This is a genomic window from uncultured Arthrobacter sp. (assembly GCF_947493765.1).
Taxonomy (GTDB): Bacteria; Actinomycetota; Actinomycetes; order Actinomycetales; family Micrococcaceae; genus Arthrobacter_D.
Map to the genome: position 1 here is coordinate 342,869 of NZ_CANLSZ010000003.1, position 57,671 is coordinate 400,539.

Sequence of the window (57,671 nt, forward strand, 5' to 3'; positions counted from 1 at the left end):
CGACAGCATCTCCGGCGTCGGCGGACGACCAGGGCTGCTCGGGCGCGAGCCCCGCGGGCCGGGCGGCACGTCGTCCGTGCCGACGATCGCCGGCGGCCGGATCCTGTGGCGCGGCCCCGTCGCGGTGGGGAGACCGGGCGATCTTCAGGGCGAAGCGCCGCCCGTCGGGATCCTCGACCAGCCAGACGGCCGCTGAACCGCCCACGCCCAGAAGACGCCCCACCTCCAGCCCGGGGACCACCGGTCGTACCTCGTCGCTCATGCATCAGTTCTAGATCACGCAGTGGCCTCCCGGTCGTTATCCACAGGACGAACCCGCTTCCGTCGACGGCCGCCCGGCCCCCGCACCGGGACGCCGGCAAGATCGCGTCCGATCAGTGCTCCGGCGGGACTACTCTGGGTCCATGACTCTTGTTCTGTCACGCGTCGGCCTGGCCCCGGACTACATCGAGTACACGCAGGGCCTGGAACTGCAGACCTCTCTCCATGCCCGGGTGGTCGCCCACGAGGAACCCAGTACGGTCCTGCTGCTCGAGCACCTGCCCGTCTACACGGCGGGCAAGCGTACCGAGGACCACGAGCGGCCCTTCGACGGCACCCCCGTGGTACCGGTGGACCGGGGCGGCAAGCTCACCTGGCACGGCCCGGGACAGCTGGTCGGCTACCCGGTCCTGGCGCTCCGCGAACCGGCGCGGGTCGCGGAGTACGTGCACGTCCTCGAGGACGTGATCATCTCGACCCTGCGGCACTTCGGGCTGGAGGGCAGCAGGATCGACGGGCGATCGGGCGTCTGGCTGGCGGAGACGGCCGATGCACCGGCACGGAAGATCGCCGCCATCGGCATCCGGGTGAAGAACCGGGTCACGATGCACGGCTTCGCCCTCAACTGCAGCAACGACCTCGCGCCCTTCCGGCAGATCGTGCCCTGCGGGATCTCCGACGCCGGGGTCACCACCATCTCCGCCGAGACCGGGCGCACGGTCACACCGCTCGACGTCGTCCCGCTCGTCGAGGCCGCACTGCGCGCGCAGGAGTCCACCCTCGTGGGTCCGGGCGCCGGCGCCCTCCCCCATGCCACCACAACGTCAGAAGGAGCTCTACTGTGAGCCTTGCACCCGAGGGTCGCCGCCTGCTGCGCGTCGAAGCACGCAACGCCCAGACCCCTGTCGAACGCAAACCGGACTGGATGAAGGCCAAGGTCAACATCGGCCCCGAGTTCGTCGCGATGAAGAACCTGGTGAAGCAGGAAGGACTGCACACGGTCTGCGAGGAAGCAGGCTGCCCCAACATCTTCGAGTGCTGGGAGGACCGGGAAGCCACCTTCCTCATCGGAGGCTCCGAGTGCACCAGGAGATGCGACTTCTGCCAGATCGACACCGGCAAACCCCAGCCACTCGATCGCAGCGAGCCCTTCAAGGTTGCGCAGTCGGTGCAGTCCATGAACCTGCGCTACGCCACCGTCACCGGCGTCGCCCGTGACGACCTCGCGGACGAGGGCGTCTGGCTCTACGCCGAGACCATCCGCCAGATCCACAGCATGAACCCCGGTACCGGCGTCGAGATCCTGATCCCCGACTTCTCCGGACGCCCCGAGCACATCCAGGCCATCTGCGACACCGCACCCGAGGTCTTCGCCCACAATGTCGAGACCGTGCCACGGATCTTCAAGCGCATCCGGCCGGCCTTCCGCTACGAGCGCTCCCTCGACGTGATCACGCAGGGCCGGGACCTGGGCATGGTCACCAAGTCGAATCTCATCCTCGGCATGGGCGAGACCCGTGAGGAGATCTCCGAGGCCCTGCGCGACCTCCACGAGGCGGGCTGCGATCTCATCACCATCACGCAGTACCTCCGGCCGAGCGAGCGCCACCTGCCGGTGGATCGCTGGGTGAAGCCGGGCGAGTTCGTGGAACTCAGCGAGGAGGCCGAGGAGATCGGCTTCCTGGGCGTGATGAGCGGCCCGCTGGTGCGCTCGTCCTACCGCGCAGGGCGCCTGTGGGCCCGGGCCATGCGCAGGAAGGGCCTGGAGCTTCCCCCGGAGCTCGCGCACCTCGACGATTCCGGGTCGGCCGCGCAGGAGGCGTCCTCCCTGCTCGCCGGCTGACCTCGCCTGCACTGCACCGGTAGCCTGCACTGCACCGCTAGCCTGCGCTGCTCCGGTAGCGGGGGCTGCGCCGGTGATTCGGGCTGCACCGGTAACGTGCGCTGCGCCGAGCCGTCGCCCGGCCATGTCGTAGAATCGAAGAACTATGTCACACGCGATCGATCCGGCAGGAACACCTGCGCCCAAACGCCGTCTCTTCTCCCGCAAGCCCAAACCCGGGAAGGGGCTGAAAAAGACCGGGCGGACGAAGCAGATCATCGAGGTCTTCAAGATGACCCGCCGCAGCGATCCGGGGGTGGTCTGGTTCATGCTGCTGGCCTTCGTGGGGATCATCGCGGTGGGCCTGCTCATCGGTCTGCTGATCGACAACGTCATCACGCTGCTGATCATCGCGATCCCGCTGGCCTTCCTCGCCGCGATCTTCATCCTGTCCCGCCGGGCCGAACGGGCCGCCTTCTCGCAGATCGAGGGCAAGCCGGGTGCGGCCGGCGCTGCGCTGAGTGTCCTCCGCCGCGGCTGGATCCTCCAGGAGCAGCCCGTGGCCGTCAATCCCCGGACGCAGGACGCCGTGTTCCGCGTCATCGGACGCCCGGGCGTGATCCTCGTCTCCGAGGGTCCGTCCACGCGCGTCAAGCAACTCGTGGACGGCGAGAAACGGAAGATGGCGCGGATCATCCCCAATGTGCCGGTGCATGTCGTCGAATCGGGCCGCGGCGACCGCCAGGTCTCCCTCGCCAAGGTGCCGAAGACCGTCCAGAAGCTCAAGAAGACCCTGACGAAGCAGGAGGTCCACGCCGTGGACAAGCGCCTCACGGCGTTGGGGACCAAGCTGCCCATCCCGAAGGGCGTGGATCCGTTCAAGGCGCGTCCCGACCGGAAGGCCATGCGCGGACGCTGAGCCGCGGTCGACCCGCGACACCCCCGACGAGGGCCCCTCCGCACGGAGGGGCCCTCGTCATGCGCGGAGACTCTCGTCGGGTACGGGGACCCTCGTCAGGCGCAGGAGCTGTCGCCGGATGCAGGAGCTGTACCCCGCGAGGGCGTACCGACTCAGATGCGGAACAGCCCCGTCCTGCGGACCCGATCGTGGAGACCACGCTGGTCGACGTCGATGATGAGCGCCGGGATCACCAGGCACAGGAGCACACTGCGGATGAGCGCCGTCAGGTACCCAGCCGGTTTGCCGTCGAGCGTCTGGACCTGCATCCGCAGGACGCGGTGGCCGATGCTGTAGCCGAAGAACCCCACGAGCAGCACCTGCTCCGCGAGGAAGACGGCGAGAGTGGCGACGGCGTCGTAGTCGAAGAAGGCGGCCGAGATCAGCGAGCACAGTGCCCAGTCGATCAGCAGCGCTCCTGCCCGCGGACCGAAGCGCGCGATGGACCCGGGACCCGATTCGGGGCGGCCGAGGCGCTGGCCCGGCCAGTCCTGGCGGCCCGACGGCGGAGGCCCGTCCAGCCACGATCCGATGTCGCTCCTGTTCACCACCCATCCAGCCTACCGGTCGTGCGCCGGCCCCATGGGTGGGCGAGGGAGCGGACGCGCTAGGCTTGTACCCGCAGTTGCCCTCACTTCACGTCTCGGAAACAAAGGCGACACCAGCGGGACACCGCCTGCTCCTACAGTGGGAACGAGTCCTCGGCACCGTGCGGAACAGCGCGGATGTGTCGTGGTTCGTCCTACCCGGGAGCGGTGCAGTCCCACCTGCCGGCGCCGGGTCATTCCCCATCCATGGTTCAAGGAGCACGCACAGATGTTCAAAAATGCGGACGAGGTCCTCAAGTTCATCGCCGACGAGGACGTCCGATTCGTCGACGTCCGCTTCACCGATCTCCCCGGAGTGCAGCAGCACTTCAATGTTCCCGCGAAGACGGTGGACGCCGACTTCTTCATCAACGGCCAGCTCTTCGATGCATCCTCCATCCGCGGCTTCCAGGGCATCGCCGAGTCGGACATGCAGCTCATCCCCGACGTGACGACGGCGTACCTCGACCCGTTCCGGATCGAGAAGACGCTCGCGCTGAACTTCTCCATCGTGAACCCGCGCACCGGCGACCCGTACCACCGAGACCCCCGCAGTGTGGCCGAGCGTGCCGAGGCCTATCTGTCCTCGACCGGCATCGCGGACACCGCGTTCTTCGCCTCGGAGGCGGAGTTCTTCATCTTCGACAACGTGCAGTACGAATCGGCCCCGCAGGGCAGTTTCTACAAGGTGGACTCCGTCGAGGCGCCCTGGAACAGCGGACGCGAGGAGGCCGGGGGCAACCTCGGCAACAAGACCCCGTTCAAGGGCGGCTACTTCCCGGTGTCCCCGGTGGACAAGCAGGCCGATCTCCGCGACGCCATCTGCGTGGAGCTGGACCGCGTGGGTCTCGAGGTGGAGCGTTCCCACCACGAGGTCGGGGGCGCCGGCCAGGCCGAGATCAACTACAGGTTCACCACCATGACCCACGCCGCGGACGACCTGCAGAAGTTCAAGTACATCGTGAAGAACGTCTCGCAGGCGTGGGGGAAGTCCGCCACCTTCATGCCGAAGCCGGTCTTCAACGACAACGGCTCGGGCATGCACTGCCACCAGTCGCTCTGGACCGGGGGCCAGCCGCTCTTCTACGACGAGCGCGGCTACGCCGGCCTGTCCGACACCGCCCGGTGGTACATCGGCGGCCTGCTCAAGCACGCCTCCGCCGTCCTCGCCTTCACGAACCCGACGGTGAACTCCTACCGCCGCCTGGTCAAGGGCTTCGAGGCGCCGATCAACATGGTCTACTCGCAGGGCAACCGCTCCGCCGGCATCCGGATCCCCATCACGGGGTCCAACCCGAAGGCCAAGCGCCTCGAGTTCCGGGCGCCCGATGCGGCGTCGAACCCCTATCTGGCCTTCGCGGCGCAGCTCATGGCGGGCCTCGACGGGATCAAGAACCGCATCGAGCCCGCGGACCCGATCGACAAGGATCTCTACGAGCTGCCGCCCGAGGAGGCCAAGGACATCCAGAAGGCTCCCGCGTCCCTCGAGGAGGCGCTCCTGGCGCTCGAGGCGGACAACGAGTTCCTGCAGGCCGGAGACGTCTTCACGCAGGACCTGATCGACACCTGGATCGAGTACAAGCGCGAGATGGAGATCCTCCCGCTCTCCCTGCGTCCCAACCCGTACGAGTTCGAGCTCTACTACGGCGTGTAGCCACATCATCCGGCGTGGCGCTCGTCGCTCCGTCCGGTCCGACGACGGCGGTCCCCCTCGAGGGTGGCCGCCGTCGTGATGTCGTCGCTCGAACGCCGGTCGACGCCGATCGCTCCCACCGATCGGGGTGGGCCGGCGGGGAGGATCGTTCTTTCCCACGACCCGGCACCGGACGGTGGGAGCGACGCCACGACGGCACGACCGACCGGGCTACGACCCGTAGAAGTGCCGCTCGAAGATCGTCCGGCTCCGCCGCGTCATCCTCAGGTAGTCCTCCTCCAGGTCCGCTCCCCTGCCCGGACCGTACCCGCACCAGCGGGCCACCGCCTCGAGGTCACGCCGCGAGGACGGCAGCTGGTCGGAGGAGCGCCCGGTCCAGATGACGATCGCCGCGCGGATGCGCGTGGCCAGGTTCCAGCTCGCCCGCAGCATCTCCACCTCCTCCTCGGGCAGGAGGCCTGCCGCGGCGACGGCGTCGAGCGCGGCGAGTGTCGACTGCACCCGCAGCGAGGCGTCGTCGCGGGCGTGCTGCAGCTGCAGGAGCTGGACGAGCCACTCCACGTCGCTGAGCGCCCCCCTCCCCAGCTTCAGGTGCCTCGACGGGTCCGCGCCCCGGGGCAGTCGCTCCGCCTCGACGCGGGCCTTGATCCGACGGATCTCGCGCAGCTCGGGCCGGCCCAGCTGCCTCGGGTAGCGCACGTCGTCGATCACGGCGACGAACTCCGCGGCCAGGGCGTCGTCCCCCGCGATGGGGCGGGCGCGCAGCAGCGCCTGCGCCTCCCAGACGGCCGACCAGCGGCGGTAGTACTCGCGATAGGACTCCAGGGTCCGCACGATGGCGCCCTGCTTGCCCTCCGGGCGGAGCGCCGTGTCGATCTCCAGCGGACGCTCCGCCAGGACGGGCGAGCCGCAGGGCTGCGTGAGGAGGGCTGCGAGGCGGTTGACGATCCGCTCGGCCTGCGTCTGTGCCGCCTCGGCATCGGCACCGGGGTGAGGCCGGTGCACGTAGATGACGTCGGCGTCCGAGCCGTAGGTGATCTCCCGGCCGCCCTGCCGGCCCATGGCGACGACGAGGACGTCGGTCAGCTGCTCCTGGTCGTCGAACACCTGCTTCTCGGCCACGTGGAGCGCCCCGAGGATCGCCGCGCGGTCGGCATCGGAGAGCGCCTGCCCCACCTCCGCCTGGGTCAGCAGACTCGCGCTGTCGGCGATGGCCACGCGCAGCAGCTCGCGCCGGCGGATGAGCCGGATGAGCCGGATGGCCTCGGCCGGTTCCGGGTGCCGCGACATCATGGAGCGGATCTCCTGCCACTGCGCCTCGAAGGAGTCCGGGACGAGGGCGGCGTCGGATCCGAGCCAGCGCGTCGATTCCGGGGAGACCTCCAGGAGATCGGTGATGAAGCGGCTGCTCGAGAGCACGGTGCTGAGCCGCTCCGCCGCCGCATTCGAGTCGCGCAGCATCCCCAGGTACCAGTGGCTCTCGCCGAGCGACTCGCTGAGGCGGCGGAAGCCGAGCAGCCCGGCGTCGGGATCGACGCCGTCGGCGAACCACGCCAGCAGGATCGGCAACAGCTGGCGCTGCAGCATGGCCCGACGCCGCAGGCCCCCGGTCAGTGCCCTGATGTGGTGCATCGCCCCGCGGGGATCCTGGTAGCCGAGGGCGGCGAGCCGTGCCTGCGCCGCTTCGTCGGTGAGCCGGACGTCCTCCGGGCGGAGGGTGGCGGCGTTGTTGAGCAGTGGGCGGTAGAAGATGGACTCGTGGAGTCGTCCGACGAGCCTGCGGGTGCGCTGCCACTTCTCCTGCAGGTGCTGCGCGCTGGGCCTGACCATCACCATGCTGCCCTCCGAGGACCGGGCGAGCGCGCGCAGCGCCATCTCGTCCTCGGGCATGAGGTGGGTCCTGCGCAGCTGCACGAGCTGGATGCGGTGCTCGAGGACCCGCAGGTACCGGTAGGCGTCGTCGAGTTCCTGGGCATCCGTCCGGCCCACGTAGCCGGCCGCGCTCAGAGCGGCGATCGCCGAGAGCGTGTCACGGTGGCGAATGGAGTCGTCCAGCCTGCCGTGCACCAGCTGGAGCAGCTGCACCGTGAACTCGACGTCGCGCAGCCCTCCGCGCCCGAGCTTGAGCTGCCGGGCCTGCTCGTCGAGCGGGATGTTCTCGGTGACGCGGCGGCGCATGGCACGGACGGCCTCCACGAAGCCCTCCCGCTGGGAGGACGCCCAGACGAACGGGGCGATCGCCTCCTCGTAGCGCCGGCCGAGTCCCGGGTCCCCCGCCATCGCCCTGGCCTTCAGCAGGGCCTGGAACTCCCAGGTCCTGGCCCACCGCTCGTAGTAGGACACGTGGGAGGCGAGCGTGCGCACGAGCAGGCCCTCCCTGCCCTCGGGGCGCAGATTCGCATCGACCTCCCACAGGGCCGGTTCCGGTCCGGGCGAGTACACGCCGCGGGCCATGCCCGAGGCCAGTCCCGTGCCGATGCGGGTCAGCGTGGACTCCTCGAGGTCGTCACCCTCCACGACATAGACTACGTCGACGTCGGAGATGTAGTTGAGTTCCCGGGCACCGCACTTGCCCATCCCGATCACGGCGAGTCTCACCCGAGCCACGGTGTCGGCCCCGTAGGTCTGTGCGAGATCGGCCCGCGCGACGGCGAGGGAGGCCTCGAGGGCCGCGGCCGCCAGGTCCGCCAGCTCGCGGCCGACGACGCCCACGTAGTCCACCGGCACGCCGTGGCCCAGGTCGCGCACCGCGAGATCGGTCACCAGCCGCCGGTAGACCACCCGCAGCCGGCGGTGCGCCTCCACACCGAGGACGCCCGCCACCGGGTTCTCCTCCGCCGGGTCGGCGCCCACGGAGCGGAGCAGCTCGGCCCTGAGCTCCGCCGGATCGGCGTCCGGCAGGGGCACGGCCGCTGCCCGCACCACCTCGAGGTGCTCGGGATGGCGCATGAGGAACTCCCCGAGCGCCTCGGAGGCACCCAGCAGGCCGAACAGCGGCCGACGCCGGTCGTCGTCGGCCATGGCCGCGATGACGGCGCTGCGGTCGACGGCCAGCAGCCGCACGAGGGACTGCAGCGCCAGGTCGGGACTCGCCGACGTGGCCAGGCCCTCGAACAGCTGGTCCTCGTCGATCCCCGCGAGCTCGGGAGCCTCGAGGAAACGCCGGCTCTTCTCCAGATCCGTGAAGCCGTACGTGATCAGCTTGCGGTTGAGGCTCATGGGCCAACCCTAGCCATGCGCTCGTCGGTCCCTACAGGATGCCGAGATTGCGGCGCAGTTCGTAGGGGGTCACCTCGATGCGGTAGTCGTACCACTCGGCGCGCTTGTTGCGCAGGAAGTTCTCGAACACCTGCTCCCCCAGGATGTCCGCGACCAACTCGGACTCCTCCATCACCCCGATGGCGTCGTGCAGGCTCGAGGGCAGGGGGTCGTGTCCCATGGCGCGGCGCTCGGCCGGGGTGAGGCTCCAGACGTCGTCCTCGGCGGCAGGCGGCAGCTCGTACCCCTCCTCGATCCCCTTCAGTCCGGCACCGAGCAGCACCGAGTACGCGAGGTAGGGGTTGCTCGCGGAGTCGATGCCGCGGTACTCGATCCGCGCCGACTGGTCCTTGTTCGGCTTGTAGAGCGGCACGCGGACCAGGGCCGACCTGTTGTTGTGGCCCCAGGAGAGGTGGCTGGGCGCCTCCCCGCCACCCCACAGCCGCTTGTAGGAATTGACGAACTGGTTGGTCACCGCGGTGAACTCGGGAGCGTGCCGGAGGATGCCGGCGATGAACTGGCGGGCGGTCCTCGACAGCTGGAACTCGGCACCCGGTTCGAAGAACGCGTTCGTGTCACCCTCGAAGAGGGAGAAGTGGGTGTGCATCCCCGATCCGGGATGCTGCGAGAAGGGCTTGGGCATGAAGGTGGCGTAGCTGCCCGAGGACAGTGCCACCTCCTTGATGATGGTCCGGAACGTCATGATGTTGTCGGCCGTCTGCAGGGCGTCCGCGTACCGCAGGTCGATCTCGTTCTGGCCCGGTCCGGCCTCGTGGTGGCTGAACTCGACCGAGATCCCGACCGATTCCAGCATGGACACCGCCCGGCGCCGGAAGTCCTGGGCCACACCGCCGGGAACATGGTCGAAATAGCCGGCCTCGTCCACCGGGACGGGCTGGCCGTCTGCTCCGGGATCGGCCGATTTCAGCAGGTAGAACTCGATCTCCGGATGCGTGTAGCACGTGAAGCCCATGTCGGCGGCCTTGGCCAGGGTCTTCTTGAGCACCCCGCGAGGATCGGCGGTGGAGGGCCGGCCGTCGGGGGTGAGGATGTCGCAGAACATGCGCGACGTCTGTTCCGTCTCGCCGCGCCACGGGAGGATCTGGAAGGTGGAGGGATCGGGCTGGGCGAGCATGTCGGCCTCGTAGACGCGGGCCAGACCCTCGATGGACGAGCCGTCGAACCCGAGTCCCTCCTCGAACGCGCCCTCGACCTCCGCGGGCGCGAGGGCCACCGACTTCAGCGACCCGACGACATCGGTGAACCACAGCCGGACGAAGCGGATGTCACGCTCCTCGATGGTCCTCAGTACGAACTCCTGCTGCCGGTCCATGCACCCTCATCTCCTCGTTCGACGCCCGCACCAGCGGTGTCCGGACGGTCGGCCGGGAACGGGGTCGTGCAGTCCATACTCTACTGACCGGCCGGAACGGGCGGCGCGTGGGACCGGCGGTGCGCCCCATCGGTGTCAGCCGCTAGTCTCGTGGCATGACCGATGCCGAATTGCCTGCCCCCTACGGAGACGGAGGTGCCACCCCCGCTCCCCGGGCGGAGGCGTCGGACGGGAGGAAGCGGCCCGGCCGGGTCCGGATCCAGCACCTGCAGCAGGCCAAGGAGGAGGGCCGGCACTTCGCCATGCTGACGGCGTACGACCGGTACGCGGCCCAGGTGTTCGACGACGCCGGCATCGAGGTGCTGCTCATCGGCGACTCCGCGGCCAACAACGTGCTGGGGCACGCGACGACCCTCCCGATCACTCTCGACGAGATGATCCTGTTCAGCCGGACCGTGAGCCTGGCTGCCTCCAAGGCCCTCGTGGTCGCCGATCTGCCCTTCGGCAGCTACGAGGTCTCCCCGGAGCAGGCGGTGGAGTCCTCCGTGCGGCTCCTCAAGGAGGGCCTAGTGCATGCGGTGAAGATGGAGGGCAGCGCCGCCTACGCCGACACCGTCCGTGCCCTGGTCCGGGCGGGCATCCCGGTCATGGCGCACATCGGCTTCACGCCGCAGAGCGAGCACGCTCTCGGCGGCTACCGCGTGCAGGGCCGCGGGGAGACGGCGCAGCGACTCCTCGACGACGCGCTGGCACTCGAGGAGGCGGGAGCCTTCTGCGTGCTGATGGAGATGGTGCCCGGTGAGGTGGCCCGGAGCATCGACGCCGCCCTGGGTGTGCCGACCATCGGGATCGGCGCCGGCGCCGGGACCACCGGCCAGGTGCTGGTGTGGCAGGACATGGCAGGGCTGCGCGGCGGCCGCCAGGCCACCTTCGTCAAGCAGTACGCCGATCTGCGGGGCACACTCTCGGACGCCGCCCGGTCCTTCGCCGCCGAGGTGCGCTCCGGCACCTTCCCGGGGCCGGAGCACAGCTTCTAGCCGGTGGCGGGACCGGAGGCCCTGCCCCAGTCGTCGTCGCTCTCCCACGCCTCGTTGCGTTCCTTCACCTTCTGCAGTGCGTTCTCCGCCTCGCTGCGCGTGGCGTAGGGACCGATGAGCTGCTTCCAGTCGGACTGCCGGTCCTCCTCGACCTCGCGCGTGCGTACGTTGAACCAGTACTCCGTCACATCGACCTCCCGCTCGCGGGCCCACGGGCCCGTCTCCGACGGACTTCGACGGACGAGCGGCAACTTCCTGCCGCCCGTCCGAGTCCGCTATAGGATCAAGGGTATGCCCCAGTCTCCTGCCACCGCCCCACTCGGGACCCTGACCCCGGGCACCGTCTCACCACAGCGGCGCGTCCCGTCGACCATCCCTCGACCGGAGTACGTGGGCCGCAAGGCACCGGCTCCGTTCACCGGCTCCGAGGTCAAGACGCCCGAGACCATCGAGAGGATCCGCCGTGCGGGGAGGATCGCCGCGCAGGCCGTGGTCGAGGTGGGCCGGCAGGCGAAACCCGGCGTCACTACCGACCAGCTGGACCGCGTGGGCCACGAGTTCATCCTCGACCACGGCGCCTACCCCTCCACGCTGGGGTACCGCGGCTTCCCGAAATCGCTGTGCTCCTCCCTCAACGAGGTGATCTGCCACGGCATCCCGGACACCACCGTCATCCAGGACGGCGACATCCTGAACATCGACATCACCGCGTTCAAGGACGGCGTCCACGGCGACACGAATCGCACGTTCTGCATCGGGGAGGTGGACGAGGAGTCACGGCTCCTCGTCGAGCGGACCGAGGAATCCCTGAACCGGGCCATCCGCGCCGTCGCGCCGGGCCGGCAGATCAACGTCATCGGGCGGACCATCGAGTCCTACGCCAAGCGCTTCGGGTACGGCGTGGTGCGCGACTTCACCGGGCACGGCGTGGGCGAGGCGTTCCACACCGGCCTGATCATCCCCCACTACGACGCCGCCCCGGCCTACGAGCGCGTCATGGAACCGGGCATGGTGTTCACCATCGAGCCCATGCTCACCCTCGGCACCATCGACTGGACCATGTGGCAGGACGACTGGACCGTGGTCACCAAGGACCTCAAGCGGACGGCGCAGTTCGAGCACACGCTCGTCGTCACCGACCGGGGCGCCGAGATCCTCACCCTGCCCTGACGCGGCCGGCCCGCAGGGCGGGCCCCGCAGCGCGCATCATCCACCCCGGCCCGCGCCGGCACATCCCGAGGGGGAACCATGGCCAAGCACACCGACAAGAAGAAGTCCGCGAAGTTCCCGACCACGGTCATCGGTGTCGACATCGGCGGGACGGGCATCAAGGGCGGGATCGTCGACCTCGAGAAGGGCGTCATGGTCGGGGACCGCCATCGCATCCCCACACCCGATCCCTCCACCCCGGAAGCGGTCGCCGAGGTGGTGCGCCAGATCGTCGTCGAACTCTCCTCCAGGCCCGAGGGGCCGGCCGAGGACGTCCCCGTGGGTGTGACCTTCCCCGCGATCATCCAGCACGGCGTGGCGCGCTCCGCGGCGAACGTGGACAAGAGCTGGGTGGACACCGACGTGGACGCCCTCTTCACCGAAGTGCTCGGACGCGACGTACGCGTCATGAACGACGCCGACGCCGCGGGCCTCGCGGAGGTCCGCTACGGCGCGGGCAAGGGCCGGAAGGGCACGGTGCTGGTCATCACCCTCGGCACGGGCATCGGTTCGGCCTTCGTCTTCGACGGGAAGCTCGTGCCCAACGCCGAACTGGGGCACCTGGAGATCGACGGGCACGACGCCGAGTCGAAGGCCTCGGCCGTCGCACGCGAACGCGACGGCATCGGCTGGGAGGAGTACGCCGTCCGCCTGCAGCGCTACTTCTCCCACGTGGAGTTCCTGTTCTCGCCGGAACTGTTCATCGTCGGGGGCGGTATCTCCAAGCGCGGGAGCGAGTACCTGCCCCTGCTCGATCTGCGGACGCCGATCATGGTGGCGCAACTGAAGAATCACGCGGGGATCGTGGGCGCCGCGCTGCAGGCCGCCCTGATCGTCGACGACCCCGCCTGACGTGCAGGCGTGACCGGGGATGTCTACCGGGCCGTCAGCGGCCGCTGGGCTCCCCCGGGTACGCGGGCGCCGTCCTCCGCCTGACGGCGGAGGGTGTCGATGGCGTCCTCGAAGTCCTCGAGGGACTCGAATCCGCGGTACACGCTCGCGAAGCGGAGGTAGGCGATCTGGTCGAGCTTGCGCAGTGGCTCCAGGATGGCGAGTCCCACCTCGTGGGCATCGATCTCGGCCACGCCGCTCGCCCGGATGTTCTCCTCGACCTCCTGGGCCAGGAGTGCCAGATCGTCCTCCGTGACCGGGCGACCCTGGCACGCCTTACGGACACCGTTGATGATCTTGGTCCTGCTGAACGGCTCTCCCGCGCCGGAGCGCTTGATGACGCTCAGGCTCGTGGTCTCGACGGTGCTGAACCGCCGACCGCACTGCGGGCACTGCCGCCGACGCCGGATGGCCGAGCCGTCGTCGCCGAGGCGGCTGTCGACCACACGCGAGTCAGGGTTGCGGCAGTACGGACAGTACACGGCACCACCTCAGCTCGATCCGATGTCCTCCGGCCAGTTTAGGGCGCGGAACCGCCAAACAACAACACTGTGATTCTGCACCGAGGCTCCGTCACCGGCCCTTCTCCCCTTGCGCGACGATTCCCGGGCGACCCGGTCCGGCTCGCTGCCCGATCAGCGCGTGTGCGCGCCGAAGCGGGCCGTGACGGCTTCGCCGTGCGCGGGGAGGTTCTCCGCCTCCGCCAGCGCGATGATCGACGCCGACACCTCGTGCAGCGCGGCGCGGTCGTAATCGATCAGCTGGACGGCGCGCAGGAAGGTCGTCACGTTGAGCCCCGAGGCGAAGGCCGCCGTACCGCCGGTGGGCAGCACGTGGTTCGACCCGGCGCAGTAGTCCCCCAGGCTGACCGGGCTGTAGGGGCCGATGAAGATGGCACCGGCGTTGCGGATCCGGCCGGCCACGGCTCGGGCGTCCCGCGTCTGGATCTCCAGGTGCTCCGCGGCGTAGGCGTCGCACACGGCGATACCGGCCTCGATGTCGTCGACCAGCACCACCCCGGACTGCGGACCGGACAGGGCGGTGAGCGCGCGCTCGGCGTGGCGGGTCCGCGCAGCACCGGTACGCAGCGCAGCACGGACGGCGTCGGCGAGCTCCTCGGAGTCCGTCACGAGCACCGATGCTGCCCGGGGATCGTGCTCCGCCTGGCTCACGAGATCGGCGGCCACCAGGGCGGCGTCGGCCGTCCCGTCCGCGAGCACCGCGATCTCCGTGGTGCCGGCCTCGGAGTCGATGCCGACCCGGCCCCTGACGAGGCGCTTGGCGGTGGCGACGAAGGCGTTCCCGGGGCCGGTGATGACGTTCACGGGATCGATGCCACGCTCCGGGGCGTCGGCGTCGGTGACCCCGTAGGCCAGGGCCGCGACGGCCTGCGCGCCGCCCATCGCGTAGACCTCCGTGATGCCGAGCATCGACGCCGCGGCGAGGATCACCGGGTGCGGCCACCCGCCGTGCTCCTGCTGCGGGGGCGAGGTCAGGGCGAGGGAGCCCACACCGGCGGCCTGGGCTGGCACCACGTTCATGACCACCGAGGACGGGTAGACGGCCAGGCCGCCCGGGACGTAGAGGCCCACCCGGTCGACCGGCACCCAGGTCTGGGTGAGGCGTGCCCCTGCGGCCGGTTCGACGACGACGGGCTGCGGGAGCTGCGCCTCGGCGAAGATCCGGGCTCGCCGGATGGCCTCCTGCAGCGCCGAGCGGACATCGTCGTCGAGCGCGTCGGCCGCCGCGGCGATGACGTCCGCCGGCACCCGGGGGTGGTCACGGTCGACGCCGTCGAAGCGGAGGGCGAAGCCCCGCAGCGCATCGAGTCCGCCGCTCCTGACCTCGTCGATGATCTCCTGCACGGCGGCCTCCGCGGATCCGGCGCTCCCGACGGCCCGTGGCATGGCGTTCTTCAGGCCGGCGGGCGTGAGGCGGTGACCGCGCAGGTCGATGGTCCGGAAGTCGAGGGGGGGCAGGGTGCTGGCCGCTGAAGTCACTCCCGCAGTCTATCGGGCACCGCCCGCGTCCCCGGGCGCGGCCCATCGAAGCAGGCGGCGAGCGGCGGCGGCGGGTCAGATCCTTCGCCGGGCGAGACCGATGAGGGCGGTGACGAAGACGATGATGGTCGCCGTCGCCGGCCAGATGGCGAGCGCGCCGTAGGAGGCGAGGAGGAAGTCCGAGCCGGGGAGGTCGTCGCGCCCGTGCGGCCCGAGGAGGGCTGCGAGCCCCTGCCCCACACCAAGGGCCAGGAGGGACCCCAGGATCGAGCCGCCGATCGCGGCGAGGACCCGCCCGGTGACGCCCGGCAGGCCCAGGCGCAGTGCCACCAGGATCCCCACGGTGATCCCGGCCAGCAGCTCCAGCCCGGCGAGGGTGAGGTCCCGGAGCACCCAGTCCTCGGACTCCAGCGGATCGCCGAGGATCCGCCCGGTGGGTGCCAGGAGCCACCAGGCGATACCGACGAGGACCCCGAGCAGGACCGTGGAGCCCAGCCACCACACCACCCCGGCCGGCGGCACCGACCTGCGGTCCTCGGCGACGGCGTAGACGGACGGTGGATAGGTGGACGATCCGGTGTCCGGCTTCTGACTGGCACGCATGGCACCCATATTAACCGCTGCGCCCGGGCGACCGGACCCGGCTGCCCGCCGCCGCCGGGTCAGGCGTCCAGGCACGCCGGACCCAGGAGCACCTTCAGGTCGCCGAAGAGCCCCGGCGTGGGGGTGACGCGCAGATCCACCCCGAGCTTCATGACCTCCACCTTGCGGGAGCTGTTGAGCCGGATCAGCACCTCGCTGGTGCCGGGATGGGTCCGCAGGACGTCCCCGAGCGCGGTCACGGCGGTCTCCGTGGCCTTGTGCTGCGCCATGGAGATCACCACCGGCCCGGAGTGCCCCCCACTGAGGTCAGGCACCGTGAGCTCCTGGGCGTTCAGCATGACGGCGCCGTCGTCGCGGCGCTGCAGCCGCCCGCGCACCACCACGATGAGGTCCTCCGCGAGGACGCCCGAGATGGGCCCGTAGACCTGTCCGAAGAACATCACCTCCATCGAGCCGGCCAGGTCCTCGATCTCGGCCCGTGCGTAGGCGTTGCCGCTGTTCTTCGCGATCCTGCGCTGGAGCGAGGTGATCATGCCCGCGATGGTCACGATCGCGCCGTCGGCCGGTCCCTCCTCCCCGATGACGGACGGGATGGTGGCGTCGGCGTGCTGGCCCAGGATCCCCTCCAGCCCCTGCAGCGGGTGGTCCGAGACGTAGAGACCGAGCATGTCGCGTTCGAAGGAGAGCTTGTCCTTCTTCTCCCACTCCGGGAGATCGGGCACCTCCACCGACAGGCCGCCGGCCCCGCCCATGCCGCCGTCGTCGTCGAAGGCGCTGAAGAGGTCGAACTGGTTCGCGGCCTCATTGCGCTTGAGGACGATCACGGAGTCCACGGCCTCCTCGTGGATCACCGCCAGGGCCCGGCGGTGATGACGGAGCGAGTCGAAAGCGCCGGCCTTGATCAGCGATTCGATGGTGCGCTTGTTGCAGACGACGGCGGGCACCTTCTGCAGGAAGTCGCTGAACGAGGTGAAGGCACCCTTCTCGCCCCGCGCGCCGACCATGGCCCCCACCACGTTGGCCCCCACATTGCGGATGGCTCCCATGCCGAAGCGGATGTCCCGGCCGACCGGGGTGAAGTCCACGCTCGACTCGTTCACGTCCGGCGGCAGCACCGTGATGCCCATGCGGCGGCACTCGTTGAGGTAGACGGCGAGCTTGTCCTTGTCGTCGCCGACACTCGTGAGCAGGGCGGCCATGTACTCGGCGGGGTGATGCGCCTTGAGGTAGGCCGTCCAGTAGGAGACCAGACCGTAGGCGGCGGTATGGGCCTTGTTGAAGGCGTAGTCCGAGAAGGACTCGAGCACGGTCCAGAGCTTGTCCATGGCGGCCTGGGAGTAGCCGTTGGCCTGCATCCCGGCGAAGAAGTCCGCCTGCTGCTTGTCCAGCTCGGACTTCTTCTTCTTGCCCATCGCCCGGCGGAGCATGTCCGCCTGGCCGAGCGTGAAGTTCGCCAGCTTCTGCGCGGCGCTCATCACCTGCTCCTGGTACACGATCAGCCCGTAGGTGCTGCCGAGGATCTCCTCGAGCGGCCCCTCGAGCTCGGGGTGGATGGGCTCGATCTCCTGGAGCCCGTTCTTCCGCAGGGCGTAGTTCGTGTGGGAGTTCACGCCCATGGGACCGGGACGGTACAGCGCCAGGACCGCCGAGATGTCCTCGAAGTTGTCGGGACGCATGAGTTTGAGCAGGGAGCGCATGGGGCCGCCGTCGAGCTGGAACACACCCAGGGTGTCACCGCGGGCCAGCAGCTCGTAGGATGCCCGGTCGTCCAGTTCGAGGTCCTCGAGGACGAGGTCCTCACCCTTGTTGGCGAGGATGTTCTCCACCGCGTCGGTGATGATGGTCAGATTCCTCAGCCCGAGGAAGTCCATCTTGATCAGTCCGAGCCCCTCGCACGTGGGGTAGTCGAACTGCGTGATGATCTGGCCGTCCTGCTCCCGGCGCATGATGGGGATGATGTCGATCAGCGGGTCGGAGGACATGATCACCCCCGCGGCGTGGACGCCCCACTGCCGCTTCAGCCCCTCGAGCCCGAGGGCGGTCTCGAAGACCTTCTCGGACTCGGCGTCGGTGCGCAGGAGCTCACGCAGTTCCTCCGCCTCGGAGTAGCGCTTGGCGTCCTTGTTGTGCACGTCGGCGAGGGCCAGGCCCTTGCCCATGACGTCCGGCGGCATCGCCTTGGTGAGCCGCTCGCCCGTCGAGAACGGGTAGCCCATGACGCGGGAGGAGTCCTTGAGGGCCTGCTTCGCCTTGATGGTGCCGTAGGTGACGATCATGGCCACGCGCTCGTCGCCGTACTTGTCGCTCACGTAGCGGATGACCTCGGACCGGCGGCGATCGTCGAAGTCGACGTCGAAGTCGGGCATGGACACGCGCTCGGGATTGAGGAAGCGCTCGAAGATCAGACCGTGCTTGAGCGGGTCGAGATCGGTGATGCGCATCGCGTAGGCCACCATGGACCCCGCACCCGAGCCGCGTCCCGGACCCACCCGGATCCCGTTGTTCTTGGCCCAGTTGATGAAGTCGGCGACCACGAGGAAATAGCCGGGGAAGCCCATCTGGGTGATGACGCCCACCTCGAACTCCGCCTGCCGGCGGACGTCGTCGGGCACGCCCGCCGGGTACCGCGCGTGGAGTCCCGTCTCGACCTCCTTGACGAACCAGGACTGCTCGTTCTCCCCCTTGGGCACGGGGAAGCGCGGCATGTAGTTCGCCTTCGTGTCGAACTCGACGTCGCACCGCTCGGCGATGAGCAGCGTGTTGTCGCACGCCTCGGGGTAGTCGCGGAAGATGGCGCGCATCTCGGCGGGCGACTTGAGGTAGAACTCGTTGGTGTCGAACTTGAAGCGCTTCGGATCGGCCAGGGTGGAGCCGGACTGCACGCACAGGAGCGCCGCGTGGGCCTTCGAGTCCTCGGCGTGGGTGTAGTGGAGGTCGTTGGTGGCCACGAGCGGCAGGCCGAGCTCCCCGGCGAGCCGGATGAGATCAGCCTTGACGGTACGTTCGATGTCCAGCCCGTGGTCCATCAGCTCGCAGAAGTAGTTCTCCGCGCCGAAGATGTCGCGGAAGTCGGAGGCCGCCTGCTTCGCCTCGTCGTACAGGCCGAGCCGCAGCTTGGTCTGCACCTCCCCCGAGGGGCACCCCGTGGTCGCGATGAGGCCCTTCCCGTAGGTCTGCAGCAGGTCGCGGTCCATGCGCGGCTTGTACAGATAGCCCTCGAGGGACGCCAGCGAGGACATGCGGAACAGATTGTGCATGCCATTCGTGGTCTCGGACCAGAGCGTCATGTGCGTGTAGGCACCGGCACCGGAGACGTCGTCGCGCCCCCCGCCGCCCCACTTCACGCGCGTGCGGTCGTTCCGCGCGGTACCCGGAGTGAGATAGGCCTCGACGCCGATGATCGGCTTGATCCCGGCGGTGGTGGCCTTGCTCCAGAAGTCGAAGGCGCCGAAGACGAACCCGTGGTCCGTGGTCGCCAGGGCCTTCATGCCGAGTTCCTCGGTGTGGCTGAACAGATCCGTCAGCCGGGCCGCGCCGTCGAGCATGGAGTACTCGGTGTGGTTGTGGAGATGGACGAACGATTCACGCGATGCTGGGGTGGCCACGTGGCAAGTCTAGTGCTCCGCGGTCGTCGGACAGTGCCCGGACGGTGCCCGGACTGTGCTCCGATGGTGCCTCAGACGAGGCCCTCGGTCAGTGCCATGAGCGCATAGGCGAGATCCACCGGATAGCCGCTGGTCACCCAGACCTGCTCCCCGGTACGGGGGTGCGCGAAGCCGATCTGGTGGGCGTGCAGCCACTGCCGGGTCAGGCCCAGTTCGGCGGCGAGCCGCGGATCGGCCCCGTAGGTCAGATCGCCGGCGCAGGGGTGCCGGAGCGCCGAGAAGTGCACGCGGATCTGGTGGGTCCTGCCGGTCTCGAGGTGCACCTCGACGAGACTGGCCCGCCCGAAGGCCTCCAGCACCTCGTAGTGGGTCCGCGCCTCGCGCCCGCCCTCCAGGACGGCGAAGCGCCACTCGTGGTGGGGATGGCGGCCGATGGGCGCGTCGATCGTCCCACTGAGCGGATCGGGGAGGCCCTGCACCACGGCGTGGTAGACCTTGTCCACCGTCCGTTCCCTGAAGGCCCGCTTCAGGGCCGTGTAGGCCGGCTCGGTCTTGGCGACGACCATCGCGCCCGACGTGCCGACGTCGAGCCGGTGGACGATCCCGACCCGCTCCGGTGCGCCGGAGGTGGAGATCCGGTACCCGGCGGCCGCGAGGGCACCGACGACGGTGGGGCCCACCCAGCCCGGCGAGGGATGCGCCGCCACCCCGACGGGTTTGTCCACCACGACGAAGTCGTCGTCGTCGAGCAGGATCCCCATGCCGTCCACGGCCTCCGGGATCACCCGGTGCCCGTCCGCGGGGTCCGGGACGATCACCTCCAGCCGGTCACCGGCCCTGGTCCGGTCCGATTTGGCGAGATTCGCCCCGGAGCGTCGCACGCGCCCGTCGGCGCACCACTGGGCGACGGCGGAGCGGGAGACGCCGAGCCGGCGCGCGAGCACGGTGTCGAGGCGCTGACCGCTGTCCTCCTCCGCGATCACGAGCTCCTGGTGGTCACCGGTCACGGTCCGTGTCCTCCCCCGCACCGGCGCCGTCGTCGGCCGCGTCCGCGTCCCGGGTGCCGTCCATCCCGACCCCGCGCAGGGTCAGGATCACGATCAGCACCACGCCGCTGACGACGGCGGAGTCCGCCACGTTGAAGATGGCGAAGTTCGGCAGCGCCACGAAGTCCACCACGTGGCCCTGCCCGAAGGACGGCTCCCTGAACAGCCGGTCGGTGAGATTGCCGAGGGCGCCGCCGAGGACCAGCCCGAGGGCCGTCCCCCAGAGCCGGGACGCCACCCGGCGGACCTGCAGCACGAGCACGATCGACACGAGGACCATGATGATGGTGAAGACCCAGGTGTAGTCCGTCCCGATGGAGAACGCCGCTCCGGGGTTCCGGATGAAACGCCAGGAGAGCAGGGGCGGCAGCACCGGGGTGATCTGTCCCTCGGTCATGGTGGCCACCACCCACCACTTGGTCAGCTGGTCCAGGCCGTACACCAGGGCGGCGCAGACGACCAGCAGGATGCCGGGGCGGGCGGACCGCGTCCCGCCGCGCGCTCCCGCCGCGGTGGCGCCGGCGTCGTCCGACCCGGAGCGGTCCCCGGGGACCCGCTCCGGGTCGGACGACGGCGCGTTCTCCTCTGCGTGGTTCACGGTCACTGCTCTTCCGGTGTAGGTGCGGCGTTCGGGCCCGGGGTCGCCGGGCCGGTGGCCCGAACGGCGGAAGGACCGACCCACGGGCGGCACCCGGGGTCGGCCCTCCCGCTGCGGACCGGACGGAGCGACGTGCCTAGGACGCCGTCGTGTCCGAGGCGACCGTGCCGGTGACGTCGAGGTCGCGGAGCTGTCCCTCGATGTAGTCCTTGAGGCGTGAGCGGTAGTCGCGCTCGAAGCCGCGGAGCTGCTCCACCTTCCGCTCGAGGACGCTCTTGTGCTCCTCGAGGTCGCCGAGGGTCTTGCGGCTCTTCTGCTCGGCGCTCTCGACGAGGTCGGTGGCCTCGAGCTGCGCCTCGGCGATGATCCTGTCGCGCTGCTCCACCCCCGCATTGACGTACTCGTCGTGCAGGCGCTGCGCCATGGCGAGCACGCCGGCCGCCGACTCCGCCGTGTCGGTGGTGGCCGGGGTCTGGGCGCTCTCGACGGCGTCCGGAGCCGCCGGCGCCGGAGCCGGGGTGGGCTCCTCGAGCTCCGTGGTGCCGAGGTCGGTACCTGCGCCGGGATCGGCAGGATCGGCCGCGGCAGCGCCGGCGTCCCCCGTCTGCGTGCTCGCGGCGACCGGAGCCGGGACGGTCCCCGTGCGGACCCCGTCGGCGGAGTCCGATCCGGCGGCGCGGCGCAGTTCCTCGTTCTCCTGGTTCAGGCGGCGCAGCTCGACGACGATCTCGTCGAGGAAGTCGTCCACCTCGTCCTGGTCGTACCCCTCACGGAACTTGGTGGGCTGGAATCTCTTGTTGACGACGTCTTCTGGTGTCAATGCCATCTGGTCACCTCTTCTGATGGGAGCCGGTCCGCCGTGGGGAGCGGGCGCTGCTGCGGGATCGGTCGTGGACACGGGCCTGCTGACCCGCGTCGAGCTGGAAATCAGCGTAGCTGGTCCGGAACTGCATCATGAAACGACGCCGGCCGTCAGGCAGCGAGGTTGGCCGAGACGGACATGAGGATCAGGACCAGGATGAACAGCACGAGGAACGCCAGGTCCAGCTGCACCCCGCCCAGCCGCAACGGGGGGATCAGCCGCCGCAGTGCCTTGATCGGGGGGTCCGTCACCGAGTAGACCGCGGAGGCGACCACGAGCGCGAGCTTCTGCGGCCGCCAGCTCCGGGCGAAGCCCTGGACGGCGTCGTAGACGATCCGCAGGATCAGGGCGAGCTGGAACAGCATCAGTACGAGGTAGATCAGTGCGAATACCAAACTCACGGAGCAGTTCCAGTCCTTCGGGCCTTCGGGGGGTCGGACGCGACCGGGAGGGCCGCGGGGTTCAGCTCTGGTTGAAGAAGCTGGTCTGACCTTCGCTGGCCTTCAGGTCCTCGCCGAGGACTTCAATATACGACGGCGACAGCAGGAACACCTTATTGGTGACGCGTTCGATGCTGCCGTGCAGGCCGAAGACGAGACCGGCCGAGAAGTCGACGAGGCGCTTCGCGTCGGCCTCCGCCATGTCGGTGACGTTCATGATCACGGGGATCCCGTCCCGGAAGCTCTCGCCGATCAGCTTGGCATCGTTGTAGGAGCGGGGGTGGATCGTGGTGATCTGGCGCAGGGCCGTCGAGTCGTCGCGGGAGGACGGCGCGCGCTTGATCGGCGTGACGGGAGCGCGGTACTCCTCCACGGCGGCGATCCGCGTGGGGGCCGGCGCGGGCTCGGGATGACGCTCGTCGCGATCGTAGTCCACCGTGTAGTCCTCGCTCCTGCCGTGCTTCGTCTTCGGTTCGGGTTCGTAGTGCTCATCACCGTCGGCGAGCCCAAGGTAGATCATTGTCTTGCGCAGTGCGCCGGCCATGGTGGCTCCTGTCGTGGACGAGTGGATAGGGGATCGTGCGTGGGGCGGTCCAGGGGCGTGCTGGACGGGGGCGAGGACGGTGCGCGTGCTCCCGCCGTCCTGGTCCCGACGCTACCCCACGGCCGGACGCGGGCCGAGGACATCAGAACCGATCCGCAGGTGTGTCGCGCCGGCTGCCACGGCCTCCTCGAGATCCCCGCTCATGCCCGCCGAGATGGACGTGGCGGCGGGGTCGACGGTGCGGACGGTCTCGGAGATCCGCCGGAGCTGCTCGAAGGCCGGTGCCGGCGGCGCACCCAGCGGCGCGACCGCCATGACGCCCGCGAGCCGGAGGCCCGGTGTGCCCGCGAGGGTCTCGGCCAGGGCGACGGCGTCCGCCGGCAGGGCCCCTCCCCTGCCGCCGGCGACGGCAGCACGGTCGAGATCGAACTGGAGGAAGCACTCGAGCTCCGCGGGCGTGCCGGGACCCGCCGCCCGCTCCTGCCGGTCCGCCGCCACGGCCTTCCCGAGGGCGGTGACGAGGGAGGCCCGGTCCACGGAGTGCACGCTGTGCGCGTAGCGGACCACCGATCTGGCCTTGTTGGTCTGCAGCTGGCCGATGAAGTGCCAGGTCAGCAGGCCCTCCAGCTCCGCGGCCTTCGCGGAGGCCTCCTGGTCACGGTTCTCGCCCACGTCGGTGACGCCCAGGCCGGCCAGGATCCTCAGGTCCGACGCCGGGAAGTACTTGGTGACGACGATCAGGCGCGGCTCGTCCCGCCCGGCTGCCATCGCCGCCGAGGTGATCCGCTCCCGCACGGCGTCCAGCCGGTCCCGGAGGTCCTGCGCCCGATCCTGTGCCCGGTCCTGCGCTCTGTCGTCCCCGGCAGGCTCGTCCCCGGCACCGGACGGGGTGGACGGGCGGTCCCCCGATCCGGTCACGTCCGCCACACCAGGCCCGCGATCCGTCCGGCGCCGGGTGCACGGCGATGCGAGTACAGGCCGGGATGCTCCAGTGTGCACCAGGCGGCGTACGGCGTCGGGGCGACATCGACTCCCCCGTGCCCGAGCTGTGCACGGACGGCCGCCGGGAGATCGAGCGCCGGTGCCCCCGTCCGGGTCCGCGACTCCGCCTCGGGTACCAGCGCTGCGAGCCCGTGCATCATCTCCTCGGGCACCTCGTAGCAGGACCCGCACACCGCCGGTCCCACCCATGCGGTGAGATCGGTGGCGCCCTGGGACCGCAGGAGCTCCACGGCGCGACGGACGATGCCGTTCGACACGCCGGCGCGCCCGGCGTGCACCACCGCGGTGGCTCCGGTTCCGCCGTCCTCGACGGCGGCGTCGGCCAGGACCACCGGGACGCAGTCGGCGACGAGCACGGCGAGCGGAGCGTGACCGTCCGGCGAGATCAGACCGTCGGCGTCGGGGGCCCCTCCGGCCGGGACATCGTCGGGTCCGCCGCCCGGGAGGACGACCACGCGGTCCGAGTGCGTCTGGCTCATGAACCGCAGCGTTCCGGTCCCGATGCCCATGGACGTCGCGAGCCGCGCCCGGTTCCCCCGGACGGCGGCGGCGTCGTCGCCCACGTGCAGCGCCAGGTTACCGGCGCCGCTCGAGGTGAAGGCGACCCTCAGCCCGGGTCGGACCTCCTCGTCCCAGTGGAACGGGGAGGTCCGGACCACGGCCGTGGTGTCCACGATCTACTTGAGGAAGTCGGGGACGTCGAGGTCGTCGGAGCGACCGGCGGAGAGGTCGGGCTCCACGATCGCGGGGAGATCGACGTCGAAACCCGAGTCGGCCGGTACGGCCCGCCCGTTCGAGCGCTGCGCGGACCAGGTACCCAGGCCCGCCGATGCGGCCTGGCGCGGCTGGTCCGCGCCCACGCTCGGGGCGACGGCGGGCCGCGACGCGGGTGCGGGTGCCGGTGCCGGCTGGGACGTGGCATCCACCTGGTCGAAGCCGGCGGCGATGACCGTGACGCGGGCCTCGTCGCCGAGCGCATCGTCGATGACCGCACCGAAGATGATGTTGGCCTCGGGGTGGGCCACCTCCTGCACGAGCCGGGCGGCCTCGTTGATCTCGAACAGACCGAGATCGGACCCACCCTGGATGGACAGCAGCACGCCGTGCGCGCCGTCGATCGACGCCTCGAGCAGCGGGGAGGCGATGGCGAGCTCGGCGGCCTTGACGGCGCGGTCCTCGCCTCGGGCCGAACCGATCCCCATGAGCGCCGACCCGGCGCCCTGCATCACGGACTTCACGTCCGCGAAGTCGAGGTTGATCAGACCCGGCGTGGTGATGAGGTCGGTGATGCCCTGGACGCCCGAGAGCAGGACCTGGTCGGCGGAGCGGAACGCGTCCAGCATCGACACGTTGCGGTCGCTGATCGAGAGCAGGCGGTCGTTCGGGATCACGATGAGGGTGTCGACCTCCTCGCGGAGGGTGTCGATGCCGCTCTCGGCCTGGTTGGACCGACGCCGGCCCTCGAAGGTGAACGGGCGCGTGACCACGCCGATGGTGAGCGCTCCGAGCGAGCGGGCGATCCGGGCGACGACGGGAGCCCCACCGGTGCCGGTGCCGCCGCCCTCCCCTGCGGTGACGAAGACCATGTCCGCGCCGCGCATGACCTCCTCGATCTCCTCGGCGTGGTCCTCGGCGGCACGCCGGCCCACCTCCGGATCGGCTCCGGCTCCGAGACCGCGCGTGAGTTCACGCCCGACGTCGAGCTTGACGTCGGCGTCGCTCATCAGGAGCGCCTGGGCGTCGGTGTTGATGGCAATGAACTCCACGCCACGGAGTCCCACCTCGATCATGCGGTTGACGGCGTTGACGCCACCACCGCCGATGCCGACGACCTTGATGACGGCCAAGTAATTCTGAGGTGCTGCCACGTCCTGTGTCCCTTGTTCGAATCTGTGTGCTGTTCGGTGGGCCGATTCTCGGCCCAAGTCTGCCCCCACAACGTTAACGTTCAGGTTGAAAGTTAACGTTATGTCAAGTAGCTCCTGTGTTCGACGCTAGGTGCGTCGGCGCCATGATGCAATAACCGGGCGTTGCGTGTCGCTCCCGGGTGGCTTCTCCGTGCCCCGTTCACCGGGTCACCGGACGGTCGGGCGTGCTGACGTCGAACTCCTCGACGGGCTGGTCCCCGGCCGGCGCGGCGAGCATGGCCTCCACCACGAGGGCCTTCTCCGCGCTGCGTCCGGAACTGCCCCAGAAGATCGTCCGGTCCCCGTCGAGGGACAGCTTGATCGAGTCGACGCTGCCCGCGGACGCGCTCGTGAGCCTGGACAGGACCGGATCGGGCAGCTCCGCCAGCACCTCGGTGATGGCGGAGAACACTGCCGGGTCGGCGGCGGCCCGCCCACCGTCGATGAGCGGGAGCTCGACGTCCTCGCGATCGGCCACGCCCGCCAGGTGCTGCCCCGCCGAGTCGATGAGCACGTACTCGGAGCCCTCCCGGACCACGGCCACGGGCTTGTGCTCCTCGATCATCACCACGAGCGTGGAGGGTGGCTCCGCGGCGATCCGCACGTCCTCGATCGGGGCCTTGTCCGCCAGGAGCTCCAGGACGTCCTCCCGGGAGATCCGTGTCAGGGAGGTTCCCGTCAGCGGCTCGAGGGCGGCCTCGATCTCGGCCGCGGTGGTGAGGGACTGGCCCTGGACCACGGTGGTCCGCAGCGCGAGCACCGGGGAGAAGACCACGAACGCCACCAGTCCGCCGAGCACCAGCGCCAGGCCGAGGAGGGTCAGCACGATGTTCCTGCGACGGTGCGACCGCCGGGGCGCCGGGAAGTCGAGGACGGTACCCGACCGCGGCGCGTCGACCGTACCGACGGTGCGCTCGGGGACGGAGGTGCTGCCGGCCCTCCGCGCGGGCCGTCGCGGCTTCCGTGCCATCAGGTCCCGGTCCCGGCGGCGGGAGGGGGCCGGTGGCCGGCCGTGCGTCGCGCGAGCAGGGCCACGAGCTCCGTACCGTGGTGGGTCACGTCCCCGGCACCCACCGTGAGCACGATGTCGCCCGGGCGGGCCCCGCCCACGACCGCGTGGAGTGCTTCCGTCGGATCCGCCACGTAGCGGGCCGTGGCCGCGGGCATGAGCTCCGTGATGGACCAGCCGCCCACGTCGTCGACCGGATCCTCCCGCGCCGCGTAGACGGGCAGCACCGTGGTGGTATCCGCCAGCATCAGGGCCTCGGCGAACCCGGCCGCGAACTCGCGGGTGCGCGAGAACAGGTGCGGCTGGAACAGGACATGGACGCGGTGCTCCCCCGCGACGGTCCGCGCGGCGGTCAGGGCGGCGTGGACCTCGGTGGGATGGTGCGCGTAGTCGTCGAACACACGCACGCCGTCGGCCTCCCCGCGCGCCTCGAAGCGGCGTGCCGCCCCGGAGAACGGGGCGAGCCCCGTGGCGGCGACCGCGGGGTCCACCCCGAGTTCGAGGGCCACGGTGAAGGCCGCGGCGGCATTGAGGATGTTGTGCCGTCCCGGGACGCTGAGCTGGAGCTCCTGGACGGCGTCGAGCCCGTCGATGGAGAAGGACAGCACGCTGTTGGTGGTACTCCCCACGGATCGCGTCCCACTGATCCTGACGTCCGCCGTCTCGGCATAGCCGTAGGTCCGGACGCGCCGCGACGCCGGGAGCCCCCCGGCGAGCATGGCCGCGCCGGGATCGTCGGCACACGCCACCAGGAGCCCGCCGTCGCCGATGCTGTCCGCGAAGTCCCGGAACGCCGCGTGGACGGCGTCCGCGCTGCCGTAGTGGTCCAGGTGGTCGGCCTCGGCGTTCGTCACGACGGCGATCAGGGGTGCGTAGTTCAGGAACGAGCCGTCGGACTCGTCCGCCTCCGCGACGAAGATGTCGCCCCCGGCCCACTCCGCGTTGACGCCGAGCGCGGCGACGTCGCCGCCGATCGCGAAGGAGGGGGCGAACCCCGCCTGGCGCAGCAGGACGGTGAGCATCGCCGTCGTGCTCGTCTTGCCGTGCGTGCCCGCGACGGCGACCGACCGCTGCCCGTGCATGGCGGCCGCGAGGGCCTCCGAGCGGTGGAGGACGGGAAGGCCGCGGCGGCGTGCCTCGACGAGCTCGGGGTTCGTCTCCCGGATGGCCGAGGACACGATCACGGTGCCGCGTCCGGGGACGTTCCCGGCAGCGTGCCCCAGGTGGACGTCGGCGCCGAGCGCGGCCAGCGCCCGCAGGCCCCTGGACTCGACGGCGTCGGATCCGGAGACCCGGAGACCCTGCCCCAGGAGCACGCGGGCCACCGCGGACATGCCCGCACCTCCCAGGCCGATGAAGTGGACGGGTTCCGTCAGCCCCGCCTCGAGCGCCGGTGCGGTGGTGTCCATCGGGGCCTCCCTGCCTTCTGCCGTGTCCTGACCCGGTGAGCCGTCCGGCCTCATCGGTGGTCCTCCGCGACGGCGAGGACGAGCTCCGCCATGCGGCGGTCGGCGTCGCGCACCCCCCGCGCATGGGAGGCCGCCGACATCGCCTGCAACCGGGCGGCGTCGGAGACCAGCGGCAGGAGTTCCGCGCGGATCCACGCGGGTGTGAAGGCCGCATCATCGACCAGCACGGCACCGCCGGCGGCCACGAGTCCGGCGGCGTTGAGCCGCTGCTCACCGTTGCCGTGGGGCAGCGGGACGAGCACCGCGGGAAGACCCACGGCACTGATCTCGCTCACGGTCGCTGCGCCGGCGCGCGCCACCAGCAGATCCGCCGCCGCGTACACCCGCTCCATGCCGTCGACGAACTCGAGTTGCTGGTAGCCCGGGACGGCGAGGGGGGTGCCGTCCGGCCCGGGGACGTGCTTGCCCCGGCCGGTGATGTGGAGGACCTGGATCCCGGCCGCCACGAGATCGGGGACGGCGGAGGCCAGGGCGCGGTTCATGCTCGCAGCTCCCGAGGACCCGCCCGTGACGATCACCGTGGTCCGCTCCGGATCGAGGCCGAGGCCCGCGCGGGCCTCGCCGCGGGACGTGGCCCGGTCGAGATCGGCGATGCTCCTGCGCATCGGCATGCCCACCAGCACCGCACCCGCGAGCCTCGTGCCCTCGAAGGCGACCGCGACACGCGACGCGATCCGCGCACCGGCCCTGTTGGCGATCCCGGGGCGGGCGTTGGCCTCGTGGATGACGACGGGCACGCGCGCCAGGAGGGCGGCGAGATAGGCCGGCGCGGAGACGTAGCCGCCCACCCCGACGACGACGTCGGCTCCGGCCGCGACGATGATCCGGCGTGCCTGCCGCACCGCGCGGACGAAGCGCACCGGCAGCTTCAGGAGGTCGATCGACGGGCGCCGCGGGAGGGGGACACGATCGATCGTCCGCAGCTCGAAGCCGGCGGCGGGGACCAGGCGGGTCTCCATGCCGGCCTCGGTCCCGACGGCGGTGATGCGCGCGTGGGGACGCTTCTCGACGAGCGCCCCTGCGATGGCCAGGAGGGGGCTGACATGGCCCGCGGTGCCGCCGCCCGCGAGGATCACCGACACGGCCCCGTCGGAGGTGGTGGGTGTCATGCTCGGGTGCCGTTCCGTCGGGGTGTGCGGGAGGCGCCGGTGGCCGTGGCGGTGCGCCCGGCCGGGCCCGGCTGCGGTGCGGTCTCCGGCGTGACCGGCATCTTGCGGGCGAAGGACAGGAGGACCCCGACCGCCCCGAGCGTGAAGGTGAGCGCGGAACCGCCGTAGGAGATGAAGGGCAGGGGCACCCCGATGACGGGCAGCAGGCCGGTCACCATGCCGATGTTGACGAAGGCCTGTCCGATCAGCCAGACGAGGATCGATCCCATGAGGATGCGCACGAAGGGATCCGTGTAGCGCAGGGCCACCCGGATGGTGGCGACGGCGAGGATGCCGAACAGCAGGACGACCACGAGGGTGCCGAGGAGGCCGAACTCCTCCCCGATGATGGCGAAGATGAAGTCGTTGTGTGCCTCGGGGATCCAGTTCCACTTCTGCCGGCTCTGTCCGATCCCCACGCCGAACCAGCCGCCGGAGGCCATGGCGAAGAGCCCGTTGTCCGACTGCAGGCACAGATCGGCCCCGTTGTCGCAGTTCAGGCCGAGCCAGGCACGGATGCGCCCGCCACGGTTCTCGCTGGTGACCACCATGAGCAGCGACCCGACGAGTGCGCCGGCACCGGTGAGGATGAACAGCTTCAGGGGCGCACCGGCGAAGAACAGGGCCGCTCCGGCGATCATCATGAGGACCAGCCCGGTCCCCAGGTCACCGCCGAGCAGCACGAGTCCGATCGGCAGTCCGCCGAAGGGCAGGGCCGGCACCAGGGCGTGCCGCCAGTCCCGGATGAGGGCCTTCTTCCGTTCGAGGATCGCCGCGAACCAGAGGGCCAGCGCGAGCTTGGTGGGCTCGGACGGCTGGAACGTCTGGGAGCCGATCCTGATCCAGTTCCTGTTGCCGTTGATCTCCACCCCGATCACGAGGACCAGGATCAGCAGCACGACGGCGATGCCGAGGCTGGGCCAGGCCAGCGCCCGGTAGGCGCGCGGTCCGAGCCGGGAGAGCACCAGCATCAGGACCAGGCCGGCGCCGGCCCAGATGGCCTGCTTCAGGAACAGGTCGAATCTCTCCTTGCCCTCGGAGATGGCCTCCACCGACGAGGCGGAGAGGACCATCAGCAGACCGATCGCGGTCAGCGCCAGGGCGGCGCCGAGGATGAGGTAGTAGCTGGAGCCCGACGGCGTCCGGCCGGCGCCCTCGAGGAGCGACCAGCCCTTCCGGATCCGCTCGCGGACCGGATGGCTCGTCGACGCTGCGGCCGCGGCGCGGGTCGAGGTGCTCATGAGGCGCCCTCACCGCTCCCCTGTCCGCTGCGCGCCGCGACGGCGGCCGTGAAGGCGGCTCCCCGGTGGGCGTAGGAGGAGAACTGGTCCATGGACGCGGCGGCGGGGGCCATGAGCACGGTGTCCCCCTGCCGGGCGAGGCCGGCTGCCTCGGCGACCGCCCAGTGCATGACGGCCTCGCCGGTCGGCGGCTCCCGGTCCGCTGTCGGGTCTCCTGCCGCTTCTGCTGTCGCATCTCCGGCCGGGTCCGCTGCCGGGTCCGCCGATGCGCGCTGTGCGGGATGGACGAGGACCGGCACCTCGGGAGCGTGCCGGGCGAGGGCGTCCTGGAGGGGGGTCGGATCCACCCCGAGGAGCACGACGGCGCGGAGGCGGCGTCCGTGGTCCCGGACGAGGTCGTCGTAGGAGACGCCCTTGGAGAGCCCTCCCGCGATCCACACGACGGATTCGAAGGAGGCGAGGGAGGCGGCTGCTGCGTGCGGATTGGTGGCCTTCGAGTCATCGATCCACAGGATCCCGTCCTCGTCACCGACCACCTGGATCCGGTGATCTCCCGGGCGGAACGCGCGGATGCCCTCGCGTACCGCGGCCGGCTCCACACCGGCGGCCCGCACGAGCGCTGCGGCGGCCAGGGCATCGGCCACGAGGTGCCGGGGTACCACCGTGCCCAGATCCGGGAGGGCGGCGAGCTCGGCGGCCGAATCCTTGCGCTGCGCGATGAAGGCACGGTCCACGAGCAGATCCTCGACGACCCCGACCATGCTGATCGACGGCGTGCCCGTGGTGAAGCCCACCGCCCGGCAGCCCTCGATGACGTCGGCGTTCTCCACCATGATCTCGGTCTCGCGCTGCTCGACGTTGTAGATGCAGGCGATCCTCGTGCGCTCGTAGACCGAGGCCTTCGCGGCGACGTACGCCTCGTAGCTGCCGTGCCAGTCCACGTGGTCCTCGGCGACGTTGAGGCATACGCTGGCCAGCGGCGAGATCGAGTGGGCCCAGTGCAGCTGGAAGCTCGAGAGCTCGACGGCGAGGACGTCGTAGCCCTGGGGGTCACGGATGACGTCGAGGAGGGGGATGCCGACGTTGCCGGCGGCGATGGCCCTCCGGCCGGAGGCCAGGAGCATGGATTCGGTGAGCCCCACAGTGGTCGTCTTCCCGTTGGTGCCCGTGATCGTCAGCCAGTCGGCGGTGGGGCGGCCCTCGCGGATGCGCACCCGCCAGGCGAGTTCGACGTCGCCCCAGATCGGGATACCGTCCGCTGCGGCCGCGGCCAGGAGTGGCTGGGTGGGCCGCCAGCCCGGGGAGGTGACGACGAGCTCTGCCGGACGGCCGTCCACGAGGGGCAGGGAGGCGGCGTGCCCGGCCCCGAGCAGCACCTCCCGGGCACCCACGATCCGCAGCGTCTCGGCGCGTGCCTCGTTCTCCTCGTCGGCCCCGGCATCCACGACGACGACGGCGGCACCGAGTTCGACGAGCGTGTCGGCCGCCGAGAATCCCGAGGCGCCGATCCCGGCGACGACGACGCGCAGGCCCGCCCAGTCCGCGTCCCAGGTCACCAGCGACGCCAGCCGGTCCGCCCCGCGCCCTGCTCCCGTTGCTCCGGTCGTCATGGTCCCCTCCGATTCGCTCATCCCACAACCCATTCCGCGTAGAAGACACCCAGTGCCACGGCGACGAACAGTCCCCCGAGGATCCAGAACCGCACCACCACCGTGACCTCGGCCCAGCCCTTGAGTTCGAAATGATGCTGCAGGGGTGCCATCTTGAACACGCGCTTGCCCCCGGACAGCTTGAAGTAGCCCACCTGGATGATGACGGAGAGCGTGATGAGCACGAACAGTCCGGCCAGGATCACGAGCAGCAGTTCGGTGCGCGACAGGATGGCGAAGCCGGCGATCGCGCCGCCGAGGGCCAGGGATCCGGTGTCGCCCATGAAGATCCGGGCCGGGGACGTGTTCCACCAGAGGAAGCCCACGAGCGCACCGCACATGGCGCCGGCGACGAGGGCCAGGTCCAGCGGGTCCCGCACCTCGTAGCAGACGCTGCCGGCGCCCGGTGAACCGCAGCTCTGGTTGCTCTGCCAGATGCCGATCAGCAGGTACGCCCCGAAGACCAGGATCGACGCCCCGGCCGCGAGGCCGTCGAGTCCGTCGGCCAGATTCACGCCGTTGCTGGCTCCGGTGATGATCAGGTTGGACCAGACGACGAACAGGATCGCCCCGAGGAGGGTCCCGGCGAACGCCAGGTCGATCGGCGTGTCCCGGATGAAGGAGATCGCCGTCGACGCCGGGGTGCGTCCCTGGTCGTCGGGGAACTGCAGCGCGAGGATGCCGAAGGTCACACCCACGGTGGTCTGGCCCGCGATCTTGGCGGGGGCGCTCAGGCCGAGGCTGCGCTGTTTGGAGATCTTGATGAAGTCGTCCGCGAAGCCCACGAGCCCCATGCCGGTGGCGAGGAACAGCAGCAGCAGGCCCGAGGCGCTCGGTCCGCCGACCGGCGACCCGGTGGCCATCATGAGCAGATGGGTCAGGAAGTAGGCGAGCAGGACCGATCCGACGATCACGGCCCCGCCCATGGTGGGCGTGCCGCGCTTCGTGTGGTGGGCCGTGGGCCCGTCGTCGCGGATGAACTGGCCGTAGGCGCGCCGGACGAGGAGTCGGATGAACAGGGGTGTGCCCACGAAGGCGAAGAGGAGCGCGGAGGCGGAGCCCACGAGGAGAGCGATCACGGCTGGGGTGCCTTTCCTGAAGGGTCAGGTTCGCGCTCGGCGTCCCCGGTGGCGCTCTGGGTGTCGGCGGCGATGCGATCGCCGAGGAACCGTAGTCCGGCGCCGTTGGAGGATTTGAACAGGACGATGTCCCCGGGCTCGAGTTCCGTCCGCAGCAGTTGTTCGGCCGCCTCGACGTCGTCCACGTGGACGGCCTCGCTCCCCCAGGAACCCTCGAGCACGGCACCGTTGAACAGCGCGCGTGTGTTCGGACCCACGCAGACCAGCTTGGAGATGTTCAGCCGCACCACCACCCGACCGAGAAGGTCGTGCTCCTCGATGGAGCGGTCCCCGAGTTCGAGCATCTCGCCGAGGACGGCCCAGGACCGGCGTCGGTCGCGGCCGAGTTCGGCGAGCGTGCGCAGGGCGGCCCGCATGGATTCGGGGTTGGCGTTGTAGGCGTCGTTGATGACGCTCACGCCGTCGGCGCGGTCGGTGCGCTCCATGCGCCAGCGGCTCGCCGCCGCCAGGACCCGCAGGGAGGCGGTGATGTGGTCCGGGGTGCACCCGACGGCGTAGGCGACCGTGGCCGCGGCCAGCAGGTTCGCGATGTGGTGCAGGCCGAGCAGGGGCGAGACGACGTCGTGCTCGCTGCCGTCGGGGAACACCAGGGTGAAGGAGGGATGCCCCTCGGAGGTGGTGGTGCCGTTGCGGGCGAGCACCACGGCGTCGTCGGCGTGGAAGTCCTCCGAGGACGAGAAGAAGAGGCGGCGCGCCGAGGTCCTGCCCTGCATCGCGAGCACGCGCTCGTCGTCGGCGTTGATGATCGCCGTCCCGGACGCGCCGAGGGCCTCGAGGAGCTCGCCCTTGGTCCGGGCGATGTTCTCCACACCGCCGAACTCCCCCACGTGGGCGGAACCCACGCCCAGGACCACCCCGATGTCGGGGCGGACCAGCTCGGCCAGATAGGCGATGTTGCCGGGCTTGGTGGCGCCCATCTCGATGACGAGGTAGCGGGTGTCCCACCCCGCCTCGAAGACGGTCAGGGGCACCCCCACCTCACCGTTGTAGGAGCCGCGCGGCGCGACCGTGGGGCCCACGGGGCCGAGGATGCCGGCCAGCAGGTCCTTGGTGGTGGTCTTCCCGGCGGACCCGGTCACGCCGATCACGGTGAGGTCGCCCGCGGCACGCAGGCGCCGGACGGTCTCGGCGGCGAGGGTGCCCATCGCCAGCACAGCGTCGGGCACCACGACGGCGGGGAAGGGACGCCCGTCCTCCCGGTCTACCCGTCGTTCGGCCAGGGCGAGGACGGCGCCGCGGTCGAAGGCCGCCCCGACGAAGAGGTGACCGTCCGACTCCGCGCCGGGCTTGGCGATGAACAGCCCCCCGGGTCCGCTCTCACGGGAGTCGACGGCGGCCGAGGTGACGGTGATCGGGCGCCGGCGATCGACGCCGACCAGGACCCCACCCGTGAGTGCCGCGATCTCGGCTGCGCTGAATTCAATCATGACGGTTCAGAAGTCTATCCCGGGGGTGGAAAGCACAGAGAATCCATGCCGTGTCAACGCGGAGCGCAGTTCCACGCGGTCGTCGAGGGAGACATTGACGCCCTTCACTTCCTGCCATACCTCGTGGCCCCGGCCCGCGACGATCACGGTGTCGGCGCTCGTGGCGAGCTCGACGGCGCGGTCGATCGCCGCCGCCCGGGGGAACACCTCCAGGATCTGGCAGTCGAGCCGTTCCTCCCGCACGGCCGTCTCGGCGCCCTGCAGGACGGCACGGCGGATCACGGCGTCGTCCTCGTCGTGCGGGTCGTCGTCGGTCACCACCAGGATGTCGGACAACCGCGCCCCGACCGCACCCATGACGGGGCGCTTGGACTCGTCGCGCTGGCCCGTGGCGCCGAAGACCGAGATGACCCGGCCGCCGGGTCGGCGCACGGAGGCGAGGGTGCGTTCCAGGGCGTCCGGATTGTGCGCGAAGTCGACGATGGCCGCCGGCGCCTCGCCGAGGAGCTGCATGCGCCCGGGCACCTCGGTGGTGAAGGGGTCGTGGCTGTCGAGGGCGGCCTGGAGTCGATCGAGCGGCACACCCGAGGCGAGCACCATGACCGCGGCGAGAGCGGCGTTCGAGATGTTGAAGCTGCCCGGCAGCCCGCTCCGCAGGCTCAGGCGCTCGCCGGAACGGCCTGCGAGGACGAAGGAGTGACCCAGGCCGCTGGTCCCGACGTCGGTCACGGTCCAGTCGGCGGGCTCGCCGTCGTCCGTCGCCGGGGCCGTCCGGAGGCTCAGGACCGGGACCTGCGCCGTCGCGGCGAGGCGGCGGCCCCACGGGTCGTCCACGAGCACCACGGCCCGCCGGCAGCGCGCGGGGGTGAACAGGTCGGCCTTGACGGCGAAATAGTCATCCATGGTGCCGTGCAGGTCGAGGTGGTCCTGGGTCAGGTTGGTGAAACCGGCGACGTCGAAGCGCACCCCGTCCACCCGCCCGAACTCCAGGGCGTGCGAGGACACCTCCATGGCCGCCGCATCGAGGCCGCGCTCGCGCATCAGTCCCAGGAGTGAATGGACCTGCGGGGACTCGGGGGTGGTCAGGGCGCTGGGGATCGCCTCGCCCCCGGCCCGGATCTCGATGGTCCCGATCAGCCCGGTCGAGTGACCGAGCGCCCGGAGCAGGGCATCGAGGAAGTAGGTGGTGGTCGTCTTGCCGTTCGTCCCGGTCACCCCGAACAGGGTCGGGGCCGCGCCCTCGTCCCGGGTGCCGAAGATCACGGCGGAGAGGGGCCCCACGGCGCGCCTGGGATCGGGGACGACCACGACGGTCGGTGCCTCCAGGCCGCTCGCGGTGGCTGCCTGCTCCGCGAGGACCGCGCCGGCGGCGTCGGTCAGGATCGCCGCGGCGCCCGCGCGGAGGGCCTGGTCGGCGAACTCGCCACCGTGGCGTGCGGCGCCCGGCAGGGCGGCGTAGAGATCACCGGGCAGCACCGACCGGGAATCGAGCGTGATGCCGGTGATCTCGGGGAGATCGGGGGCGACCTGAGGACCGGCGAGGTCCCCGATGAGGCCCAGGGCGGCCGTCAGCCCGATCGGCCGCACCGTGAGCGGTCGCAGCAGGGACGCGGCGCTGCCGCGCGAAGTCTTCGATTGCACGGTGCCCCGGCCCTTCGGATCAGTAGTCGACCGGATAGATGTCCGGCTTCGTGGTGGACGCCGGCACATTGTTCGCATTGAGGACCTGCTGCATGACCTTCTGGAACGAGAGTCCCGGGATGAGGTAGTACAGATCCCCCTGGGGGCGCTGCAGCGTGACGACCACCACGTACTTCGGGTCCTCGATCGGGGCGATACCCGCGTAGGACAGAGTGTAGCCGTCGTATCCGCCCGAGGCACTCGGCGCCTCGGCCGTGCCGGTCTTGGATCCCACCCTGTACTGCTCGAGCTCCCCCGACTTGCCGGAACCCTCCTCGGTGACGGTCTCGAGCATCTTGCGCATCTGCGTCGCGGTCTCCTCCGAGACCACCTCCGTGCCCTCGGCCTGCGGCACCACGTGCTCCGTGCCGTCGGGGTCGATGTAGGCGTCGATGAGGCGCGGGGCCAGCCGGACGCCGTCGTTGGCGATGGTCTGGTAGACCATCGCGGTGTGGAGCGCGGTCTGGGTGAGCCCCTGCCCGAAGAGGACCGTGTACTGCTGGCGGTCGTCCCAGTGGTCCGGGGTGGGCAGCAGCCCCTGGTTCTCCTCGTTGAGACCGGTGCCCAGGGGTTCGCCGATCCCGAACTTCTTCAGCCAGTCGTAGCGTTCCTGCTTGGTGAGCTGCTCCCCGATCTGGACCGTGCCCGTGTTCATGGACTTCGCGAGCACGCCCGCCGCGGTGCGCTTCTCGGTCTTGTGCTCGGTCGAGTCCTTGAACGTCTGGTTGCCCACGGTGTAGCGGTTGTCGAGCTCGAACTCCGAGGTGGGCGTGATGAGCCCCTGCTCGAGCGCGGCGGAGAGCGTGATGACCTTCGTGGTGGAGCCGGGCTCGAAGGACGCGCTGACCGAATTGGGCTTGCGCTTCTCGGGCGGCGTGGCACCGGGATCGTTCGGGTCCGGCGTGGTGGATTCGGCCATGGCCCGGATGTTGCCGGTCTCGGCCTCGACCACCACGATGTTGCCCCACTCGGCGTCGTACTCCTCGACCTGGGACGCGATGGTCTGCTGCGCGAACCACTGCAGGTCCTGGTCGATCGTCAGCCGGACGTCCTGCCCGTTCTCGGCGGGGATGTCCTCGTTGGTGGCGTACGGGATCCGGATGCCGTCCCCGCCGATCTCGAAGGTACGGCTGCCCGCGGTCCCCTCGAGCGCGTCGTTCAGGGCGTACTCGAGTCCCTCCTGCGGCGTGCCGTCGGCGGAGACGTACCCGATCATGGAGCCGCCGACCGAGCCGTCCGGATAGGTGCGCACACTGGTCTGGTCGGCGTAGACACCGGGGATCTTCACGGCCAGGGCCCTGTTCTTCACCTCGGGCGTGACGGACCTGAGCACGTAGTTGAAGGTCTTGTCCCCGAGGACGGCCTCGCGCAGGGTCCCCTCGTCGACGTCGAGGACGTCCGAGAGCTCGGCGAGTCCCTGCTCCATGGGGATCACCTCCGAGGCCTCGAGCTCGTCGCTGTACCGGCGGAACTCGTCCACGGCACTCAGGCGCTGGTCCACCACGATGTCGAAGCGCTCCACGCTGCGGGCGAAGTTCTTGCCGTTCGTGTCCACGATCGACCCGCGGATCGGTTGCACCGCCGTGGTCGTCAGACGCTTGGACAGACCGGCCTGGGCCATGCCGTCCAGGTCGAGGGCCTGCACCTGGAACAGCCGCACGCCGAGGACCAGGAGGAGGACGAGGACGAAGGCGAGCCCCACGCGGAGCCGGCTGGAGCCCAGCGCCAGTCGGAGGCTGTCGGGGCTGCCGGTACGTGCTGGTGTCACGGGGAATCCTTGTCGATCGGAGCAGGCAGGACGGCGGCGGCCGGGCGGCTACTGTCCGGTGGCGGTCTCGGCGGGGACGGGCTCCTCGCCCGCCTCGGCGGGGACGGCGTCCTCGGCCGCCGGCTCGGTCGGGACGGGCTGCGGCTCCCCGGTGAGATTCGGCGGCGCGATCAGGACCTCCGCCTCCGGGCCCTCGACGGCGGGCACGGGGTCGCCGGTGACCTTCTTCGAGTCCAGGTCGATGGTGCCGAAGCTCGGGGACGAGACCATGCCGAGCTTCGCCGCCTGTGCCGCGAGGCTCTGCGGCGCCTGCCGCGTCTCGATCTCGAGGACGAGCGCCTCGTTCTGCTGGTTCAGGGCGACCTGCTTCGAACGGAGCTGGACCAGCTCGTACTGCGTCCCGGAGACGGAGATGTTGAGCATGAGCACCGTCGCCAGGGCCGCCGCGAGCACGGTCAGGAGGAAGACGGCCAGCGGCAATCTGCGTGAGCGCCTCCGCGCAGGCACCACGGACAGCGGGGTCCGCGGCTGCGGGAGGGCGGCGTCGATCCCGACCCCCGTACGGGGAGTACCGAGCCGACCGGGGGCCACCGCCAGGGCACCACCGCCCACGAACGCTGCAGCGCCGTGTCGCTTGTCGATGGTCACTGCCTGGCCCATGTGGTCATCCTGTCGGCTGGTCCTGATCTGGTACGTTCCACTGCCCGCAGCCTGGCCGAGGCCGCCCGCGGGTTCTGTTCGATCTCCGCCGCCGTGGGCGCTTCCGTGCCCCGGGTCAGCGAACGGAGGTAGGCCTTGTGTTCTTCGAGCTCCACGGGGAATCCGGGGGGCGCGGTCGACGTCGTCCCTGCGCTGAAGGCGCGCTTCACGATGCGGTCCTCGAGCGAGTGGTAGGACATCGCGACGATCCGACCGCCGGTGCGGAGCGCGTCGATCGCCGCGGGTACGGCGCGCTCGAGGACCTCGAGCTCCTCGTTGACCTCGATGCGCAGGGCCTGGAACGTCCGTTTCGCGGGGTGCCCGCCCGTGCGGGAGGCCCCCGCGGGCACCACGCCCCGGATCACGTCGACGAGCTGCGAGGTGGTCCTCAGCGGGGCGGCGTCGCGGGCGCTGACGATGGCGGTGGAGATGCGTCCGGCGAATTTCTCCTCGCCCCAGGAGCGGATGATGCGCAGGAGGTCCGCTGCGGCATAGGTGTTGACCACGTCCGCGGCGGTCCTGCCCCTGCTCGTGTCCATGCGCATGTCCAGCGGTGCGTCGAAGGAGTAGGCGAAGCCGCGCTCCCGCTCGTCGAGCTGCAGGGAGGAGACCCCGAGGTCGAACAGGACGCCGTCCACGCCGTCGATCCCCAGGTCCGCGAGGACGTCCGGCACCTCGTCGTACACCGCGTGCACCAGATCCGTGCGGTCGGTGAACGGTGCCAGCCGCTCCCCCGCGAGCCCGAGGGCCTCGGTGTCCCGGTCGATGCCGACGAGGTGCGCCCCGGGGAAGCGCTCGAGCATGGCCTCGGCGTGACCGCCCATGCCGAGGGTGGCATCGACGAGGACGGCGCGTCGCCCGGCTGCTTCCGCGGCGGTGACAGCGGGGGCGAGGAGGTCGACGCAGCGGTCGCGGAGGACGGGGACGTGCCGGTCGTTCGTCGGCCGGTCTGCCTCCATGCGCCCTCCCCCTCCTGCGGCTCGTGCCCGTGTCGTCGTCACCCTGCAGGCGCAGGGATCTCTGCGTGCCACTCTTGGGCCAGATCCCCATCCGGCCGGAGGATCCCCGCCTGGCTCCGGGGAAGTGGAGCCAGGAGGCGAATCGCATCCGGCGGCTGGAGATCTCGTCCAAGAGGAGCTGCCCCGGCGTTCCGCCGGGAGTTCCTCCGTCGTACTCGTACTGCTCATCACTGCGTGGTGCCCGACGCGTCTCAGGTGATACCCGGGAACGCGTCCTCGTCCGTCTCGGAGAAAGCTGCCTCCTTCTCCAGCAGATAGGAGTCCCAGGCACCGGCGTCCCAGATCTCCGCCCGGCTGCCCGCACCGATCACGGCCAGTTCCCGATCCAGGCCCGCGTAGGCCCTCAGGGCCGGCGGGATGGTGATCCTGCCCTGCTTGTCCGGCACTTCGTCAGAGGCGCCGGAGAGGAAGACCCGGTTGTAGTCCCTCGCCTGGCGTGACGAGATGGGTGCGGCCCGCATCTGCTCGTGCACCCTCTCGAACTCGTCCATGCTGAAGACGTAGATGCAGCGTTCCTGACCCCTGGTGAGGACCAGACCGGCACTCAATTCCTCACGGAACTTCGCAGGGAGGATGAGCCTGCCCTTCTCGTCGAGGCGGGGGGTGTGGGTTCCGAGGAACACTCCTCACCGCCTATTCCGAGTCGACCGATCCGGCCCCATGCCGAACTGCTCTTATGTGCTCCACATTACTCCACAACTCTCCATGGTCAACGCAATCCGGGGGTGTCGGGGCGTCCGGCGAGTCCCCGAGCTCCCACGGGTGTGCGGCCGGGCACGCTGCGTCGCAGGACCGCCTCGAGTCGCCGCGCGGCTCAGCTGGAAGCAGATGGAAAGAGGTCGCGGGACCGTTTAAGTAGTTAAACGGGAAGAACCCGCCGTGGCGGGTTCTTCCGATGATGTACTACGGCAGCTGCCTGCTGCCCGGGGGGCGCGTCAGCTCTGATCCCGCTTCCGCTCGTCCCATTTGTCCTCGAGTCCGGACATGAAGCCGCTCTTGCCGCCGGAGGTGGCCTTGGTCCGCTTCCCTGCCGGTTCCGTCACCTCGACCTGCTTGGACTTCGTGGTGGCGAAGTACACCCCGGCGCCCATGACGAGGAATCCCGCGACACCGATGAAGATGTTCTGGTAGGTGATTCCCGCCAGCAGGACCAGGATGCCCGCGATGGTGATCAGGGAACCGATCACCAGACGCCTGGTGGACATCGCCTTCCGGGTGTCGGACGCCATCGAGTGCGCGAACTTGGGATCGTCGGCGTGCAACTGCTGTTCGAGCTGATCAAGCAACCTCTGCTCGTGTTCCGAGAGTGCCATGACCGCCTCCTTGATGTGGGTGCCAACAATCCTTCAATGAATCAACGCTCCGACCGCGGACCGCGTTCCCTGCGGAACGACCTCGGTCGTCAGTCGGTCGACGCGCGTGACAAACAGCCGGATTGCCTGATCCAAGACTAGTTTGCAACGCAGGTGGTGCAAAGTCACAATGCGTTCCGGGCCGCCCCTTGCGGCGGGGCCGCACCCGGGTCTCCGTCCTCGTCATGAGCACTGTCATGAGCACTGTCATGAGCACTGTCATGAGCACTGTCATGAGCGGTGTCCGGTGTCGCCGGGAGCCGGGCTCCCGGCGGCGCCCAGGGCCCGGTTCTTCGGAGGGATCAGGCCTGCGGGCACCACCCCGGCAGCGCCGAATTTCCTGTTCACCTCGTCCAATGCGCGCTCGGCAAGGCGCCAGTTGTCGTCGCGCCGGTCGATCGTCAGCTGCGTGGAGCCGTTCCCTCCCGCCTCGAGCGACTCGGCGCGCAGCCCGATCAGCCGGACCGCCATGGGCCGGTCCCCCAGGGAGGCGAGCAGTGCCGACGCGGCGGCATGGAGGGCGTGGGCGCTGTCGACGGGTTCGTCGAGCTTCTTCGACCGCGTGAGCGTCGAGAAGTCCGCGTACCGCAGTTTGAGCGCCACGCCGCCGGCGCGGTGACCCGAGGAGCGCAGTCGCGTCGCCGTCCGGTGGGCCAGGCGCAGCAGCTCGGTGCGCAGTACGGCGGAATCGTCGACGTCCCGGGAGAAGGTCTCCTCCGCACCGATGCTCTTCTCCGGCCGGGACACCTCGACCCGTCGGGGATCGCGGCCCCACGCCAGCCGGTGCACGTGCTCCCCGGAGGCCCCGAGCAGTCGCCGGAGCGTCCCGACCGGGGTGTGCGCCACGTCCTCGACCGTCCTGATGCCGATCCTGGCGAGGACGTCCTGGGTCTTCGCCCCGACCCCCCACAGGGCGGAGACCGGGAGGGTGTGCAGATAGGCGACCGTCCGGTCCCCGGGGATGAGCAGGAGTCCGTCCGGCTTGGCCCTCGTCGAGGCGATCTTCGCCACGAACTTGGTGGTGGCGGCGCCCACGCTGGCCGTGATACCGAGTGTCCCGTGGATCTCCTCCCGCACCTGCTCGCCGATCTCGCGCGGTCCACCGAGGCGCCTCATGGATCCGGCCACGTCGAGGAAGGCCTCGTCGACGCTGAGCTGCTCCACTTCGGGGGTGACCGACCGGAAGATCCGCATCACCTCCCGTGAGACCTCCGAGTACCGCTGGTGGTGCGGCGGCAGGATCACGGCGGTGGGGCAGCGACGCAGCGCGACGGACATCGGCATCGCCGAGCGGACTCCGAAGCGGCGCGCCTCGTAGGAGGCGGACAGGACCACCGAGCGCCCGGAGGGGGAACCGACCACGACCGGCACTCCCCGGAGCTCGGGGCGCTCGAGGAGCTCGACCGAGACGTAGTACGCATCCATGTCGATGTGGAGGATCCGGCACTCCGCATGCTCGATCCGCTGCAGCCGCTCATCCGTTGACACGCCCATATCGTACGCACTGCCACCGACACCGGGCGCCGGGGGCCGGCTCCCCGCTAGAGTGGACGGACCCTGCCCCTCGAACCGCCCGGGAGATCCATGCTGTCCCCCCACGCCACTCCTCCCCGGGGCGGCTCCGGCTCCGGCGGCATCGCTGCCGACCAGGACCGGTTCAGATCCCGCCTCACGGCCACGATCGAGGAGTTCCTCGCCGATCAGCGGAGCGTCCTCGGTGCCATCTCGCCCGAGTCACTGCCCCTCATCGAGAGCATCGCGACCCTCACGAGCGGAGGCAAGCGGATGCGCGCACTGCTCTGCTACTGGGGGTGGCGGGCCGCGGGAGGGGCGCAGGAGGCCCCCGCCCCGGTCACCGCGGGGACGGCCCTGGAGTTCTTCCAGGCCGCCGCACTGATCCACGACGACGTGATCGACCGCTCCGACACCCGGCGCGGACGACCCAGCGTCCACCGGGAGTTCTCCGCCCGGCACACCGACGCCGGGTGGCACCTGGACCCCGAGCGTTTCGGGGTCTCCGCGGCCATCCTGGCCGGCGACCTCTGCCTCGCCTTCAGCGAGGAACTCTTCACGGCGTCGTGCACCGACGCGACAGGTCCGGCCGCACGGGGCATCTTCAACCGCATGCGCACCGAGGTCATGGCCGGTCAGTACCTCGATCTCCTGGAGGAGGCCGTGGGACCGGACCAGTCACCGGCAGTGGCGGAGGAGCGAGCCCTCAACATCCTGCGCTTCAAGTCCGCCAAGTACTCGATGGAGCGGCCACTGATGCTCGGGGGCGCTCTCGCCGGAGCCGACGCCGATCTCCTTGCCGCCTACTCCGGCTTCGCCCTTCCGCTCGGGGAGGCCTTCCAGCTCCGCGACGACGTCCTGGGCGTCTTCGGGGATCCGGAGGTGACCGGGAAGCCGGCGGGTGACGATCTCCGCGAGGGCAAGCGGACATTCCTGATCGCGCGGACCCTCGGCTCCGGGACGGCGGGCTCCGCCGCGAGGATCAACTCCATGCTCGGCGACACGGAACTCGATGCTCAGGCGGTGGCCCTGCTGCGCTCACTGATCGTGGAGAGCGGGGCACTGGCCCGGACGGAGGAACTGATCGAGCGGAAGTCCGCCGAGGCCTTCGGGGCGCTGGATCGGCTACCCACCGACTCCGCCAGCCGCGAGGCCCTCCACCGCCTGGCCGAGGCGGCGGTCGTCCGCTCCGCCTGAGCCGGCCGTCCGCTCCGCCTGAGCCGGCCGGGTGTGCTGCTACCAGGCGGCCGCCTGGGCACGCCGGCGGATCTCCGTCTTCCGTCCACTGCGCAGGGCGTCGATCGGGCGGCCCGGCAGCGACTCGTCCTCCGTGTAGAGCCAGCGGATGATGTCCTCGTCCTGGTACCCGGAATCCGAGAGCACCACCACGGTGCCGCGCAGGCTCTCGAGCACCCTGCCCTCGAGGAGGAACTCGGCCGGAACGCTGCGGATCCCGCGTTCCCCGACCCTGATGCTGACGAGGGAGCGGTCGCTGATGAGCGAGTGCACGCGCGTGATGGGGAGGTCGAGCGCCTCGGCCACCTCGGGGAGGTTGAGCCAGGCCGGGACGAGCTGTTCGATGTCGGTCACGCCCCCAAGCGTGCCATGCTCCGGCAGGCAACTCCACCCGCCTCCCGGCGCCCGATCGTCGCGGCGCGTCTCCGCCGGTGCGGGCCGGCGACTCGTGTAAATTCTCAGGAGTCACAAACGTAACAACCTGAACTTATGACTCGATAGTCACATCAGAACCTGCGCGAATCCGGGGCCGTCCCGGGGACGCGTGTCCGTGCGGGCTCAGCCGCCAACAGACGAGGAACCGACATATGACTGCCCAGCGACCGAACGATCCGCTGCCCGACGCCCGCAGGAAGGCCGCGGGCTCGAGCCCCCGACTCCTCGACGTGGCCGTGACCGCTGCCGCCCTGCCCGCGGTGGTCCTGTCCTCCGTGGCCCTCGCCCCCGCCGCGGCAGCGGCGCCCGCCCAGCACGCCCCGGCCGACCGGGTGCTCACCATGCCCACCCCCCAGCTCCACACCCCCGGCGTCGTGCCGGCGGCCCTGGTGGCCAGCCAGGTGCCCACGCAGCGGATCACGATCACGCGGGCCCCCGCCAAGTACATCGTGAAGGCCGGCGACACCATCAGCGCCATCGCCAAGCGGCACGGACTCTCCACGGACGCGGTCCTGCAGCTGAACCGGATGAACAGCCGGACGATCATCTACCCGGGTCAGCAGATCCTCGTGGCCGGCAGTGCCGTCGCCGCCCCGAAGACCGGACCGACCGCGCCCGTCGCCGCCCCCCGCGGAGCGGCCACCTACGTGGTGAAGTCCGGCGACACGCTCGGAGCCATCGCGGCCCGCCACGGGGTGAGCCTCCAGAGCATCCTGGCGACCAACAGGCTCACGCAGAACGCCGTCATCCACCCCGGGCAGAAGATCACCGTCGGCACCACGGCAGCGGCGCCGGCTCCGAAGCCCGCACCGGCTCCCAAGCCCGCACCCTCCGGCGGCTCCTACACCGTGAAGCCGGGGGACACCCTGGGAGCCATCGCCGCCCGCAACAACGTGGCCCTCGCCGGCCTGCTGCAGGCCAACGGGCTCTCGATGACGTCGGTCATCCACCCCGGCCAGACGCTGAAGCTGACGGGCTCCCCGGCCGGCACGCCGACCGCCCCGAAGGCCGTCCAGCCGGCACCGGCGTCGGGAAGCTACACGGTCAAGGGCGGAGACACCCTCGGTGCCATCGCGTCCCGCAACAACGTCAGCCTGTCGAACCTGCTCTCCGCGAACCGGATGTCGATGACCACGGTGATCTACCCGGGCCAGAAGCTGGTCATCCCCGGTCGGGGCAGCACGCCCGCCCCGGCGCCGGCACCCGCTCCGACCGGTCTCGTTCCCTCCAGCTTCCTCGGCTACACCTACCCGGACCGCGTCGTCGCCGACGCCAACGCCAACAAGGCCCTGCTCAACTCCCTGCCCGCGCCCTCCCCCGCCCAGATGCAGCAGATCGTGGCCGACACGGCGCGCTCCATGGGCGTGGACCCGAGCCTCGCCCTCGCCTTCGCGTTCCAGGAGTCGAGCTTCAACCAGCGCGCGGTCTCCCCCGCCAACGCCATCGGCACGATGCAGGTCATCCCGTCGTCCGGGGTGTGGGCGAGCGAGCTCGTGGGCCGCAAGCTCAATCTGCTCGATCCGCGGGACAACGCGACCGCCGGTGTGGCCATCATCCGGTCGCTGATCCGCACGAGCCCGTCGCTCGACATCGCGATAGCGTCCTACTACCAGGGCCAGTACTCGGTGAAGACGAACGGCATGTTCAACGACACCAAGCAGTACGTCGCAGCCATCAAGGGACACCAGAAGAACTTCCGGTAGCTCGTCCCCGGGCCCGTGCGGGTCCGGGAGGGGGTGGCATCGCGTGGTGGTCCCACCCCTCCCGGCTCACCCGCTTACGATCGTAGGGTGCACCAGCAACGCAGGGACCCGCTCGAGGGCGCCGTGATCGACGGCCGGTACGCCGTCCACTCCAAGGTGGCCCGTGGGGGCATGTCCACGGTCTACCTGGCGACCGACCGCAGACTGGACCGGCGGGTCGCACTGAAGGTCCTGTTGCCGCAGCTGGCCCTGGAGCCTGGCTCCGTCTCCCGGTTCGAGGAGGAGGCCAGGTCCGCCGCGCGACTCTCCCACCCCCACGTGGTCGGCGTCCTCGACCAGGGCGTCGACGAGATCGACGGACAGCCCGTCGCCTACCTGGTGATGGAGTTCGTCCGCGGCCGGACGCTGCGCGAGGACCTGCGCGACCACGGCAGACTGACCCCCCGACGGACCCTGGCCCTTCTCGATCCCGTGGTCGAGGGCCTCGCGGCAGCCCACGACGCCGGACTGATCCATCGGGACCTGAAGCCCGAGAACGTCCTGCTCTCCGGGACGGGGCAGGTCAAGCTCGCGGACTTCGGCCTCGCCCGCGCGCTGTCGGCCAGCACCGGAACCGCGACCCTCACCGGAACAGCCGCGTACATCGCCCCCGAGATCGTGCTCGGCGAACCGGCGCAGCCGCAGAGCGACATCTACTCGATCGGCGTCATGGCCTTCGAGCTGCTGACCGGACATCAGCCCTTCACCGGCGACTCGCCGTTCCAGGTGGCGCTCCAGCACGCCCGGGCCGACGTCCCGGCCCCCTCGACGCTGCTGCCGGGACTGGCATCCGATATCGACGAGCTCGTGCAGTGGTGCACCTCGAGGGATCCTGACAGACGTCCCGTGGACGGAGCGGCGCTCCTCGGCGAACTCCGCCACATCCGCCCCATCCTCACGGACGAGGACCTCGACCACTCCCCCGCCGCTCCGCCGGCACCCGCGCACCAGGACCAGGACCAGGACCAGGACCAGGACCAGCTCACGGCCGTGGTCATCCGGCGCCCCGGCCCGGAGGGCGCGGAGACACACCGCGAGGACGACGGCAGCCACACCCGCAACCACACCCGCGTCATCCGCCCCGGCGACGCGACGCGGGTCCTGGCGCCGATGCCGCAGCGGCCACCCGTGGCGGCCGCCTCCCCGACCGCTGCGCACCCCGCACCGTCGCCACGGGCCGTCCCGGAGGACGGCACCACCGCCGCCGCGCCACCACGCGCGCGCCGGAGCGGGGCACGCCAGGCGTCCCGGCGCGCGCAGGCCCGGGCGGCGCAGCGACCAGAGAAATCACTGTACGGCTCCACCGCCCGGCGCTCCCGACGCCTGCTCGTGGTCCTGCTGCTCCTCCTGGCCGTCGTCGTGGCGGGCGCGGGCTGGTTCTTCGGCGCGGGACCGGCCGGGGTGGTGAGCCTGCCGGACGTGGCGCGCGTCCCCCTCGCCGAGGCTCGGGCGGTGCTGGACCAGGAGGGGCTGAACGCCCTGAGCACGGAGGAGGTCTTCGACGACGAGGTGCTCGCCGGACTGGTGATCGCGACCGACCCGGAGGCGACCACCAGGGTGCGCCGGTTCGAGCGCGTGGAGCTGATCGTCTCCCGCGGTCCCGAACCCTTCCCCGTGCCCGACGTGGTGGGCAGCACCGAACTGGAGGCTGCGGCGGCGCTCGGGGCCGCCTCCCTGACGGTGGGGGCCGTGGACGAGGAGTACAGCGAGGAGGTGGGGCCGGGCCGGATCATCGGGCAGGCACCGGTCGGGGGCGTGGAGCTCCGTCGCGACGAGCCGGTCGACCTTCGGGTCTCCCTCGGTCCCGCTCCCGTGGCCGTGCCCGACGTCGTGGGGCTCACCGAGCAGGAGGCCGTCCGCGCACTGGAGCGGGCGGGCCTGGAGGCCCTCGTCGACGGCACACGCTCCTACAGCCCCACCGTCCCCGTCGGCGCCGTCGTGAAGCAGGTCCCGTCGGGCGCCGAGGTGGAGCGCGGCGCCGTCATCACCCTGACGCTCTCGCGCGGTCCGCGGCTCGTCGAGGTCCCGGGCGTCTTCTCGCTCCCGGAGGACCGGGCGGTCGAGGCCCTCGAGGCCGCCGGCTTCACCGTCGAGGTGGACTACACCTTCGGCAGCGCCGTCCTGCGGCTCGTGGCGGGCCAGAGCCCCACGGGCGAACAGCCCGAGGGCTCGACCATCCGGATCACGGTCACGTAGCCCGGGGTGACGGACCGTCGGGCTCCGCTCGTCGAGGACTCAGCTCTTCGAGAGGGCGCCGGCGACGAGGAACGCCATCTCGAGGGACTGCATGTGGTTCAGCCGCGGATCGCAGACCGACTCGTAGCGTTCCAGGAAGGCGTCCTGGTCGATCGGATCGGCACCACCGAGGCATTCGGCGACGTCGTCGCCCGTCATCTCGACGTGCAGTCCGCCCGGGAAGGTCCCCAGCGCGTCGTGCACCTCGAAGAAACCACGCACCTCGTCGATGACGTCGTCGAAGTTGCGTGTCTTGTACCCGTTGGGCGAGGTCACGGTGTTGCCGTGCATGGGGTCCGTCACCCACAGCACCTGCGCGCCGGAGGCCGTGACCCGCTCGACCAGCCGGGGCAGCTTCTCCCGGATGTTCTCGGCGCCCATGCGCGTGATGAAGGTGAGGCGGCCCGGTTCACGATTGGGGTCGAGCTTGTCGATGAGCGCCAGGGCGTCGTCCGCGGACGTGGAGGGACCGAGCTTGACGCCGATCGGATTGCGCACGCGCGACAGGAAGTCGACGTGCGCCCCGTCGATCTCGCGCGTCCGCTCCCCGATCCAGAGGAAGTGCGCGGACGTGTCGTAGGGCAGCGAGGTGCGCGAGTCGATGCGCGTGAGTGCCCGCTCGTAGTCCAGCAGGAGCGCCTCGTGGCTCGCGAAGAACTCCACGCGCTTGAGCGCCTCGAAGTCGGCGCCGCACGCATCCATGAACCGGACGGCGCGGTCGATCTCGCGCGCCAGGGACTCGTACCGGGAGTGGGCCGGATTGGCCATGAAGCCCTTGTTCCAGTGGTGGACGAGCCGCAGATCCGCGAACCCGCCCTGGGTGAAGGCGCGGATCAGGTTCAGCGTGGACGCCGAGGTGTGGTAGGCCTTCACCATCCGCGAGGCATCGTGTCCGCGGCTCTCCGGCGTGAAGTCGTACCCGTTGACCATGTCACCGCGGTAGGCCCGCAGGGTGACGCCGTCGCGCGTCTCGTCGTTGGACGAGCGCGGTTTCGCGAACTGCCCGGCCATCCTGCCCATCTTGATGACCGGCAGGGACGCACCGTAGGTCAGGACGACGGCCATCTGGAGGATGGTGCGCACGCGCGCACTGATCCTGTCGGCGGTGGCGCCCTCGAAGGTCTCGGCGCAGTCCCCGCCCTGGAGCAGGAAGGCCTTGCCCTGCGCGGCGTCCGCCAGGCGTTCCCGCAGCACATCGACCTCCCCCGCGAAGACGAGGGGCGGCAGGCTCGAGAGTTCCTTCACGGAGGCGGCATACACGCCGGCGTCCTGCCAGGAGGGCTGCTGTGCGGCGGTCATGGAGCGCCAGGCGTCGAGACCGCCTGTGGCGGTCGGAGCAGGGTCCGCGGCACGCGGCAGGTCGGGAGCGAGTGAATCAGTCACACCGGAATTCTACTGGGTGACGGTACGGGTGAGGACCGGCCCCGGATCGGCCTACTGGTCGGACGAGGTCTTCCGGCGCCAGCGGCGGGTTCCCGGGGTGCTGTCCGAGGGCTGCTCGGCGGGATCCGGACGTGCGGTGTCCGCGGTCCCGGTGCCGATCTCCGTCACGGAGCCCGGGGCCGGCCCGGTGGGCTCGCCGGTCATGCGGACCGCCGCCCTGCGCTGGTCGGCGCCGGGCTTGGGTGTCTTGCGTCCTGCCGCCTTCTCCGCGGCGAGGCGCTCCTTGACCGTGCTCGCGTAGGCGTCGACATACTCCTGGCCGGACAGGCGCATCAGCTCGTACATGATCTCGTCCGTGACGGACCGCTGCACGAACCGGTCGTCCTCGAGTCCCTCGTAGCGGGCGAAGTCGAGCGGTTCGCCGATGATGATGCCCACCCGGCGGATATTGGGGATGCGGCGCCCGATCGGCTGGACCTTGTCGGTGCCGATCATCGCCACGGGGATCACCGGCACCCCGGTGGCCAGGACCAGCTTCGCCACGCCCGTCTTCCCCCGGTACAGCCGCCCGTCCGGGCTGCGGGTGCCCTCCGGGTAGATCCCGAGGATCGCGCCGTCATTGAGGATGTCCATGCCGGCGCTGAGCGACGACGACGACGCCGCACCGCCGGAGCGGTCCATCGGCAGCTGGTTCGAGAGGCGGAAGAACAGGGCCGTGAGCCTGCCCTTGACGCCCTTGCCCGTGAAGTACTCCGATTTGGCGAGGAACGCGACGGGCCGTGGCACCACGATCGGCAGGAAGATGGAGTCGGAGAAGGACAGGTGGTTGCTCACGATCACCGCCGGGCCGGAGGCCGGGATGTTGTCGAGTCCCTTGACCCAGGGCCGGAAGAGGAGATTGAGGAGCGGACCGACGATGATCCGCTTCATCACCCAGTAGAACACGCAGTCCGCCTCCAAGCATGATCGCTGCGGCATGTGCCATGCCGCCCGCTTTTTCCTGTGGAAGCCTACTCTAAGGGCGTCGCCGCACCCGACGCCCCGGCGGCGCGGGGTACTCCCCGCCGCCTGCGACACACGGGATCCCGGTTGACGTAGCGCTGTGCTGTGCCGAGGATTGGAGCAGCACCCTCCGACGTCGAGGATGCCGGGCGGACGAGGTCCGACCCCAGGCGGTAGCACCCGACAGCAGGTAGCAGAGTATGGGCCTTCGAGGTCAGGAACCGAACGAATCGACCGACGACGACATCTGGCGCGACCTCGTGGCGCGCCTCGAGGGCACCGAGTCCACCCCTGACCGCCCGGCTTCGCCGGGACGCGGGGGCGCCCCGGCGGTGGAGCCCCGGGAGGATCCGGCCTCGGATCCGTCCTCGGATCGGGAAGATGCTGCACCCACGGACCGTGAGCGTGCCGACCGGATCTTCCGGAACCAGCCCCTCCGGCGGCGTGGTCCCCGGGACCACGATCTCCCCGAGCCCGACGGCGACGACGAGGACGAGGGGTTCGTCCCGGAGGAACCCCCACCGCTCGGAACCGGCGATCCCCTCACCATCCTCGCCTGGATCGGGGCGGCGGGAGGGCCGATCACCCTCCTGCTCTTCGCCATGTTCTGGCGCGATGCACCGCTCGCCGCCACATTCGGGATCCTGGTCCTGTTCCTGGCCGGGGCGGGTTATCTCGTCAGCCGGCTGCCCAAGCACCGCGACCTCGGCGACGACGGAGCCGAGGTCTAGCGCAGCACCACGGCCGCAGGGCAGGGGCTGATCGCGGGCACGATCCTCCCGGAGCCCGGCGGGCGCCGCTCAGGCCCCACCCCGCGGGAGCAGGCGCGAGAGATCGGCCGCCCCGATGAGCCCCGCCGCCGGACCGAGGGCGGCCCGCTCGATGCGCGCCGCCGGGCGGAAGCCGCGGCCCGTCAGATTCCTCCCGAAGGCGCGCCGGGCCGGGCCGAGCAGCAGCTCGTCGGCCACCCCGAGCCCTCCTCCGATCACGAAGGTGCCCGGGTCCAGGGCCGCGGCCAGATTGGCCAGGCCCAGTCCCAGCCACTGCCCGACGTCGTCCACGAGTTCGCGTGAGGCACGATCGCCGCCGATCGCCAGCTCCGTGACGAGTGCGCCGGTGATGAGGGAGGTGTCGCCGGAGACGGCGTCGATGAGGGACCGGGCCACCGGGGAGCCGGAGGCCGCCAGCTCCCGCCCTTCCCGGCCGAGGGCGTTCCCCGAGGCGTACTGCTCCCAGCACCCTCGGTTGCCACACTCGCAGCGGTGGCCCTGCGGCACGATCACCTGGTGGCCGAACTCCCCCGCCACGCCGTACCGGCCGCGTTCCACCCGACCGTCCATGATCATCGCCCCGCCGATCCCGGTGCCGAGCGTGATGCAGACGAGGCGGGACTCCGTCCGCCCCGCGCCGAAACGCCATTCCGCCCACGCCGCGGCATCGGCGTCGTTCACCAGGGTGACCCGGCGCCGCAGGCGCTGCTCGAGATTCCGGCGCAGGGGCTCGTTGCGCCAGGCGAGGTGCGGGCTGAACAGGACCGTGCTGTTGGACAGGTCCATCCACCCGGCAGCGCCGATACCCACCGAGCGGATGCGGTGGTCGCCGGACAGCTCGCGGACCAGCTCGGCGATGACGTCCTCGACGGCGCGGGGATCGCGGCCCGGTGTCGCCCTGCGCGCCTCGGCGAGGACGGTCCCGTGCACGTCCACCACCCCGGCGGCCACCTTGGTCCCGCCGATGTCGATGCCGACGGACAGCCCGCGCCGCCCCCGGTGACCGAAGCCCTCGCGCGTGGCCCGCGCGACCAGGCGCTCGCTCCGTCGGGCGGGTATCGCCGCACCGCGGGTCCGCAGGGGCCGGGAGCGCACCCGACCGGGCAGCATCGTCATGGGGTCCTTTCCTGGGGAGCGCCACCTGCCGCGCTCCGGTCGTCGCCGATCTGTACCCTACGTGAGGCCTGCCCGGGCGGCGGAACCTATAGGCTGAGGCAACCGGTCGAAGGATATCGAAGGAGCTATCGTGCGCGACATCAGCGTTCCCGTCCTCGTGGACGTCCCCCGCCAGACGAACACCACGGAACTGGTGCTGCGGCAGGCCGCCAAGCCGTCGAATCCGGCCCTGTTCGCCGTCAAGGGCGTCTCGGGCGAGTGGGAGGACATCTCCGCCACCGAGTTCCGCCGCCAGGTGGAGGACATCGCGAAGGGACTGATCAGCTCCGGTGTCCAGCCTGGTGACAGGATCGCCCTCATGGCCCGCACGCGGTACGAGTGGTCGCTGGCCGACTTCGCCATCTGGTTCGCCGGCGCGATCTCCGTCCCCGTCTACGAGACCTCCTCCCCCGCACAGGTGGCCTGGATCCTCGGCGATTCCGGGGCCGTCGGTGCGTTCGTCGAGTCGGCGCGGCACGAGGACGTGGTGCGCCGGGCCGTGGAGCTGGAGGACCTCGGCTCCCTCAGGCACGTGTGGCAGTTCGACGGCGACGGCCTCGACACCCTGCGCACGGCAGGCGTGGGCACCGACGACGAGACCCTGGCCGAGCGCCGCGACCGGGCCGGCCTCGACGACGTAGCCACCATCATCTACACCTCCGGGACCACGGGGAAGCCCAAGGGGTGCGAACTGACGCACGGCAACTTCGTGGAGCTCTCGGACAACGCGGGGGCAGCCCTCCCCGAGGTGGCCCGCGAGGGCGGGCAGACCATCATGTTCCTGCCCCTGGCGCACGTGTTCGCCCGCTTCATCTCGGTCCTGTGCGTGGCCGTGGGCGCCACCGTGGCGCACACCCCGGACGTGAAGAACCTGCTCCCCGATCTGCAGAGCTACAAGCCCACCTTCATCCTGGCCGTACCCCGTGTGTTCGAGAAGGTCTACAACAACTCGATGCTCAAGGCCGAGGACGGCGGGAAGGGCAAGATCTTCCACGCCGGCGCGGAGGTGGCCATCGCCTGGTCGAAGGCCGAGCAGGCGGGCCGCATCCCCCTGGCCCTGAGGGTCAGGCATGCCGTGTTCGACCGCCTGCTCTACGGCAAGATCCGCACGGCCATGGGCGGCCGCGTGCAGCACGCGGTCTCCGGTGGGGCGCCGCTCGGGGACCGGTTGGGCCACTTCTTCCACGGCATCGGCCTGATGGTGCTGGAGGGGTACGGCCTGACCGAGACCACGGCCCCGATCACGGTGAACACCCCGCAGCGGATCAAGATCGGCAGCGTGGGCGTCCCGCTGCCGGGCAACGCCGTGAAGATCGCGGACGACGGCGAGATCCTCGCCAGGGGGGTGTGCGTGATGAAGGGCTATCTCAACCGGCCGGACCTGACGGACGAGGCCTTCGTGGACGGCTGGTTCCGCACCGGTGACATCGGGCAGCTGGACGAGGACGGCTTCCTGAGCATCACCGGCCGCAAGAAGGAGATCATCGTGACGGCCAGCGGGAAGAACGTGATTCCCGCACTGCTCGAGGACGTGATCCGGTCCAATGCCCTCGTGTCGCAGTGTGTCGTCGTGGGAGACCAGCGGGCCTTCATCTCGGCCCTGGTCACCCTCGACGAGGAGGCGCTCCCGGGATGGCTCGACCGGCACGACCTGCCCGCCGGGACCACCATGGCGGAGGCCGCGGACCTGCCCCTGGTCCGGGAGGAGATCCAGCACCTGGTGGACCAGGCCAACACCACCGTCTCCCGCGCGGAGGCCATCAAGGAGTTCCGGATCGTCGCGACCGACTTCACGGAGACCACCGGTCACCTGACGCCGTCCCTGAAGATCAAGCGCGCCCAGGTCCTCAAGGACTACTCCGACGTCGTCGAGTCCATCTACTCCTCGGCCGCCCGCCAGTAACCGGCCGGCTGGTCAGCCGATCGGTCAGTCGGTCGGTCAGTCGGTCGGTCGGTCGGTCAGTCGGTCCTGAGGTTCAGCAGCGCGTTCTCGACCACCTCGGTGAGGGCCGGATGGATCCAGTACTGCCCGCGCGCCATGGAGAAGGCGTCGAGGTCGAAGGACATGGCCTGGAGGATCGGCTGGATGAGCATCGACGCCTCGTGCCCGAGGATGTGGGCGCCGAGGATCCGCCCGGTCGACTTCTCCGCGATGAGCTTCACGAACCCCTCGGCATCCTCCATGGCCCAGCCGTACGCCGTCGAGCCGAACTGCTGGACGGCCGTGACGATCGGGGTGGCCGTCCGCTCCGCGACGGCGAGGGCCTGGTCCTCCGTGAGCCCCACCGAGGCCACCTGCGGGTGGGAGAACACCGCGGCCGGGACGAACCGGTGGTCGCTGGCGCGCAGATCGTCCGGGTGCAGCAGATTGTGCGCCACCGTCCTGGCCTCGTGGTTGGCCACGTGCTTGAGCTGGTAGTCGCTGCTGACGTCCCCGAGCGACCAGACGCCCTCCACGGGCAGGCCGTCGCGCAGCACCCGCTGGTAGGCGTCGACGGCGAGGCGGCCGTCGTCGTGCAGATCGAACCCCGCCGCGGAGACCGAGAGACCGTCCGTGTTGGGCCTGCGCCCGGTGGCTGCGAGCACGAGGTCCACCTCGAGCTCCGAGGGTCCTTCCGGGCCGTCGAGCCGCACCCGGACCGAGCCGTCGTCGTTGGCACTGAGCTCCGTGACGGTGGTCCGCAGCCTCACGTCCCACTGCTGTGCGGCGTGCTCGGTGAAGACCGCCGAGACGGTCTCGTCGAGATGCCGCAGCATGCTCGAGCTGCGGACCGCGAGGGTCACCGCGGTCCCGAACGAGCCGAAGATGTGCGCGAACTCGGCGGCGATGTACCCGCCGCCCAGGATCAGCAGGCGTCCGGGCTGCCCGGGGATGCGCATGATGGTGTCGGAGGTGTGCACCTGCGGCAGGGTGATACCCGGGACATCGGGCAGGACGGCGTGCGAGCCGGTGGCGATGACCAGCTGGTCGGCCGAGACGAGCTCCCCCGACGCCGTCCGGAACGACTTCTCCCCCGCGAGGTGGACGTGCTCCTCGATCAGGGTCACGTTCTCCAGCTCGTCCGCGCGGTACGTGCGCCCACCGGCCGAGATGGCATCGATGCGGGAGAAGATGCGGTCCCGGATGTCCTCCCAGCGCACCCCCTCGAAGGAGAGGTCCACGCCGAGCCGGGCAGCGCGCTCGGGTGCCGCCGCCAGCTCGGCCGGGTAGACGTACATCTTGGTGGGGATGCAGCCCACGTTCAGGCAGGTCCCGCCGAAGACGCCGCCGTCCACGAGCACCACCTTCGAGTCGTCCCATTCCGGGGAGATGAGGGTGTTGCCTGAACCGGAGCCGATGATCGCGAGGTCGTAGTGGGTCACCGACGCAGTCTAGCCGCGCCGGCCCCCACGGACCCGGATCACTCCTTCGTCGGGGCGATGACGACCAGGAGGTCACCTCCCTGCGCTGGTCCCACTCCTGCCAGGGCCACCCGCTGCACGGTGCCCGCGACCGGCGTCGTGATGTTCGCTTCCATCTTCATCGCCTCGATCGTGGCGACCGTGTCTCCCTCGGCGACGGTGTCGCCCTCGGAGAGGGAGACGGTCACGGATCCGGCGAAGGGCGCGGCGATCTGACCCGGTACGGACGGATCCGCCTTCTCCGCGGTCCTCACGTCGCTGTCCACGCTGCGGTCGCGGACGCTCACGGGTCGCATCTGACCGTTGAGGGTGCACATGAGCGTGCGCATCCCCTTCTCGTCGGGTTCGGAGATCGCCTCCAGCGTGGCGATGAGCCGCACGCCCTTCTCCAGTTCGATGACGTGCTCGGTGCCCTGCTGCAGTCCGTAGAGGTAGTCGGCGGTGCCCAGCACCGAGACGTCACCGTAGGTGTCGCGGACGGTGCGGAAGTCCTTCGCCGGGCCGGCGAAGAGCAGCGTGTTCAGCGCCGTGCGCCGCCGCGCCGAGTCGCCTGCGAGCTTCTCCTCGTCCTCGGTGGAGAGCTCGACGTCGCGGGGCTTGGCCGCACGGCCCTGCAGTGCCTTGGTCCGGAACGGCTCCGGCCAGCCGCCGGGAGGGTTGCCGAGCTCACCGTTGAGGAAACCGATCACCGAGTCCGGGATGTCGAAGGCCTGCGGGTTCTCCTCGAACTCGGCGGGGTCGGCGTCGATCCCCACGAGCGCGAGGGCCAGATCGCCCACCACCTTCGACGACGGCGTGACCTTCACGAGCCTGCCGAGGATCCGATCGGCCGCCGTGTACATGTCCTCGATGGCCTCGAAGCGTTCCCCGAGTCCGAGCGCGATGGCCTGCTGCCGCAGATTGGACAGCTGACCGCCCGGGATCTCGTGCTGGTAGACCCGGCCGGTCGGGCCGGCGAGGCCCGCCTCGAACGGCGCGTACATGCGGCGCACGGCCTCCCAGTAGGGCTCCAGCGCGCAGACCCCGTCCAGATCCAGCCCGGTGTCCCGTGGTGTGTGGGCCAGGGCGGCCACGAGCGCGGAGGCGGAGGGCTGGCTCGTGGTGCCGGCCAGGGCGGCGCTCGCGACGTCGACGGCGTCGACCCCGGCGTCCACGGCGGCGAGGAGGGTGGCCAGCTGGCCCCCGGCGGTGTCGTGCGTGTGGAGGTGCACGGGCAGGTCGAAGCGCTCGCGCAGGGCGGTGACGAGCTTCGCCGCCGCTGCCGGCCGGAGCAGGCCCGCCATGTCCTTGATGGCCAGGATGTGTGCGCCGGCGTCGACCATGCGCTGGGCGAGCTCGAGGTAGTACTCGAGGGTGTAGAGCTCCTCGGCCGGGTCGAGCATGTCGGCCGTGTAGCAGAGCGCCACCTCGGCGACGGCGGTGCCGGTGGCCCGGACCGCCCGGATGGCCGGCTCCATCTGCGCCACGTCGTTCAGCGCGTCGAAGATCCGGAAGATGTCGATGCCGGATGCCGCGGCCTCCTGCACGAAGGCGGAGGTCACGGCCTCGGGGTACGGGGTGTAGCCCACGGTGTTGCGTCCGC

At 70.5% G+C, this 57,671-nt stretch carries 49 protein-coding genes (2 of these 49 running past the window's edge); 12 read left to right on the forward strand and 37 right to left on the reverse strand.

Annotated features, from left to right (window positions below; genetic code table 11):
* Positions 1 to 262, reverse strand: partial view of a serine/threonine-protein kinase gene (locus Q0747_RS06715; protein WP_298252860.1) — the 5' end (the start) only. 1,523 nt of this gene lie to the left of the window's left edge; 262 of the gene's 1,785 nt are visible here — the first part of the coding sequence; the start codon lies at positions 260 to 262; the stop codon falls past the left edge of the window.
* Between the two features lie 142 nt (positions 263 to 404).
* Between Q0747_RS06715 and lipB the strand changes: the two genes are divergently transcribed.
* From lipB to Q0747_RS06730, 3 genes are all read left to right on the forward strand, one after another.
* Complete coding sequence (gene lipB / locus Q0747_RS06720) at positions 405 to 1,106, forward strand: lipoyl(octanoyl) transferase LipB (protein ID WP_298252862.1); 702 nt, start codon at positions 405 to 407, stop codon at positions 1,104 to 1,106.
* On the forward strand, positions 1,103 to 2,104 hold the full coding sequence (lipA, locus tag Q0747_RS06725) for a lipoyl synthase (RefSeq protein ID WP_298252864.1): 1,002 nt from the start codon (positions 1,103 to 1,105) through the stop codon (positions 2,102 to 2,104). The genes lipB and lipA overlap by 4 nt, the downstream gene beginning before the upstream one ends.
* 145 nt (positions 2,105 to 2,249) lie before the next feature.
* The gene (locus tag Q0747_RS06730; protein ID WP_298252866.1) at positions 2,250 to 3,002 is read left to right on the forward strand and encodes a DUF4191 domain-containing protein; all 753 of its coding nucleotides are present in this window, start codon (positions 2,250 to 2,252) and stop codon (positions 3,000 to 3,002) included.
* Positions 3,003 to 3,154: 152 nt separating this feature from the next.
* On the opposite strand, the gene Q0747_RS06735 is transcribed toward Q0747_RS06730, so the two are convergent.
* Positions 3,155 to 3,592, reverse strand: a complete 438-nt coding sequence (locus Q0747_RS06735; RefSeq protein ID WP_298252868.1) for an RDD family protein — start codon at positions 3,590 to 3,592, stop codon at positions 3,155 to 3,157.
* Between the two features lie 265 nt (positions 3,593 to 3,857).
* Here Q0747_RS06735 and glnA (Q0747_RS06740) point away from each other — a divergent pair, with 265 nt between their 5' ends.
* A complete protein-coding gene (gene glnA, locus Q0747_RS06740) occupies positions 3,858 to 5,282 on the forward strand; it encodes a type I glutamate--ammonia ligase (RefSeq protein ID WP_298252870.1) in 1,425 nt (474 codons plus the stop codon).
* A 210-nt stretch (positions 5,283 to 5,492) separates the two neighbouring features.
* On the opposite strand, the gene Q0747_RS06745 is transcribed toward glnA (Q0747_RS06740), so the two are convergent.
* Positions 5,493 to 8,501, reverse strand: a complete 3,009-nt coding sequence (locus Q0747_RS06745) for a bifunctional [glutamine synthetase] adenylyltransferase/[glutamine synthetase]-adenylyl-L-tyrosine phosphorylase (RefSeq protein ID WP_298252872.1) — start codon at positions 8,499 to 8,501, stop codon at positions 5,493 to 5,495.
* Positions 8,502 to 8,532: 31 nt separating this feature from the next.
* Complete coding sequence (gene glnA, locus Q0747_RS06750) at positions 8,533 to 9,873, reverse strand: type I glutamate--ammonia ligase (protein ID WP_298252874.1); 1,341 nt, start codon at positions 9,871 to 9,873, stop codon at positions 8,533 to 8,535.
* Positions 9,874 to 10,028: 155 nt separating this feature from the next.
* Between glnA (Q0747_RS06750) and panB the strand changes: the two genes are divergently transcribed.
* The gene (gene panB, locus Q0747_RS06755) at positions 10,029 to 10,910 is read left to right on the forward strand and encodes a 3-methyl-2-oxobutanoate hydroxymethyltransferase (RefSeq protein WP_298252876.1); all 882 of its coding nucleotides are present in this window, start codon (positions 10,029 to 10,031) and stop codon (positions 10,908 to 10,910) included.
* On the opposite strand, the gene Q0747_RS06760 is transcribed toward panB, so the two are convergent.
* Complete coding sequence (locus Q0747_RS06760; protein WP_298252878.1) at positions 10,907 to 11,098, reverse strand: SPOR domain-containing protein; 192 nt, start codon at positions 11,096 to 11,098, stop codon at positions 10,907 to 10,909. The genes panB and Q0747_RS06760 overlap by 4 nt on opposite strands.
* A gap of 103 nt (positions 11,099 to 11,201) precedes the next feature.
* On the opposite strand from Q0747_RS06760, the gene map reads away from it, so the two are divergent.
* Together map and ppgK are read left to right on the forward strand one after the other, a co-directional pair.
* The gene (gene map, locus Q0747_RS06765; RefSeq protein ID WP_298252881.1) at positions 11,202 to 12,080 is read left to right on the forward strand and encodes a type I methionyl aminopeptidase; all 879 of its coding nucleotides are present in this window, start codon (positions 11,202 to 11,204) and stop codon (positions 12,078 to 12,080) included.
* A gap of 78 nt (positions 12,081 to 12,158) precedes the next feature.
* Complete coding sequence (gene ppgK, locus Q0747_RS06770) at positions 12,159 to 12,971, forward strand: polyphosphate--glucose phosphotransferase (RefSeq protein WP_298252883.1); 813 nt, start codon at positions 12,159 to 12,161, stop codon at positions 12,969 to 12,971.
* A gap of 23 nt (positions 12,972 to 12,994) precedes the next feature.
* Here ppgK and nrdR read toward each other — a convergent pair whose 3' ends face one another.
* The 26 genes from nrdR to dinB all read right to left on the reverse strand — a co-directional run bounded on the left by nrdR (position 12,995) and on the right by dinB (position 42,705).
* Complete coding sequence (gene nrdR / locus Q0747_RS06775) at positions 12,995 to 13,492, reverse strand: transcriptional regulator NrdR (protein ID WP_298252885.1); 498 nt, start codon at positions 13,490 to 13,492, stop codon at positions 12,995 to 12,997.
* A gap of 153 nt (positions 13,493 to 13,645) precedes the next feature.
* Positions 13,646 to 15,010 carry a histidinol dehydrogenase gene (gene hisD, locus Q0747_RS06780; RefSeq protein WP_298252886.1) on the reverse strand — a complete coding sequence of 455 codons (1,365 nt, stop codon included), beginning with the start codon at positions 15,008 to 15,010 and terminating at the stop codon, positions 13,646 to 13,648.
* 75 nt (positions 15,011 to 15,085) lie between these two features.
* Positions 15,086 to 15,613 carry a hypothetical protein gene (locus tag Q0747_RS06785; RefSeq protein WP_298252888.1) on the reverse strand — a complete coding sequence of 176 codons (528 nt, stop codon included), beginning with the start codon at positions 15,611 to 15,613 and terminating at the stop codon, positions 15,086 to 15,088.
* Positions 15,614 to 15,672: 59 nt separating this feature from the next.
* Entirely contained in the window at positions 15,673 to 19,218 is a 3,546-nt protein-coding gene (dnaE, locus tag Q0747_RS06790; RefSeq protein ID WP_298252890.1) for a DNA polymerase III subunit alpha, read from the reverse strand.
* Between the two features lie 71 nt (positions 19,219 to 19,289).
* Positions 19,290 to 20,225 carry an RluA family pseudouridine synthase gene (locus tag Q0747_RS06795; RefSeq protein ID WP_298252892.1) on the reverse strand — a complete coding sequence of 312 codons (936 nt, stop codon included), beginning with the start codon at positions 20,223 to 20,225 and terminating at the stop codon, positions 19,290 to 19,292.
* Positions 20,215 to 20,733 carry a signal peptidase II gene (gene lspA / locus Q0747_RS06800; protein WP_298253067.1) on the reverse strand — a complete coding sequence of 173 codons (519 nt, stop codon included), beginning with the start codon at positions 20,731 to 20,733 and terminating at the stop codon, positions 20,215 to 20,217. Before lspA ends, Q0747_RS06795 begins: the two co-directional genes overlap by 11 nt.
* A 265-nt stretch (positions 20,734 to 20,998) precedes the next feature.
* A complete protein-coding gene (locus Q0747_RS06805; protein WP_298252894.1) occupies positions 20,999 to 21,688 on the reverse strand; it encodes a DivIVA domain-containing protein in 690 nt (229 codons plus the stop codon).
* Positions 21,689 to 21,834: 146 nt separating this feature from the next.
* Positions 21,835 to 22,125, reverse strand: coding sequence for a YggT family protein (locus Q0747_RS06810; RefSeq protein ID WP_298252896.1), 291 nt, complete (start codon positions 22,123 to 22,125; stop codon positions 21,835 to 21,837).
* 61 nt (positions 22,126 to 22,186) lie between these two features.
* Positions 22,187 to 22,708, reverse strand: coding sequence for a cell division protein SepF (locus Q0747_RS06815; protein ID WP_298252898.1), 522 nt, complete (start codon positions 22,706 to 22,708; stop codon positions 22,187 to 22,189).
* A gap of 111 nt (positions 22,709 to 22,819) precedes the next feature.
* Positions 22,820 to 23,626, reverse strand: coding sequence for a YggS family pyridoxal phosphate-dependent enzyme (locus Q0747_RS06820; protein WP_298252900.1), 807 nt, complete (start codon positions 23,624 to 23,626; stop codon positions 22,820 to 22,822).
* Positions 23,623 to 24,384: a polyphenol oxidase family protein gene (locus Q0747_RS06825; protein ID WP_298252902.1), complete on the reverse strand. Its 762-nt coding sequence runs from the start codon at positions 24,382 to 24,384 to the stop codon at positions 23,623 to 23,625. Before Q0747_RS06825 ends, Q0747_RS06820 begins: the two co-directional genes overlap by 4 nt.
* A 3-nt stretch (positions 24,385 to 24,387) precedes the next feature.
* A complete protein-coding gene (gene ftsZ / locus Q0747_RS06830) occupies positions 24,388 to 25,578 on the reverse strand; it encodes a cell division protein FtsZ (RefSeq protein WP_298252904.1) in 1,191 nt (396 codons plus the stop codon).
* A gap of 199 nt (positions 25,579 to 25,777) precedes the next feature.
* Positions 25,778 to 26,587, reverse strand: a complete 810-nt coding sequence (locus Q0747_RS06835; RefSeq protein WP_298252906.1) for a cell division protein FtsQ/DivIB — start codon at positions 26,585 to 26,587, stop codon at positions 25,778 to 25,780.
* Positions 26,587 to 28,035, reverse strand: coding sequence for a UDP-N-acetylmuramate--L-alanine ligase (gene murC / locus Q0747_RS06840; protein ID WP_298252908.1), 1,449 nt, complete (start codon positions 28,033 to 28,035; stop codon positions 26,587 to 26,589). Before murC ends, Q0747_RS06835 begins: the two co-directional genes overlap by 1 nt.
* Positions 28,036 to 28,085: 50 nt before the next feature.
* On the reverse strand, positions 28,086 to 29,204 hold the full coding sequence (gene murG, locus Q0747_RS06845; RefSeq protein ID WP_298252910.1) for an undecaprenyldiphospho-muramoylpentapeptide beta-N-acetylglucosaminyltransferase: 1,119 nt from the start codon (positions 29,202 to 29,204) through the stop codon (positions 28,086 to 28,088).
* Entirely contained in the window at positions 29,201 to 30,484 is a 1,284-nt protein-coding gene (gene ftsW, locus Q0747_RS06850; protein ID WP_298252912.1) for a putative lipid II flippase FtsW, read from the reverse strand. The genes murG and ftsW overlap by 4 nt, the downstream gene beginning before the upstream one ends.
* Positions 30,481 to 32,115 carry a UDP-N-acetylmuramoyl-L-alanine--D-glutamate ligase gene (murD, locus tag Q0747_RS06855; protein WP_298252914.1) on the reverse strand — a complete coding sequence of 545 codons (1,635 nt, stop codon included), beginning with the start codon at positions 32,113 to 32,115 and terminating at the stop codon, positions 30,481 to 30,483. The genes ftsW and murD overlap by 4 nt, the downstream gene beginning before the upstream one ends.
* Positions 32,112 to 33,212 (reverse strand): phospho-N-acetylmuramoyl-pentapeptide-transferase, encoded by a 1,101-nt coding sequence (mraY, locus tag Q0747_RS06860; RefSeq protein ID WP_298252916.1) that lies wholly within the window; start codon positions 33,210 to 33,212, stop codon positions 32,112 to 32,114. Before mraY ends, murD begins: the two co-directional genes overlap by 4 nt.
* A complete protein-coding gene (gene murF / locus Q0747_RS06865; RefSeq protein WP_298252918.1) occupies positions 33,209 to 34,699 on the reverse strand; it encodes a UDP-N-acetylmuramoyl-tripeptide--D-alanyl-D-alanine ligase in 1,491 nt (496 codons plus the stop codon). The genes mraY and murF overlap by 4 nt, the downstream gene beginning before the upstream one ends.
* A gap of 6 nt (positions 34,700 to 34,705) precedes the next feature.
* Complete coding sequence (locus Q0747_RS06870; RefSeq protein ID WP_298253069.1) at positions 34,706 to 36,259, reverse strand: UDP-N-acetylmuramoyl-L-alanyl-D-glutamate--2,6-diaminopimelate ligase; 1,554 nt, start codon at positions 36,257 to 36,259, stop codon at positions 34,706 to 34,708.
* Between the two features lie 100 nt (positions 36,260 to 36,359).
* Entirely contained in the window at positions 36,360 to 38,147 is a 1,788-nt protein-coding gene (locus tag Q0747_RS06875) for a penicillin-binding protein 2 (protein ID WP_298252920.1), read from the reverse strand.
* Positions 38,148 to 38,195: 48 nt separating this feature from the next.
* Positions 38,196 to 38,807: a hypothetical protein gene (locus tag Q0747_RS06880; protein ID WP_298252921.1), complete on the reverse strand. Its 612-nt coding sequence runs from the start codon at positions 38,805 to 38,807 to the stop codon at positions 38,196 to 38,198.
* The gene (rsmH, locus tag Q0747_RS06885) at positions 38,792 to 39,805 is read right to left on the reverse strand and encodes a 16S rRNA (cytosine(1402)-N(4))-methyltransferase RsmH (RefSeq protein ID WP_298252923.1); all 1,014 of its coding nucleotides are present in this window, start codon (positions 39,803 to 39,805) and stop codon (positions 38,792 to 38,794) included. The genes Q0747_RS06880 and rsmH overlap by 16 nt, the downstream gene beginning before the upstream one ends.
* A 251-nt stretch (positions 39,806 to 40,056) precedes the next feature.
* On the reverse strand, positions 40,057 to 40,488 hold the full coding sequence (gene mraZ / locus Q0747_RS06890; RefSeq protein ID WP_148601028.1) for a division/cell wall cluster transcriptional repressor MraZ: 432 nt from the start codon (positions 40,486 to 40,488) through the stop codon (positions 40,057 to 40,059).
* 312 nt (positions 40,489 to 40,800) lie between these two features.
* A complete protein-coding gene (locus Q0747_RS06895) occupies positions 40,801 to 41,178 on the reverse strand; it encodes a DUF3040 domain-containing protein (protein WP_298252926.1) in 378 nt (125 codons plus the stop codon).
* A gap of 270 nt (positions 41,179 to 41,448) precedes the next feature.
* On the reverse strand, positions 41,449 to 42,705 hold the full coding sequence (gene dinB / locus Q0747_RS06900) for a DNA polymerase IV (RefSeq protein WP_298252929.1): 1,257 nt from the start codon (positions 42,703 to 42,705) through the stop codon (positions 41,449 to 41,451).
* Positions 42,706 to 42,801: 96 nt separating this feature from the next.
* Here dinB and Q0747_RS06905 point away from each other — a divergent pair, with 96 nt between their 5' ends.
* Complete coding sequence (locus Q0747_RS06905) at positions 42,802 to 43,926, forward strand: polyprenyl synthetase family protein (protein WP_298252931.1); 1,125 nt, start codon at positions 42,802 to 42,804, stop codon at positions 43,924 to 43,926.
* 39 nt (positions 43,927 to 43,965) lie between these two features.
* On the opposite strand, the gene Q0747_RS06910 is transcribed toward Q0747_RS06905, so the two are convergent.
* Positions 43,966 to 44,319 carry an Rv2175c family DNA-binding protein gene (locus Q0747_RS06910; protein ID WP_298252933.1) on the reverse strand — a complete coding sequence of 118 codons (354 nt, stop codon included), beginning with the start codon at positions 44,317 to 44,319 and terminating at the stop codon, positions 43,966 to 43,968.
* A gap of 233 nt (positions 44,320 to 44,552) precedes the next feature.
* Here Q0747_RS06910 and Q0747_RS06915 point away from each other — a divergent pair, with 233 nt between their 5' ends.
* Together Q0747_RS06915 and Q0747_RS06920 are read left to right on the forward strand one after the other, a co-directional pair.
* Entirely contained in the window at positions 44,553 to 46,103 is a 1,551-nt protein-coding gene (locus Q0747_RS06915) for a LysM peptidoglycan-binding domain-containing protein (RefSeq protein ID WP_298252935.1), read from the forward strand.
* Between the two features lie 87 nt (positions 46,104 to 46,190).
* Positions 46,191 to 48,338, forward strand: coding sequence for a Stk1 family PASTA domain-containing Ser/Thr kinase (locus Q0747_RS06920; RefSeq protein ID WP_298252937.1), 2,148 nt, complete (start codon positions 46,191 to 46,193; stop codon positions 48,336 to 48,338).
* 39 nt (positions 48,339 to 48,377) lie between these two features.
* On the opposite strand, the gene Q0747_RS06925 is transcribed toward Q0747_RS06920, so the two are convergent.
* Together Q0747_RS06925 and Q0747_RS06930 are read right to left on the reverse strand one after the other, a co-directional pair.
* The gene (locus tag Q0747_RS06925) at positions 48,378 to 49,736 is read right to left on the reverse strand and encodes a class II 3-deoxy-7-phosphoheptulonate synthase (protein WP_298253071.1); all 1,359 of its coding nucleotides are present in this window, start codon (positions 49,734 to 49,736) and stop codon (positions 48,378 to 48,380) included.
* A gap of 75 nt (positions 49,737 to 49,811) precedes the next feature.
* Positions 49,812 to 50,705, reverse strand: a complete 894-nt coding sequence (locus Q0747_RS06930; protein WP_298252939.1) for a 1-acyl-sn-glycerol-3-phosphate acyltransferase — start codon at positions 50,703 to 50,705, stop codon at positions 49,812 to 49,814.
* 257 nt (positions 50,706 to 50,962) lie between these two features.
* On the opposite strand from Q0747_RS06930, the gene Q0747_RS06935 reads away from it, so the two are divergent.
* The gene (locus Q0747_RS06935) at positions 50,963 to 51,493 is read left to right on the forward strand and encodes a hypothetical protein (protein WP_298252941.1); all 531 of its coding nucleotides are present in this window, start codon (positions 50,963 to 50,965) and stop codon (positions 51,491 to 51,493) included.
* A 69-nt stretch (positions 51,494 to 51,562) separates the two neighbouring features.
* Here the strand turns inward: Q0747_RS06935 and Q0747_RS06940 are convergent, their stop codons facing one another.
* A complete protein-coding gene (locus tag Q0747_RS06940) occupies positions 51,563 to 52,648 on the reverse strand; it encodes an ROK family protein (protein WP_298252943.1) in 1,086 nt (361 codons plus the stop codon).
* Between the two features lie 130 nt (positions 52,649 to 52,778).
* Here Q0747_RS06940 and Q0747_RS06945 point away from each other — a divergent pair, with 130 nt between their 5' ends.
* Positions 52,779 to 54,590 (forward strand): long-chain fatty acid--CoA ligase, encoded by a 1,812-nt coding sequence (locus Q0747_RS06945; RefSeq protein WP_298252945.1) that lies wholly within the window; start codon positions 52,779 to 52,781, stop codon positions 54,588 to 54,590.
* Between the two features lie 56 nt (positions 54,591 to 54,646).
* Here Q0747_RS06945 and Q0747_RS06950 read toward each other — a convergent pair whose 3' ends face one another.
* Entirely contained in the window at positions 54,647 to 56,050 is a 1,404-nt protein-coding gene (locus tag Q0747_RS06950; RefSeq protein WP_298252947.1) for a mycothione reductase, read from the reverse strand.
* A gap of 38 nt (positions 56,051 to 56,088) precedes the next feature.
* A protein-coding gene (locus tag Q0747_RS06955; protein ID WP_298252949.1) for a pyruvate carboxylase crosses the window boundary here: on the reverse strand, positions 56,089 to 57,671 show its final stretch. 1,837 nt of this gene lie beyond the right edge of the window; the window shows 1,583 of its 3,420 coding nt (coding positions 1,838–3,420); its start codon lies beyond the right edge, outside the window; the stop codon is at positions 56,089 to 56,091.

Excerpts from the sequence above, each read along its gene's own strand:
- lipB (WP_298252862.1), top strand. The coding sequence starts at position 405 with ATGACTCTTGTTCTGTCACGCGTCGGCCTGGCCCCGGACTACATCGAG.
- Q0747_RS06730 (WP_298252866.1), top strand. The coding sequence starts at position 2,250 with ATGTCACACGCGATCGATCCGGCAGGAACACCTGCGCCCAAACGCCGT.
- glnA (WP_298252870.1), top strand. The coding sequence starts at position 3,858 with ATGTTCAAAAATGCGGACGAGGTCCTCAAGTTCATCGCCGACGAGGAC.
- Q0747_RS06745 (WP_298252872.1), bottom strand. The coding sequence starts at position 8,501 with ATGAGCCTCAACCGCAAGCTGATCACGTACGGCTTCACGGATCTGGAG.
- glnA (WP_298252874.1), bottom strand. The coding sequence starts at position 9,873 with ATGGACCGGCAGCAGGAGTTCGTACTGAGGACCATCGAGGAGCGTGAC.
- panB (WP_298252876.1), top strand. The coding sequence starts at position 10,029 with ATGACCGATGCCGAATTGCCTGCCCCCTACGGAGACGGAGGTGCCACC.
- map (WP_298252881.1), top strand. The coding sequence starts at position 11,202 with ATGCCCCAGTCTCCTGCCACCGCCCCACTCGGGACCCTGACCCCGGGC.
- ppgK (WP_298252883.1), top strand. The coding sequence starts at position 12,159 with ATGGCCAAGCACACCGACAAGAAGAAGTCCGCGAAGTTCCCGACCACG.
- Q0747_RS06785 (WP_298252888.1), bottom strand. The coding sequence starts at position 15,613 with ATGCGTGCCAGTCAGAAGCCGGACACCGGATCGTCCACCTATCCACCG.
- Q0747_RS06805 (WP_298252894.1), bottom strand. The coding sequence starts at position 21,688 with ATGGCATTGACACCAGAAGACGTCGTCAACAAGAGATTCCAGCCCACC.
- Q0747_RS06815 (WP_298252898.1), bottom strand. The coding sequence starts at position 22,708 with ATGGCCGGCGCACTGCGCAAGACAATGATCTACCTTGGGCTCGCCGAC.
- Q0747_RS06835 (WP_298252906.1), bottom strand. The coding sequence starts at position 26,587 with ATGGCACGGAAGCCGCGACGGCCCGCGCGGAGGGCCGGCAGCACCTCC.
- murC (WP_298252908.1), bottom strand. The coding sequence starts at position 28,035 with ATGGACACCACCGCACCGGCGCTCGAGGCGGGGCTGACGGAACCCGTC.
- murG (WP_298252910.1), bottom strand. The coding sequence starts at position 29,204 with ATGACACCCACCACCTCCGACGGGGCCGTGTCGGTGATCCTCGCGGGC.
- ftsW (WP_298252912.1), bottom strand. The coding sequence starts at position 30,484 with ATGAGCACCTCGACCCGCGCCGCGGCCGCAGCGTCGACGAGCCATCCG.
- murD (WP_298252914.1), bottom strand. The coding sequence starts at position 32,115 with ATGAGCGAATCGGAGGGGACCATGACGACCGGAGCAACGGGAGCAGGG.
- murF (WP_298252918.1), bottom strand. The coding sequence starts at position 34,699 with ATGATTGAATTCAGCGCAGCCGAGATCGCGGCACTCACGGGTGGGGTC.
- Q0747_RS06880 (WP_298252921.1), bottom strand. The coding sequence starts at position 38,807 with ATGGGCCAGGCAGTGACCATCGACAAGCGACACGGCGCTGCAGCGTTC.
- rsmH (WP_298252923.1), bottom strand. The coding sequence starts at position 39,805 with ATGGAGGCAGACCGGCCGACGAACGACCGGCACGTCCCCGTCCTCCGC.
- Q0747_RS06895 (WP_298252926.1), bottom strand. The coding sequence starts at position 41,178 with ATGGCACTCTCGGAACACGAGCAGAGGTTGCTTGATCAGCTCGAACAG.
- Q0747_RS06905 (WP_298252931.1), top strand. The coding sequence starts at position 42,802 with ATGCTGTCCCCCCACGCCACTCCTCCCCGGGGCGGCTCCGGCTCCGGC.
- Q0747_RS06915 (WP_298252935.1), top strand. The coding sequence starts at position 44,553 with ATGACTGCCCAGCGACCGAACGATCCGCTGCCCGACGCCCGCAGGAAG.
- Q0747_RS06935 (WP_298252941.1), top strand. The coding sequence starts at position 50,963 with ATGGGCCTTCGAGGTCAGGAACCGAACGAATCGACCGACGACGACATC.
- Q0747_RS06940 (WP_298252943.1), bottom strand. The coding sequence starts at position 52,648 with ATGACGATGCTGCCCGGTCGGGTGCGCTCCCGGCCCCTGCGGACCCGC.